This is a genomic window from Streptomyces sp. NPDC093568, assembly GCF_044764945.1.
Taxonomy (GTDB): Bacteria; Actinomycetota; Actinomycetes; order Streptomycetales; family Streptomycetaceae; genus Streptomyces.
The window spans coordinates 53642-109485 of sequence record NZ_JBIWJD010000002.1; the positions used below are offsets into that span (position 1 = coordinate 53642).

Here is a 55844-nt window from a genome sequence, read left to right on the forward strand (position 1 = left end):
ACACGTCCCGGCCTCCTGGTGCGACCGACTCGAAGCGCTAGCCGCCACCATGCCCGTCGTCCTCGCCTCCCGTATTGGCACCGGTCCCGTACTCGCGAACACCTACGCGTTCCCCGGCTCTGAAAGCGACGTACTCAATCGCGGCCTCATCAGCGCCGGCACCCTCGACCCGATTAAGGCTCGGTTGCTCCTCAGCGCGCACCTGGCCGCCGACAGCTCCCAGAGCGAGATCGAAGCGGCATTCGCCGCCCGCCGCTGACTCACCCCATCCCGGAGACCCTCATGCGTTCCACCGAGTTCACCGTTGGCCGACACATCGTCGTCGTGCTTGAACACGGCGACGATTTCTACCAAGGCCTCGCCGCCGCCTGCGCCCAGCACAACATCCAGTCCGGGTACATCCCATCCTTCGTGGGTGGATTCCGAACAGCACGCCTCGTCGGCGATTGCAAGCCTCTTGAGAACCCGGATGCGCCCCTCTGGGAGTCCATTGAGGTCGAGTACCTGGAGGGGCTTGGCGGTGGCACTCTCGCCTGGGACACAGAGAATGACGCGCTCGCACCCCACATCCACGTCGCTGCTGGCATCAAGGACTCGTCCGCTGAAGGGCGCGTCTCTCACCTCTTGGACGCCAGCGTCCAGTTCATCTGTGAGATCCCTGTGGTGGAACTGATCGCCGACGTGCCTGGGCCCGCCCTGGTCCGCAGTAGCGACCCCCATCTGGATGTCCCGATCCTCGGCTTCGGCAGCCCGCGGTAGCAAGGTAGGCGGCAGTGCGCAGACCGACTCGCTTCCGCCAGGTCCTCCACCAACGTCGCCTGCACACCTTTGAGACGTTCCTCGTCCACTTCGAGCGTGCCGTTCAGGAAGTGGCTCGACTGGAAGGCAACCGACGACTCGCCACCGTGATCCTCACCCGGACCACATTCGAACGGTGGATTGAGGGCGACCTCCTCGGCACCCCGCGGTCCGACGCATGCAAGGTCTTGGAGCACCTCCTCGGCGAACCTGCGGAGATCCTCTTCGGCCCGCCCCACCCCGCAGATGCGGTAACGCGTGTGATGACAGGCCCGTCACCCCATCTCGACGCCGTAGCTTCCTTCCGTCTGGCCGATCGGCGACTCGGCGGCGGTCACGTCTACAGCTCCCTCGTGCTCTACCTGCGCAACGAGATCGCCCCCGGTCTTTTCGGACTGGCCGGCAGCCACGGCAGCGAGGAATCACTGCTTGCAGGTGCCGTTCTCACGGAAATGGCTGGCTGGATGGCCCACGACCTCGGCCATGACAACGTTGCGCGAGGGCATTTCACCAGCGCGCTAAAGCTGGCGGAAGCAGTCGGCGAACCGGCAGTTGTCGCCAACATCGACGCCGGCATGAGTCATCTCGCTCTCCAAGCCGGTCAAGCCGGCGAAGCGGCCAATCTCGCCCACCGCGGTCTGGCGCGCCTGCGTACTACCGAGCCCGTGCCAGTTCTCACCGCGCGCCTGCACGCTATGAAGGCCCGAGCCTTCGCGCGCCTCGATGCCGCCACGCAAGCTCAGCGCTCACTGGACAGCGCCCAAGAAGAACTCCAGGGCGCGGACCTCTCGACCGCTCCCGGTTGGGTAGCGCCCTTCGACCACGCGTCGCTGGCGAGCGAATCGGCGTCAGTCCTGCTGGACCTGCACCGACTCCCAGAAGCAGCCGAGGAAGCAGAGCGGGCCCTGAAGCTGCGCGATGCAAGCCGTGCCCGGAGCCGGGCTCTTGGACAGGTGACCCTCGCTCGTATCCTGATTGCCCAAGAACAACTGGACGCAGCCTGTGAGATCTCGCACGAACTCCTCGGGATGAGCCAAGTTCTTGGTTCCGTACGCGTCAGCCACCAACTCGACCTCCTGCAGGACGCCTTCGTGCCACACGCACGCACGTCATCCGTCCGTAAACTGCTTGAACGCATGACCGCCGAGGCCCGTCACCGTAAATTGCTGCTTGCCAGTCTCACCGTTCCGGAAGGCCGCCCCGAATGAGCAATGCGCCCAAACCAGGAGAACCCGGGCGTGAGGCATACCTCGCAGCAGGCAACGCACAGCAGGCCAGGAAACGCGTGGTCGCTGATGCTCTCATCCGAGACCACAAAGGACTCGTACTCCTTGTGGACCCCGCGTACAAGCCCGGGTGGGACCTCCCAGGCGGCATGTCGGAGGGCAACGAGGACCCAATTGACACCGTCACACGAGAGCTCTGCGAGGAGCTGGGACTCGACACCCGCAGCATCCAGGTGCACGGCCTGCTGTGCGTGGACTGGGTGGAGCCGCACGGCCCATGGGACGACCTTCTCGCGTTCATCTTCGACGGCGGCGTCCTACCGCCTGAACAAGTCGAGAGTCTCTCGATCAAGGACGACGAGCTCAAGGCCTTCCAGTTCCTTCCTCCAGGCGAAGCGCTCTCCCTGCTCCCCGCTCGGCAGCGTGCACGCGCGGCCCAGGCACTCAAAGCGCTGGCTGACGGCATCCCTAGGTACCTGCAAAACGGCGTCCCAGCATGGAGGCTGCCAGCAGACACGACGCTGGCCTGACCGTGCTCTGCCAGGCAAGACACCGAAATTCATATGGGCATGGACTCGTGGGACCTCGGCTATAGGGATGGCAAACCGTTGCCTAGCCACCTGCATCTCGCTCGCCATCGCGACGGCGCCACCCGCTGGGGAGGCTCTCATCCATAGCCCCTACGCGGATGCCGACTAGGTAATACTCGGCCGAGCTTGCCGGGGAAAGCGTCGACCGGGATGTGGGTGCGGAGTTCGAGTCAACATCCTGTCGACTCAGTGGAGAGAAATGGCCACCTAAGAATGAATCCCCGTGCCGCGCTAAATTCAGGTAGCGAATGCCTCTTCCAGGCGAGCATCACTCTCACTGTCGGACCCTTCAGGTGTCGGCAGCAAATGCTCACGTGTCACCACTTTCGGCAGGCCGAAGTATTCCTGTATGTACGCTAGGGGCGTTCGATTCTTAATCGAGGCCTCTATTGTGGTTCGACGTAGATCAGGCACTGCTACGTGGAGACCCCTCGCATCTTCGCCTGAAACGGCTGCGAGAACCGATAAGAAGTGCTGGGTTTCTGCAATCCGGGGTAGCAGCGGGCACACCCGGCTCCGTCGCTGCCCCCGCCAATTGAGCCTCGACAGGCTCGCAGTCGGGTCGCCCGGAGGAATCTCACCCCGGGCCCGACTACATGCGCAGACTGCGTGTCGCACACGACGTATGCCTTGCCGCCGGCCAACTCGCCGGCCAAGCCCGCCGGCCTAGAACTCTTGGGCAGCGCCACGGAGGAGCACGGGGATACGGGGACACCGAACTTGCCGCGCAGCGTTACAAGGAGTCTCTCTTCATCTACATGGCCGTTGGATCCGCAAGAGGTCCCGCCGTCGTGGACCGACTCGCATCTCTGGCCCCGCATCTGTAGGTCAGCAGTCCGCCCTCACGCCCGCTGGAAGCGGCATACGAGGGCGACGCCTCTCACTTTTCTCTACAGGTGTTTACGACATAACGTCCTATAAGCATTGATAACGCGCACAGTAAACCTGTCGAATCTGGAGCGATTGAGCTAGCGTCACCTCATACATAAACACCCGTAGATGGATGGTTCTGGCGCGCTCGCACCGCGGGCTTGGCGTCCAGGTCAACCCACCACGGGTGAGGAGACGTGGCCACAGGAGGCTGGATCTTGCCGGATGCCAGGTTCAGAAGCAGGAGGGTTTCGGCTTCGAGTCCACCCGAAATTGCAGAGTCGGGCGCCGCGACAAGCAAATCAAAAAGGTCATCAGAAACCACTCCGTCGGATTCCGTCGATCGCTATATGATGCCCCGTGAGGTGGAACACCGACTTGGCATTTCACCTTCAACGCGGCGCCGGTGGACCAATCGCGGTCTTCTGCGCGCCTATCCTCTTGGCCCGTACTACCGACCCGGCCCAGGAGAAAACCGGGAAGGAAACAGGAATGGCAGCCGGGTGCGCTACAGCGAGAAGCAGGTCAATGACCTGTTCGAGCGCATCAAGAGGGGTGAGCTTGCTCGCTCACCGAAGCCGCTGGACTCCTAAGTGCTACAGGCTAAGAAAGGTTGAGATTCTTCCACGGAAGGGGCACATGGCCGAGTCCGATGCACCGTTTGATCGGTGGCACAAGAGATATCCGAAAGAAGGCGAAGCTCCCTGCAAGTGCGGCACCAAGAGGAAGCCGCTTTACCCGTCTGCTGACCATGGCCGCGGCCAGCAGTGGCAGGCTCGCTACACGGACCCCAACGGGAAGCCCAGGCGCCCAGCATTCGACAGCTGGCAAGAGGCTCGCGACCACTTGGACGAGGTTCGGGTGGACATGCGTAACGGCACCTGGGTCGATCCCGACATCGGGAACGAGAAGGTCGCTGTGTTCGCGGAACAGCTAATCGAAGGACGAAAGAAGAGGAACAAGAACGAGAACACGACGGGCACCTACGAGAGCCACCTGCGCACTCACATCGTCCCGTTCATGGGCAACCGGATAGCCAAGACTCTCAAGCGACGGGATACGACAACCCTTGTGGATCATCTGATCGACAAGCCGGGAATCGAGTCGGCCTACTACGTCGTCCAGATCTTCAAGACGTGGCGCATCTTGGTCAACTACATGGTTGACGCGGATGTCCCACTCCCGGCAAATATCGTGTCCCGGATCGATCTCCCCGAGGTCGAGGATCGCGTCGAGGTCGCTCTCTCACCCGAGCAAGTGGCGGACCTGGCGCGCGCCATGCGGGAAGTCCAGCCGCGATACGAGGTCTTGGTGTGGATCGCAGCGTGTGCGGGCCTGCGCGAAGGCGAGGCCTTCGGTCTCCTTGAAAGCCGTGTGGTCTGGGACCAAGATCTCCTCTACGTCGAGGAGCAGCGGCAAAAGGGCAAGAAAGCCAAGCTGAAGACCAAGGCGAGCTATGCCACGCTGCCGGTTGATCACTTCCTCATGCAGCGCCTCGCCTACCATCTGACCCACTTCAAGGGGCCGGCGCCGGTGTCCAAGGCGGCACAGCAGAAGCGCCGTCAGCGGGGCTACGTGCCGCCGCCTGACGAGGGGCTGATCGTCACCACCGTGCAGGGCCGGCCACTGACACGGAGTCACTTCAACGACGTGTGGCGGAAGGCCGTGGAACGGGCCGGGCTCCCGAAGGGCACCCGGTTCCACGACCTCAAGCACTTCTACACGTCCCGGCTGGGCGCGGACAAGATCGACAGGCACGATCCGAAGACCGTGCAGGCGCTCTCCCGGCACGCCGAGTTCTCCGAGACGTGGGACACCTACGCGCACCCGCCGGTGGCCGTACAGGGTGTGAAGGTAAGGACATTCAGCCGTCTCTTCGGTCCGGATCAGCGCGGCCCGATGGAGTCTGCTGACACCGAGCAGGCGGCGTAGCAGTGCTGGCAGGCCTGGCCCGCGCGGCCGGGTGAACCTGGGCTTGGGGACTTGACCCCAGCGGCCCCTGATGTGCAAGACTCATTGACGCAACGAGGCTAACCATCGCGGCGCGAAGGGTGAGTTGGACCCGTGGAACGGCCAACCCGCCTGATTCGACCCCGATTCGACCCCGGAGGCGCAGGGAAGAGCGGACACCCGCTCTGACCAGGGCCGGAGGGGTGCAACAGGACAGACCGGCCTGTACGCCGGGTTCTGTCACCCGGTCGCCTCGCGGCGGCCGGGGAGACGGCCATCCATCTAGGACCGGTGTTGCCACCGGCCTCGTGCGGTCTACCCGGGGACTCGGGCGGGCAGCCCTCGAACGTCCCCGCAGTCGCGCCAAGGCGCTCCCTTTTGACCTTGCTCCGGGTGGGGTTTACCTAGCCGCCTGAGTCACCTCAGGCGCTGGTGGTCTCTTACACCACCGTTTCACCCTTACCCAGCGCCGAAGCGCTGGGCGGTTTGCTTTCTGTGGCACTGTCCCGCGGGTCACCCCGGGTGGCCGTTAGCCACCACCCTGCCCTGTGGAGCCCGGACGTTCCTCGGGAAGCCCCTTGAGGGACTCCACGCGGCCGTCCGCCCGGCTCGTCTGCCGTGTCGACCATGGTACCGGCCTGCGGGGGGACGTTGTCGCCAGCACCGAACCCGCCAGGATCAGGACGAAGGCCACGGCGATTCCCGCGGTGAGGCGCTCGTCCAGGAAGACGGCGCCCGCCACCACCGCGACCGCCGGATTGACGTACGTGAAGACCGTCGCCCGCGTCGGGCCCACCTCCCGGATCAGCTCCAGGAAGGCCACGAAGGCGACCGCCGTGCAGAGCGCGCCCAGGGCTGCCAGGGCGGTCAGGGTGTCGGCGGAGGGCATGGCGGACAGCCGGGTCAGCGCCGCCGCGGGGGCGTAGACCAGCGCTGCCAGGGTCAGGCAGGCGGCGGTGAGCTGGAGGGAGGGGACGTCCTTGAGCCACCTCGCGGCGATCAGCGGGGCCGTCGCATAGCCCAGGACCGTCAGCAGGACCTCGGCGAGGGAGCGGGCGTCGCCTCCCGTCAGGTGCGGGACCGTGAGGGTCGCGACGCCGGCCAGGCCCAGGGCGAGGCCGGTCAGGCGGCGGACGCCCAGGTGCTCGGTGGAGCCGAAGAAGCGGGCCAGGGCCACCCCGACGATCGGCACCCCCGCGATCAGCAGGCCCGCCGTGGAGCTGGACAGGTGGCGCTCGGCATCCGTCAGGGTCCACCAGGGGCCGATGATCTCTATGCAGGCGAAGGCCAGCAGCGGGCGCCAGTGCGTCCGTATCGTCCGGGGCAGACCGCCCTGGCGGAGTGCGAAGGGGAGCAGGAGCGCGGCGCCCAGCGCGCAGCGCGCGAACACCACCATGGACGGGGAGACCTCGTCCACGGCCACCTTGATCAGCAGATACGGGATGCCCCAGACCACGCTCATCAGGGCGAACAGGAACCAGCCGCGTGCAGTCATGCGGCGAGTTTCGGCCCCGTCACCACCGGGTGTCTTGAACGCTGTTGCGGTACGCCGCCGGGGTCACCCCGAGCACGCGGCGGAACCAGCGTGTGAGGTGCGCCTGGTCCGCGAAGCCGACCAGGCCCGCGACCTCCGCCGGGCGCAGGCCCGTCTCCAGCAGGCCGCGCGCCCGGCTCACCCGGTACTGGGCCAGCCAGGCGTACGGCGGTATCCCCATGGTGGTGCGGAAAGCGCGCAGGAGCTGGTAGCGGGAGAGGCCCAGGTCGGTGGCGAGGGACGCCAGGGAGGGCGGGGCCGTGAGCTCGTCGGCGAGGCGGTCGCGGACCGCTCGCGCTATGTGATCGGCGCCCGCGACCGTGTCCGTCGTCGCCCGGGCGGTGGAGTGGCGGCGGGTCAGGGCCGTCATGAGCCACGGGATGCGGGACTCGGCCTCCAACGGGTCCGGGCAGGCGGCCAGTTCGGCGTGCGTGAGGCTCAGGGCGGCGGCCAGCTCGGGGTCGTCGGGGACGAGGGGGTCGCGGAAGTGCGGGGCGGCGGTGCCGAGGGTGCCGTCGGTCAGCAGGGACGTGGGGGCGTACAGGGCCCGGTAGGCGTAGCCGCCCGTCTCGGCCGGGCCGCCCGTGTGCATCTCGCCCGGGGCCAGGACGACGATGGAGCCGGGGGTGGGGCGGATGCGACCGCCCCGGTAGTCGATGATCTCGCTGCCACCGACGCAGACGCCGATCGTGAACTCGTCATGGGCGTGCGGGGCGTAGACGTGTCGGTCGAAGCGGGCGGTCAGCAGGTCGAGGGCCGGGCCGTCCCGGCCGAGCCGCGCCCTGGTCCACAGCGCCTGTTCACCCACTTCGCACCCCCTGTGCCGTACAGACCCAACACCGCGGGCCCCCGTTTCCATGCCCCGGACGCGTCCGCTTGACCCTGCCGCAACGTCAACGTCTCTACTGGTGGCATGCGGATCGGAGAACTCGCCGCCGCCGTCGGTGTCACCACGCGGACGGTGCGGCACTACCACCATCAGGGGCTGCTGCCCGAGCCGGAGCGGCGGCCCAACGGCTATCGGGAGTACACGCTGCGGCACGCCGTCGTGCTGGCGCGGATCCGGCGGCTGACGGAGCTGGGGCTGGGGCTCGCGGAGGTGCGGGACGTGCTCGCGGAGGATGCCGGGAAGGATCTCGTCGAGGTGCTCGGCGAGCTCGACGAGGATCTCGCCCGGCAGGAGGTCGCCATCCGGGAGCGCCGGGAGCGGCTGCGGGCGCTGCTGGAGACGGACGGCGCGGTGACCGCCGAGGGGCCCGTGTCGCCGCGGCTCGCGGCGCTCTTCCAGGACATGGCCCAGGTCACGGACTCCCCCATGGCCGCCAAGGACCGCGAGATGCTCGCGCTGATCGAGAGCACGGCGGATCCCGAGGGCCGGGAGCAGCTCATGGGGGCGCTGGGGCACGCGCTCGCGCTGCCCGGCGGCAAGGAGCGGGCCCTCGCCGCCTACGCGCTGCTCGACGAGCTCGTGGACGCCGATCCGACGGACCCGCGCGTCGACGAGGCCGCCCGCGCCCTGGCCGACTGCCTGCCCCCCGAGCTGCTCCCGGAGCGCCTGGAGGTCGACCCCGACAACAGCTTCCTGCGCGCCTTCTACGCCGACTTCGCCCCGGCCCAGGCCGAGGCGATCCGCCGCACGTTGCGGATTCTCACGGAAGGGTACGGACCATGACGCGGACCGCGCTCACCCTCCTGCGGCACGAGCTGCGGCTCGTCACCAGTATCTGGATGTGGGCGGTCCGGCGCCGGCACGGGATCGGTGCGGGCACCGGGTTCGGGTACGCGCGCGGGCAGGGCACGATGATGCTGGGTTTCGGGTTCGTGATCGTGATCGAGTCGATCATGATGTCCGTGCTGCTGCGGAACTACCCGGCCGTGCAACGGATGTGGTTCATGATGGACATGTACACCCTGCTGATCGTCGTCGGGATGCACGCCGCCTCCGTCGTACGGCCGCATGTCCTCGACGCCGGCTCCCTGCGCGTCCGCCGTGCCGCGCACGTCGATCTGCGCATACCGCTGGAGCGGATCGGACAGGTACGCCGGGAGCTGCGCACCACCCATGAGCGGGCCGACGGTGAGCTCAACCTCGCCATCGGCGCGCAGACCACCGTGACGCTCGAACTCACCCAGCCCGTCTCCCACTTCACCTTCCTGGGCCGGCGACGGGACATCCGGCTCGTGCGCTTCCACGCCGACGAGGCCGCCGACCTCGTACAAGCGATCAAGCAGGCTCGAACCGCACCTTCGCCGCTTCAGTGAGGCGGACTCTGAGGCGCTCCCCCAAGGGCAGCGCGTCCGTGCCCTCGATCCGGCCGATGATCGCCGGTGACTCCAGCTGCACGGTCCCGACGGCGGGCCGGCGCTCCTCCACCTCCACCACCCAGCCGTCGAAGACCTCCCCCACCCGGTCCTTCAGCAGCGCCGCCTCCACGACGTCCACGCACTCCCGCTCGACCGTGCCCGCCCGCCGGGTCCCCTCGGCCATCTCGACGGGCAGCGTGTCGAGGGCGGCCGACACCCAGTCGGGCACAGGCTGGCCGGCAACCGCCGCGAGGCAGATCTCGGCGGCGTAGCGGTCGGCGAGCCTGCGCAGGGGGGCCGTGCAGTGGGCGTACGGGGCGGCGACCGCGGAGTGCGTCGGGAGGTCCGGCAGGTCCCCGTCGCGGAACACCGTGTAGCCGGCGCCGCGCAGCAGTGTCGTGCACTCCTGGAGGAAGGCCGCGTGCCGCGGGCGGTGCGGGTCGAGGGAGCGGACCAGCGAGGCGTAGGAGACGTGGTGCGGCCAGTCGATGTCCAGGGCGTGCGCGCTGCGGCGCAGCCGGCCCACCGCGCCGTCCGGGGCCGCCGGGAGCGTGCGCAGGACGCCGGTGCCGTGGCTCAGCATCAGGTCGGCCGCGGCGATGCCGGTCAGCAGGGAGATCTGGGAGTTCCAGCCGTCCGCGGGCAGCGGCGCGCGGTAGGCGAGCTCGTAGGTGTGGTCGCGCTCGACGATCTCCTGCTCGGGCACGCTGAGCGAGATCCCGCCCCGCTCGACCTCCAGCCGCTGCCGTGCCTCTCCGATCTCCTTGAGCAGTGCGACCGGTTCCTCGGCCGTCTTCTCGTCGATCCGCCGCTGTACGGAGGCGTAGTCGAGCTTGGCCCGGCTGCGGACCAGGGCCCGGCGGACGTCGACGGCGAGCGTACGGCCGTCCCCGTCGAGGTCGATGGTCCACAGGACGGCGGGTCGGTCCTGGTCCGGGAGCAGGCTCGCCGCGCCCTCGCTCAGCGGCTCGGGGTGCAGCGGGATCCGCAGGTCCGGGAAGTAGAGCGTGGTCACCCGCCGGTGCGCCTCCCGGTCCAGCCGGCCCGACGGTACGACGAAGGCGGCGACGTCCGCGATGGCGTACCGGACGCGGTAGCCGGTGCCCTGCCGGGAGAGGTGCATCGCCTGGTCGAGGTCGGCGGAGGTGGGAGGGTCGACGGTGAAGAAGGGGAGGTCGGTGGCGTCGTACGACGGCAGGGCGGGGGCCTTCGCGGCCTGCTCGGCCTCCGCCAGAACCTCGGGCGGGAAGCTTCCGGGGACGCCGAGTTCGGTGCGCAGGGCGGTGAGGGCGGCCCGGAGGGGGGCCTCGGGGGCGCCGGTCACGCGGATGTGGCGGCGGGGCATGAGTCGAGCGTAGGGCGAGGGCCGCGTGCGGGCACGCCGTACGCTGTGGCGGAGTTCGAGTGAAGGAGTACGTGTGCTTGTCCTGCTGCCGCCTTCCGAAGGCAAGGCCTCGTCCGGTCGGGGTGCGCCGCTGAAGCTGGAGTCGCTGTCCCTGCCGGGGCTGAGCGAGGCCCGTGAGGCCGTGCTCGGGGAACTGGTCGAGCTGTGCGCGGCCGACGAGGACAAGGCGCGGGACGTGCTCGGGCTCAGTGAGGGGCTGCGGGGCGAGGTCGCGAAGAACGCCGGGCTGCCGACGGCGGGGGCGCGGCCGGCCGGGGAGATCTACACCGGCGTGCTGTACGACGCCCTGGACCTGGCCTCCCTCGACGCCGCCGCGAAGAAGCGGGCCACCCGGTCGCTGCTCGTCTTCTCGGGGCTGTGGGGTGCCGTGCGCGTCAACGACCGCATCCCCTCCTACCGCTGCTCGATGGGCGTGAAGCTGCCGGGCCTCGGCGCGCTCGGGGCGCACTGGCGGGCGCCGATGGCGGACGTGCTGCCGGAGGCGGCCGGGGACGGGCTGGTGCTGGACCTGCGCTCGTCCGCGTACGCGGCGGCGTGGAAGCCGAAGGGCGAGGTGGCCGGGCGGACGGCGTCGGTCCGGGTGCTGCACGCGCCGACGCGGAAGGTCGTCAGCCACTTCAACAAGGCGACCAAGGGGCGGATCGTACGGAGCCTGCTGACGGCCGGTGCCGCGCCCAAGGGCCCGGCGGAGCTGGTGGAGGCGCTGCGGGACCTCGGGTACGAGGTGGAGGTCGAGGCGCCGGCCAAGGGCGGCAAGGCGTGGACGCTGGATGTGCTGGTGGCGGAGATCCACTAGCCCATAGCCCCCCATAGCCCCCATAGGCCATAGCTCGCGGCCCGCAGCCCGCAGCCCGCAGCCCGCAGCTCATTGCAGAGCATGCAACGAGCTTTGCGCAGGATGCTCACGCCGGTCAGGATGAGCCCATGACCTCAGTCCTGGATCTCGCGCCCGTCGTCCCCGTGGTCGTGGTCGACGATCCGTCCGACGCCGTACCGCTCGCCCGGGCCCTGGTCGCGGGCGGGCTGCCCGCCATCGAGGTGACGCTACGGACGCCGGCCGCCCTGGAGGCGATCCGGGAGATCGCCGGCGCCGTGCCGGACGCCGTGGTCGGGGCGGGCACGGTGATCACGCCGGAGCAGGTGACGCGGGCGGTCGAGGCGGGGGCGCGCTTTCTGGTGAGCCCCGGCTGGACGGACCTGCTGCTGGAGGCCATGCGCGCGTCCGGGGTGCCGTGTCTGCCGGGGGTGTCGACCACGTCCGAGGTGGTGGCGCTGCTGGAGCGCGGGGTGCGGGAGATGAAGTTCTTCCCGGCCGAGGCCGCGGGCGGCACGGCGTACCTCAAGTCGCTGTACGGACCGCTGCCGCAGGCCCGGTTCTGCCCGACCGGCGGAATCGGTCCGGCCACCGCGCCCGGCTATCTGGCACTGCCCAACGTCGGGTGCGTCGGCGGCAGTTGGATGCTCCCGGCGGACGCCCTGGCGGCGCGGGACTGGGACCGGGTCGAGGCGCTGGCGCGGGAGGCGGCAGCGCTCGGCGGCTCACGCGCGCAGGTGTGAGGTGTCGTTGAAGAGGCGGACGCTGGCGTTGCCGTCGGCGTAGTACGCCACCGCCGAGAGGGAGGCCGCCGAGAGTTCCATGCGGAACAGGGACTCGGGCGGGGCGCCCAGCGCGAGGCGTACGAGCGTCTTGATCGGCGTCACGTGGGTGACGAGGAGGACCGTGCGGCCGGCGTACGCCGCGATCAGCTTGTCGCGGGTGGCGGCGAGCCGGGTGGCAGTGGCCGCGAAGCTCTCGCCGCCGCCGGTGGGGCGGGCCTCGGGGTCGGCCAGCCAGGCGTGGAGGTCGTCGGGGTAGCGCTCGCGAACCTCGCCGAAGGTCAGGCCTTCCCAGGCGCCGAAGTCGGTCTCGCGCAGGCCGTCCTCGATGCTCACGTCGAGTCCGAGGCGGGCGGCGACGATGCCGGCGGTCTCCCGGGTGCGGGCGAGGGGCGAGGCGACGACGGCCTGGATGGTGCCGCGCCGGGCGAGCGCCGCGCCGACCCGCTCGGCCTGCTCACGGCCGACGTCGGAGAGGGAGGGGTCGGTACCGCCGCTCCCGGAGAACCGCTTCTGGGGCGTCAGCGGTGTCTCCCCGTGCCGCAGCAGCACGAAGGTGGCCGGCGCTCCCATGTCGGCGGGACCCCAGCCGGTGGAGGGCGCGGCGACGGTCCGCGCGGCGCGCACGTCGGCCTCGGCCTTGGCGGGGGCCTCGGCATCGACTGGGGCGGGGGCCTCGGCACTGGCCGGGGCGGAGGCCTCGGCATGGGCCGGGGCGGGGGTCTCGGCTTGGGCCGGGGCGGGGGTCTCGGACTTGGCGGAGGCCGCGGAGGGGGCAGTACCGGCGCGCCCGTCAGCCAGTGCCGCGCGCGCCCGCGCCGCGCCCGCCGCGGCGTCGCCGGGTGGGCCGGACGGTTCGAGCACGGCTTCGGCCGCGGCCCGCGCGGCCCGCGCGTCCGCCGCCTGGAGCTCCGCTGTGGACGCCGCCGCCGACCACTGCTCCCCGCGCTTCCCGGCGTCCATCGCCTCGTTGGCCAGCCGGTCCGCATGCTTGTTCTGCTCGCGGGGGATCCACTCGTACGTCACCTGGGACGCCGGGAAGATCTTCGACGCCTCGGAGGCGAGCGGCTTCATGTCGGGGTGCTTGATCTTCCAGCGCCCCGACATCTGCTCGATGACCAGCTTGGAGTCCATACGGACGTGCACCGTGGCCGTGGGGTCGAGTGCGTACGCGGCGCGCAGGCCCGCGACCAGGCCGCGGTACTCGGCGACGTTGTTCGTGGCGACGCCGATGTACTCGGCGGCCTCGGCCAGCGTCTGGCCGGTCGCGGCGTCGATCACGACCGCCCCGTAGCCCGCGGGCCCGGGGTTGCCCCGCGACCCGCCGTCGGCCTCGACGATGAACTCCCGCACGGCACAGACTCCTAGAGGCCGGACTCGGCCGTACGCACCAGAATCCGACGGCAGTTCTCGCACCGTACGACCGTGTCGGGCGCGGCCGCGCGGATCTCGTTGATGTCCGTGATGGACAGCTCCTGGCGGCAGCCCTGGCAGGTGCGCTGGTACAGCTTGGCCGCGCCGATGCCGCCCTGCTGCTGGCGCAGCTTGTCGTAGAGCTTGAGCAGGTCGGCGGGGACCGAACCCGCCATGACCTCGCGCTCCTTGGTGACCGAGGCGACCTCGCCGTCGATCTCCTCGAACGCGGCGTCGCGGCGGGCGGTCGCGTCGTCGACCTTGCCCTGTACGGCGCCGACCCGCTCGGTCAGCTCGGCGACCCGCTCCTGGGCGGACTCGCGACGCTCCATGACCTCCAGGACGACGTCCTCGAGGTCGCCCTGGCGCTTGGCGAGGGAGGCGATCTCGTGCTGGAGGTTCTCCAGGTCCTTCGGGGAGGTGATGGCGCCGGAGTCCAGGCGCTGCTGGTCGCGGGCGGCGCGCTGGCGCACCTGGTCCACGTCCTGCTCGGCCTTGGTCTGCTCGCGGGCGCAGTCGCTCTCCTCGGTCTGCGCGGCCACGAGCAGGTCGCGCAGCTGGGTGTGGTCCTTGGTCAGCGATTCGATCTCGGCGTGCTCGGGCAGCGACTTCCGCTTGTGGGCGAGCTGCTGGAGGCGGACGTCGAGGGCCTGGACGTCGAGGAGTCGGATCTGGTCGGCCGGCGCGGCGTTCAGTTGGGGGCTCCCGTGGTGCTAGTGGGCGGGTTGGACGCCGCGTGGGCGGTCCAGGGGTCGGTGACCGTCTTGGAGACGTGGACGCGCAGTCCCCATCCCTCGCGGTCGGAGATCTCGTCGAGCTGGGCGGCGCCCAGCTCGCACCAGGGCCACTCGGTGGCCCAGTGCGCCGCGTCGAGCAGCGCGAGAGGACTGTGGGAGACGGCCTCCGACGCGGGGTGGTGGCGCAGGTCCGCGGTGAGGAAGGCGTCGACGCCGGACGCGCGCACCTGGTCGAAGAGGCTGTCGCCGGAGCCGCCGCTGACGGCGATCGTGCGGACGGTCGCCTCCGGGTCGCCGGCCACGCGGATGCCCTGCGCGGTGGCGGGCAGCCGCTCGGCGGCGCGGGCGGCGAGTTCGCGGACGGTCAGCGGGTGGTCGAGTTCGCAGACGCGGCCGAGGCCCCGGCGGCCGTGCGGGTCGCTCGGGTCGGGCACCAGCGGTCCCACGACCCGCAGGTCCAGTGCCCCGGCCAGCGCGTCGCTGACGCCCGGGTCGGCGGTGTCGGCGTTGGTGTGCGCCACGTGCAGGGCGATGTCGTGCTTGATCAGGGTGTGGACGGCCCGGCCCTTGAAGGTGGAGGCCGCGACCGTGGTCGTACCGCGGAGGTAGAGCGGGTGGTGGGTGACCAGCAGGTCGGCGTCCAGCTTCACCGCCTCGTCCACGATCTCCTGGACCGGGTCGACGGCGAACAGGACCCGGGAGACCTCCTGGTCGGGGTCGCCCACGACGGTGCCGACCGCGTCCCAGGACTCGGCCCGCTCGGCGGGCCACAGGGTCTCCAGCGCGGCGATGACTTCAGACAGACGGGGCACGAGGGACAGGCTACCTGGCTGCTCCCCGCGGCTGTACCGGCGCCGGAGCGGTGCGATCGCCCCTCTCCGGTCGACCGGGGCCACCGCCGCTCCGCTCAGCACACAGGCCCCCGTTTCCTCAGGCGAACCGTTCCTTCGCCACACCTTTGTGTGAAGCGGAACGCCGTCGATCCCACGCCTGTGCGTGCGAAAACTAGCTTCGTCACCGGAGGTGACCGGACCATGACGGCCTGTGCGATCGAACCCGCCGCAGAGCACGAGGACGGCGACGCGCCTCGGGCGGCATGCGCCATCACGGCGGACGGTTCCTACGCCGCCCGCCTCGCGCTGGACGGCGAGAGCTGGTTCCCGGAGCGCTGGACCCTGGACGGCCCCGAGCCCTACGCCGTGCCGCTGCCCGCCCACCAGCCGGAGGAGCCCGGCACCGAGGTGCAGCCGATGGGGGACGGACGGGTCCTCATCCGCCGCCCGACCGACGGACGGCACGTCTTCTCGCTGCTGTATCCGACCGGGCCCGGCACCGGTGAGCTGCCGCTCGGGGCGGTCCAGTGCCCGGAGGAGGAGGCCCGGCTGCGGATGCTGCCCCCGGCGCCGGGCGGCGACAAGGCGTACGCCCTCGCGGTGGGGCAGCGCTCCAGCGCGGTGTGGCTGGTCGCGGGGGGCGCCTTCGGGCCGGAGCAGGTCGCGCAGATCCCGGGGCGCTGTTCGGGCGGGGTGTGGCTGGACCGCGAGGGGCGGATGCTGGCCCTCGACCGGGAGTCCGGCGGCCGTACGAAGGCGGTCGTGGTCGATCTCGGGCGGGGCGGCGAGGTGTCGCCGCTGCTGCAGATCGCGGACGACAGCGACGACCGGGTCCTGCTCGCCGACCCGGACAGCGGCCTGCTGCTGATCCGCTCGGACGCGCCCTCGCCGGGGCAGGAACGGTTGGGCTGGGGCGTGCTGGGCAGCACCCTGCCGGTGCGCTTCCCGGAGTGCCTGCGGATGCCGGAGTGCGCGGTGACGCCGTTCGCGATCCAGCCGGGGCAGGTGCTGACGCCGGAGGGCTGCGGGGTGGCGCTGCGCATCGACGGGCCGGTCGGCGGCTGGGTGGGGGTGTGGCGGCCGGCCGAGCGTCAGGTACGGCATCTCGCCGCGCCCGAGGGCTGGTTGACGGGCGCCGGGTGGTGGAGCGGGGACGGGGTGCTTCAACTGCCGTACTCGTCAAAGGAGGTGAGGTGCGGGGTGGCCCGGGTGGACGTGCCCGGGATGCCGGTGCGGGAGCCGGAACCGGTCGCAGCGGTGGCAGCGGAGCCACCGGAAACGGACCCTCCGGGTCCTGTCGCTCCTCGTCCCGTGCCCCTGCAGCAAGCCCCGTTGGGCGGTCTTGTAACGAAGTAGTGGCGGTTGGCGTGGCCGCCTGGATTCGGCCCGTGGTCGGCCGGTTAAACTCGCCCGGCTGTAAGAAAGATCATGTTGACGGGGTGAATTTCCGATGAGCAACGCCAGCACGACCCAGCCGGGGCCGGCCGACGTTCACGACGTGTCGAAGGTCTCTGGTCACGGCAGGCACCGGGGCGAGGTCTCGGTCCAGGACAGCGAGACGGCCCCTCGTGGCCGTCACCGCAAGCCGGTCGAGGACAACGAGACGGCAGCCTGAAGCTGACACCGCGCGGCCCCGCCCCCACCACGGGAGGCGGGGCCGCGCTCGTCCCTACGCCCGTTTCAGCCCGAGCACTTCCGCCGCCGCGAACGTCTCGCCCGCCGGCCGCTCCGCGTAGTGCGCGGTGAGCAGCGTGTCCAGCTCGTCGTAGGTGAAGGTCTCCTGCTTGCTGTCGAACTTGGCGGCCACCCGCGGCCGTTCGACGACCGCCACCATGCCGCCGTGCACGACGAGCAGCTGGCCGTTGACGCGAGCCGCGGCCGGGGACGCCAAGTAGCCGACGAGCGGGGCGACGTGCTCGGGGGCGAGCGGGTCCAGCCCGTCCTCGGGCTGTTCGAGGCCGGCGAAGACGTCCTCGGTCATCCGGGTGCGGGCGCGCGGGCAGATGGCGTTGGCCGTGACGCCGTACTTGGCGAGCGCGAGGGCGGTGGAGGTGGTGAGGCCGACGATGCCGCCCTTGGCCGCCGCGTAGTTGGGCTGCCCGGCGGATCCGGCGAGGAACGCCTCCGAGGAGGTGTTCACGATCCGCCCGTAGACCCGGCCTCCGGCCGCCTTGGACCGCTCACGCCAGTGCGCGGCGGCGAAGTGGGTGGTGTTGAAGTGCCCCTTGAGGTGCACCCGGATCACCGAGTCCCACTCCTCCTCCGTCATGGAGAAGACCATGCGGTCGCGCAGGATGCCCGCGTTGTTGACCAGGATGTCCAGCTTGCCGAACTCGGTGATCGCCAGCCGGACCAGTTCCCCGGCCTGCCGGAAGTCCGCCACGTCACCGGTGTGCGAGAGCGCCTTCCCGCCCGCGTCCCGGATCTCGGCGGCGACCTGCTCGGCGGGGCCGGCGGACGCCTGGCCCGATCCGTCCCGGCCGGGCTGTCCGTAGTCGTTGACGACGACGGCGGCGCCCAGCCGGGCGAGTTCGAGCGCCTCGGCCCGGCCCAGGCCCCGGCCGGCGCCGGTCACGACGGCGGACAGCCCTTCGAGTGGCAGCGACACGAATACCCCCGTCAGATCTCGATGCAGGTGCGCAGCGCGGTGCCCGTGCGCATCTGGTCCAGTGCCTCGTTGATCTCGGCCAGCGGCACCCGGTGGGTGATCAGGCCGGCCAGGTCGATCCGGCCGGCGCGCCACAGGGCGATCGTCCGCTCGTAGGAGCGCAGCACGTCGCCGCCGCCGTACATGGACGGCAGGATGCGCTTCTCGTCGAAGAACAACTCGAACATGTTGAGCTGGAGGAAGTCGTCCATGGCGCCGGCGCCCACGACGACCAGCGTGCCGCCGCGCCGGGTGTTCTCGTAGGCCGTGCGGGCGGTGGCGGACCTGCCGACGACCTCGAAGACGTAGTCGAAGCCCTCGCCCGCGGTGACCTGCTGCTTGGCTTCGGCCAGCTCGTCCGGGGAGACGGCCCTGGTGGCACCGAACCGCAGGGCGGCCTCGCGGCGGGAGGCTACGGGGTCGACGGCGACGATCTCGGCGGCGCCCTTCAGCTGGGCGCCCATGATCGCGGAGATGCCGACGCCGCCGCAGCCGATGACGGCGACCGACGAACCGGCCTCCAGATCGGCGGTGTTGAGCGCCGCGCCGAGCCCGGTGGTGACGCCGCAGCCGATCAGGGCCGCGATGTCGAAGGGCACGTCGTCGGGTATCGGCACCGCGCAGCCGGCGTCGACGACGACCTCCTCGGTGAAGGTGCCGGTGCCCGCGAAGCCGAAGACGTCACCGCCGGGGCGCTTGAAGTTGGGGGTGCCGGCGTTCATGAACCCGGCCAGACACAGCTCGGTCTGGCCGCGCTTGCACGCGGGGCAGGCGCCGCAGGCGGGCAGCCAGCACAGCACGACCCGGTCGCCCGGCTTGAGGTTCCGTACGCCCTCCCCGACGTCGAGGATCTCGCCCGCGCCCTCGTGCCCGGGGACGAAGGGGGCGGGCTGGGGCAGGACGCCGTTCATCGCGGACAGGTCGGAGTGGCACAGGCCGGTGGCCCGCACCCGGACCCGCACCTTGCCGGGGCCGAAACCCACCGCCTCGACGTCGTCGAGGACCTCCAGCTTGTCCTGGCCGATCTCGTGCAGTACGGCTGCGCGCATGGTGCGGCTCCCCTCAAGTCATGCGGAGTTCAGGAGTGTTCGACGACGGTGTCGGCGAGGACGGGAGCGTCGTCCCGCTCGATCGAGCTCACGGCGACCCGCACGGCCCCGTCCCCGGGCCACATGCGGATGCGCAGGGTCTCCCCCGGGTACATCACCCCGGCGAACCGGGTCACGTAGGACCGCACCCGCGTCACGTCTCCGCCCAGGAGCGTGTCCACGACGGCCTTGAGGGTCACGCCGTAGGTGCACAGCCCGTGCAGGATGGGCTTCTCGAACCCGGCGACCTTGGCGAACTCCGGGTCGGCGTGCAGCGGGTTCCAGTCGCCGGACAGGCGGTAGAGCAGGGCCTGGTCCTCGCGGATCGGCCGCTCGACGGTCCGGGCGGGCTCGCCCTCGGGGGGTTCGCGCCGGGCGGAGGGGCCGCGGTCGCCGCCCCAGCCGCCCTCGCCGCGGATGAAGATCTGGGAGTCGTTCGTCCACAACGGGCCCTCGGCGTCGGCGACTTCGGTGCGCAGCACGAGGACGGCCGCCTTGCCCTTGTCGTGGATCGCGGCGATCCGGTTGGTCGCGGTGGCCGTGCCCTCCGCCGGGATGGGCCGGTGCAGCACGACGCTCTGGCCGCCGTGCAGGACCCGGGCGAGGTCGACCTCGATGCCGGGCATGGACAGTCCGCTGATCACACCGGGCGCGCCTGAGCCGGCGACGGTGGCGAAGCTCGGCAGGACGTGCAGCCTCGACTCCAGGGTGTAGCGCAGTTCGTCCGGGTCGGTGGCGGGGCTGTCCTTGTCCGGGTTGGCGCCGGCGCCGATGCCGAGGTGGTAGAGCTGGACGTCCTTGGAGTTCCAGGAGATCTCGCCGGTCCGGGGCTCGGCGGCGAGGGCCTTGGCTGCGTCGATGGGCATACGGCTCCTGACGGTGGCGGGGTTGTGGCAGTGGCGGGGCAAGACCTCGGTACGGCCGTCCGCACCGTCGGCCGCACCGAGGTCGTCACGGGCCGTTCTAGAACGCGTTCCAGTCCGGCGCCCTCTGTATAGCCGAGCGCTCCACACTTGTGAAGGCTTCTGACACCGTGTCAGGTCAGGTGGGTGACCGGCCCGGCCGCCCGTGACATTTGTCCCGGCGTATCGCGTACGGGCGCCACTGCCGCCCGGCGGTTCGGGTCCGTACCGTCGATGCCATCGGTTCGTACCTGAGGGGGCAGGGCCATGGCCTGGTTGCGCAGGACGCGCGAGAACTCGTGCGGGGAACACAGCGGGGCACTGGGCGGAGAACGCGGCGGGGAACGCAGCCCCAACGGCTACAGCCTGCTGCCCTGGCTGCTGATGGGGATGGGCGCCTTCTCCAACCTCTTCCAGGGCGAGACCCCCGATCCGTGGATCGGCGGGCTCGGGCTGCTGACCTTCAACTCGCTGTACATCTACGTGTCGTTCCGCTCCTTCGTGAAGGAGAAGCGGGAGGAGGCCTCCACCCGGGTGGCCCTGGTGCTGATGGCCCTGGTCACATGCGCCCTGGCCGGGGTGTACGGCGGCAACTGGCTGCTGTTCTTCCCACTGCTCGGGCTGGCCACGGGCGCGGCCGTGCGGATGCCGCGGCTGCGCTCGGTCGGCCTGGCGGTGGGGGTGCTCGCCGGGGCCGTGTCCGTGGCCCACGACGGCTGGGGCGGCCTGGACATCGCGTACGCCACCTGGATCTCCACGATGGTGACGGCGGCGATCCTGTCCCTGTCGGAGGCGGTACGGCAGTTGCGCGCGGCCCGCGAGGAACTGGCCCGGCGCGCCGTCGAGGAGGAGCGCCTGCGCTTCTCGCGCGATCTGCACGATCTGCTCGGCCACACGCTGTCGGTGATCGTGGTGAAGTCGGAGGCGGCGCGACGGCTGGCGGCCGGGGACCTGGCGGCGGCGCAGGCCCAGCTGAACGACATCGAGGCGGTCGGCCGGCAGGCACTCACGGAGATCCGCGAGGCGGTCACGGGATACCGCCGGGGCAGCCTCAGCACTGAGCTGGACCGGGCGGTCTCGGCCCTGCGCGCCGCCGGCATCGAGCCCGTCGTCAGCCGCTCCGGCCCCCCGCTCGTACCCCAGACCGAGGCCCTGCTGGGCTGGGTGGTGCGCGAGGCGGTCACGAACGCGGTACGGCACAGCGGGGCGCGGCGCTGCGAGATCGTCCTGTCGGGCGGCGAGGAGCGGGTGCGGCTGACGGTGACGGACGACGGGGACACGCACGTCTCCGCCCATCCCGAGTACTCGGCATCCATCGGCGGCACCGGCCTGACCGGCCTCTCGGAACGCCTGACCACGGCCGGCGGCACGCTGACAGCGGGGCCGGGCCCGCGCAATGGCTTCGTGGTGACAGCGGAACTGCCGACGGAGTCGAGGGAACTGACATCGGAGGCGGTGCGGCTGCCGGTGGGGTAGGGCCAGGGAGCCGACCTCAATGGCGGGAGACTTCGCGACTCGACGGACGGGACGGAAGCCGCCCTCAGCGGTGGGAGACTTCGCGACTCGACGGACAGGACGGAAGCCGCCCTCAGCGGCGGGAGACTGGGCGATTCGACAGACGGCACGGACACCGCCCTTACGCGAGAGACCTCGCGACTCGACAGACGGCACGAAAGCCAACCTAAGGGGCGCGGGGAACTGCGCGACCGGCCCCGACGCCCCCGCGGCCGCCACGACTTCGCGGGACCTGCCTCCTTGGGCGCCACCACCACTCCGCGCACCCCTCACCCTTGGGCACCCCGCAACCACCACCCCGCACCCTTCACCACCCCCCTCCACACCCGGCTCCACCACGCCCCACAAGACCTACGCTTGCCCCGTGAACGAGATGCCGCGGGATCGTCGGCCCGCCAAGTCCATCCGCGTGCTGCTCGCCGAGGACCAGGGCATGATGCGCGGAGCACTCGCTTTACTGCTCGGGATGGAACCGGACATCGAGGTCGTGGCTCAGGTGTCGACCGGGGACACGATCGTGGACGCGGCTCTCACGCACCGCCCCGACGTCGCCCTCCTCGACATCGAACTCCCCGGCCTCAGCGGCCTGGACGCCGCCGCCGAACTGCGCGACCAGGTCCCCGACTGCCGGGTGCTGATCCTGACGACCTTCGGCCGCCCCGGCTATCTGCGCCGGGCCATGGAGGCGGGCGCCGCGGGCTTCCTGGTCAAGGACGGCCCCGTGGAGGAACTGGCCGTCGCCGTCCGCCGCGTGCTGACCGGCGAGACGGTGATCGACCCGGCCCTCGCCGCGGCGGCCCTGAGTGCCGGACCCAACCCCCTCACCGCCCGCGAACGCGACGTCCTCAACGCGTCGGCGGAGGGCGCGACGGTCTCCGACATCGCCACGAGGCTCCACCTCTCCGAGTCCACGGTCCGCAACTACCTCTCCTCCGCCATCGGCAAGACCGGCACCCGCAACCGGATGGAAGCGCTGCGGGAGGCACGGCAGCAGGGGTGGCTGTGACCCGGCGCCGGGACGCGCCGGATGAACCCCGGCCCGCCTACTTCGTCACCGCCACCGACTTGTAGGCCGTGCCCTGCGGCGCCACGCACACGAACCAGTTCACCGGTGACCCGTCCGCCGGGCGGATCACGAAGTCGTCGCTGTTGTAATCGGGGACCGCGGACACGACGGGAACCTGGGTCGTCGAACCGTCCTTCCAGGTGCAGGTGACGCGCTCGGCGGTCACGTCGACCCGACCGACGACCAGGCGCTCCGGCCCGACGAGACCAGTGCTGAGAGGGAACGCCCCGGCCTCGACGTCCTTGCCGGACAAGCTGTCCTCGTCGGTGAAGGCGTCCTCGACCAGCACCCGCTCGCTTCCCGCGTCGCCGTACTCGCTGGTGACGAAGTACGTGCTTCTGCCGACGAGTTCGGACGGCTCGCGCACCTGCGACGGGATCTGCCCGAACTCGGACATCGCGGCCCGCTCGGCCTCCGCCTCGCGCAGGTCGCGCGGCGCGTCCCAGACGTCGACGTAGACCCGCCACTCGTTACCGCGGTCCGTGCCCACCCCCAGCAGGGTCCGCGAGGGTGTGCGCACATCCGGCGCCGGCTCGGTGGGCGGCAGGCCGGTCGCCACCGACGAGCCCCGGCCGCCGTCCCCGCCCGGCATCCCCGCTACCGCCAGCGTCCCCGCCGAGCCCACCAGCACCAAGGCCGTCGCCGACGCCACGGCCCAGCGGCGGGCCTTGCGGCGGCGGCCGCCCCGGAGCACCGCGGCGTAGGGGGCTATACCGATCTCGACCTCGTCCGCGGCGTCGGCCAGCAGGAGGGAGATGTCCGAGGTGGTCATGTCGTCGTTCCTCACACCCTGATCGCTCATGCCGTGGTCACTCGTGCCGTGGCCGCTCATGCCGCCGCCTTTACCCGTCCCGCCGTGGTCGCTCGTCTCCCGGTCCGCGCTCATCGACTGCGCCCTCCCTGCGTCACCGTCTCGGCCAGTCCCGGTATGGCGCGGAGTTTCGCGATCCCCTTGGCCGCGTTGCTCTTCACCGCGCCGACGGAGCAGCCCATCGCCTCCGCCGTCTGTGTCTCGGTCAGGTCCTCCCAGTACCGCAGGACCACCGCCTCCCGCTGCCGGGGCGGCAGTTGGGCGAGCGCCGCCAGCAGGGCGTCGCGGTCCTCGGCCTGGGCCATGCGGTCGCCGGTGTCCGCCACCTCGCGCACCAGGCCCGAGTCGTCCCTCGGTGCGAGGAACTCCCTGAGTTTTCTGCGGTGTTTGCGTGCGTGCGCGTTGATCATCACGCGCCGTACGTACGCCTCCGGGTCGTCGGCCGAGCCGACCCTGCGCCAGGCCACATAGACCTGTTCAAGCGTCGACTGGACCAGATCCTCCGCCGCGTGCTGCTCCCCCGTGAGGAGAAATGCCGTCCGCAGCAGGCGTGGCCAGCGGCCGATGACAAAGCTCTGGAACTCCGAGTCCCGAGCCGCCTTGCGATCCCCCATGGGCACCTCCCCAGATGTTCAAAGGAGTCCATGGACCACCCGGATCGTTGCCTCAGCTCGCGGAAGAAGCCTCGGAAGTCTTCCTCGGCAGCCAGAGCATCATCAGCACCGCTCCCGCCAGCAGCACCACCGTCGACGTACGGAACACCAGCGCGTACCCCTCGGTCAGCGCTCCCGGCGTCCCCGCGCCCTCGGACCGGGCCGCCGCGATCGTCGACATGACCGCGAGGCCGAGGGAGCCGCCCATCGTGCGGGAGGTGTTGACCAGGCCGGAGACCAGACCCGCCTCGCCCGGCCGCGCCCCCGACGTGGCCAGTGCCGCGAGCGGTGTCGCCGCCAGGCCGGCGCCCAGCATCATCAGCACACCCGGGACCATGATCGAGGTCACGTACCCGCCCGACACGCTCAGCGTCGACTGCCAGCCGAAGCCGACCGCCGCCACGAGCGTCCCGCCGGCCGCCACCACGCGCTCACCGGCCCGCCGCATGAGCCGGGGCGCCAGCTTGGAGCCGATGATCACCGACAGCGAGCTGGGCACCAGCGCCAGGCCGGCCTCCAGCGGGGTGTAACGGAGGACGTTCTGTGCGTACAGCGTCATGAAGAACCACATGCAGAACATGGCCGCCCCGCACAGGAACATCGCCGCGTTCGCCGACGCCACCGCCCGCACCCTCAGCAGCCCGAGCGGCATCAGCGGCGCCGCCGTCCGCGCCTCCACGGCGAGGAAGGCGCCGATCAGGGCGAGGCCGGCGAGCAGGGGCACCACCGTGGCCCGCGCCGTCCAGCCCGCGGCCTCGGTCTGCGAGATGCCGTACGCCAGGGTCGCGAGCCCGGCGGTCACCAGGACCGCCCCCGGCAGATCCAGCCGCCGCCGGTCCCCCGCCCGGCTCTCCGTGAGCCACAGCACCGCGCCCGCCAGCACCACGGCCCCCACCGGCACGTTGATCAGCAGCACCCAGCGCCACGACAGCGCGTCCACCAGCAGCCCGCCGACGAGCCCGCCCGCCGCGCCGCCCCCGGCGCCGACGGCCGTCCAGGTCCCGATGGCCCGCGCCCGCGCCGCCCCCTCCGGCACCGCCGCCGTCAGAATCGTCAGCGTCGAGGGCGCCAGCACCGCCGCGCCCAGTCCCTGCACGGCCCGCGCGGCCAGCAGCTGCCAGTCCTGCTGGGCCAGCCCGCCGGCCAGTGAGGCCACGGTGAACAGGCCGAGCCCGAGGAGGAACATCCGCTTACGGCCGTACAGGTCACCGGCCCGCCCGCCCAGCAGCATGAATCCCGCGAAGGCGATGGCATACGCGTTCACCACCCACTGAAGGCCCTGCGCGTCCAGTCCCAGACCGGCGCGCATGGAGGGGAGGGCGACGTTCACGACGGAGACGTCGAGCACGACCAGGAACTGCCCGGCACACGCGAGCGCCACCACGAGCCAGGTGGGGGGCGCGGTACGGCGAGGGGCGCGGGTGACGTCGGCGGCTTCGAGCATGGATGTCATGCTCTCAACGTCCGCACACTCCTGGCATCGGGATTTCGGCCTAGGCCCGGTGCCGCGCACGACCTAGGTCCACCTCTGTCCAGGGATCCGGTGCCGGGCCCCCACTAGGCCAAGAGAAGGTCAAGAATTCGTTAGTGAGCCAAAGCATCGGAATAGTTGCCCAGGCACACGGAGTTCGGGATACACATGACACAAACGACGAACGACCAGCCCACCGGCAGAGCGACCTCCGGCGCCGTCGTCCCGGTCCTCGCCTTCGCGGGCATCGTTGTCGCGGTAATGCAGACCCTGCTCGTCCCGGTCATCAAGGACCTGCCGCAACTGCTGAGCACCTCTCCCAGCAACGCGACCTGGGTCCTCACCTCCACCCTGCTCTCCGGCGCCGTGGCCACCCCGATCATGGGCCGCCTCGGTGACCTGTACGGCAAGCGGCGCATGCTGATCCTCAGCCTCGCGGTGATGGTCGTCGGCGCGCTCGTCAGCGCGCTCACCAGCACGCTGCTCCCGATGATCGTCGGCCGTACGCTCCAGGGCTTCGCCATGGGCGCGATACCCCTCGGCATCGGTCTGATGCGCGACATGCTGCCCCGCGAGAAGCTCGGCTCGGCGATGGCCCTGATGAGTTCCTCGATCGGCGTCGGCGGCGGCCTCGCGCTGCCCGCCGCGGCCCTGGTCGCCCAGCACGCGAACTGGCACGCCCTCTTCTACGGCGCCGCCGGACTCGGCGCCGCCTCCATCGCCCTCACCCTCCTCGTCGTACCGGAGTCCGAGGTCCGCGCGGAAGGCACCTTCGACCTGCTCGGCGCGCTCGGCCTGTCCGCGGGCCTCGTCCTCTTCCTCCTGCCGATCACCAAGGGCAGCGACTGGGGGTGGACGTCGGCCACCACGCTCGGCATGTTCGCCGCCTCGGCGATCGTCCTGCTCCTCTGGGGCGCCTATGAACTGCGCTCCAAGGCCCCCCTGGTCGACCTGCGCACCACGGCCCGCCCGGCGGTCCTGTTCACCAACCTCGCGTCGATCATGGTCGGCGTCAGCTTCTACGTCGTCTCCCTCGTCCTGCCCCAGCTGCTCCAGCTCCCGAAGGAGACCGGCTACGGCCTCGGCCAGTCGATGGTCGTCGCGGGCCTGCTCGTCGCCCCGCTCGGCCTGACGATGATGTTCACCGCGCCCGTCTACGCCCGCCTCTCGGCGAAGTACGGCCCCAAGACGACCCTGATCCTCGGCATGCTGATCATCGCGATCGGCTACGGCGCCGGCCTCGGCCTGATGACCGCCCCCTGGCAGAGCCTCGTCATCGCGGTGGTCCTCGGCGCGGGCATCGGCCTCGCCTACTCGTCCCTGCCCGCCCTGATCATCGGCGCCGTCCCGGCCTCGGAGACGGGCGCGGCGAACGGCCTCAACACGCTGATGCGGTCCATCGGTACGTCCGTCTCCAGCGCCGTCATCGGCATGGTCCTGGCCAACACCGCGAACAACGTCGGCGGCGTGGCGATCCCGACCATGCACGGCTTCCGCGTCTCCTTCCTGATCGCGACCGCCGCGGTCGCCGTCGGCCTCCTCCTCGCCCTCTTCCTCCCCAAGCAGCGCCCCGCCGCCCACCCGCAGCTGCGCGCCAGCAGCGAGGAGGACGCCAACCTGGCCCGCGCCGAAGAGGCCCTGCGCGGCTTCCGCGGCCGGGTCCTGGACGCCCAGGGCACCCCGGTCGCCCGCGCCAAGGTCACCCTGATCGACCGCCGGGGCCGCCAGGCCGGCGCCACCCTCTCCGCGGACGACGGCAGCTACACCCTCGCCGTCCCCGCCCAGGGCGCCTACGTCCTGGCCGCCCGCGCCGACGGCCACGCCCCGCTCGCCTCGTCGGCGACGCACACCGGCGACGACAGCGCGATCGACCTGGACCTGGCGCTGCCGGGCGAGACGGTCACCGCCTGACGCCCATGCCGTCCGCACACCCCCCGTCGCCCACGTGACGGGGGGTGTGGTGCACCATGGGCGCCCATACGCTCGTACGACCGAAAGGGACCGACATGGCCCCGGCCCCCAAGCCCGAGATCCTGGCCGCGTTCGAGGCGGCGAAGGGGTTCATGCCCACGGGTGAGGGCCTGGCCCTGTACGCGGCGGCCGTCGAGGCCGGCCGGCTCGGCCTGCCCCTGCTGGAGGTCGGCACCTACTGCGGCCGCTCCACGATCCTGCTCGCCGACGCCGCCCGCGAAGCCGGAGTGACGGCCCTCACGGTCGACCACCACCGCGGCAGCGAGGAGCAGCAGCCGGGCTGGGAGTACCACGACCCGGAGACGGTCGACCCCGAGATCGGCCTCATGGACACCCTGCCGACGTTCCGCCGCACCCTGCGCCGGGCGGGCCTGGAGGACCACGTGATCGCCCTGGTGGGCCGCTCACCCCAGGTGGCGAAGGTCTGGGGCACCCCTCTCGGACTGGTCTTCATCGACGGCGGCCACACCGACGAGCACGCCACCGCCGACTACGAGGGCTGGGCCCCGCAGGTCGCGGAGGGCGGCCTCCTCGTCATCCACGACGTCTTCCCCGACCCTGTGGACGAGTTCACAGGTCAGGCCCCGTACCGCGTCTACCTCCGCGCGCTGGAGTCCGGCGCCTTCACGGAGGTGTCGGTGACGGACTCGCTGCGGGTGCTGAAGCGGACGGGGCCGGGGGTCTGAACTCCGGCGCGACCCGGCCGTGGCCTTCCCGCGCCGGCCGCGGTCGGCCCGTATGGTGTCAGGCGTGTCGTACGTAGGTCCGGACTTCGATCCCTCCCAGCCCCGCCGTCGCCGCCCGCGCGCCCTGACCGTCGCGGCCGCCGCGCTCGTGCCGGGGGCGCTGCTCGGGTGGGTGGTGTACGAGGCGATGGGCGGGCCGGGTGACGGGAGAGGCTCCGGCACCGCCGCCGTGGCGCCCTCCTCGGCGCCGTCGAGCACGGAGCCGACGACCTCCTCCACGAACGACGACAAGCCGCCGGGTCCCACCCCCACCGCGGACGGCTCCCTGAAGGGCAAGGTCGTCGTCATCGACCCGGGCCACAACCCGAACAACTTCCAGCACACGTCCGAGATCAACCGCAAGGTGAACATCGGGACGAACTGGAAGGAGTGCGACACGACCGGGACCTCCACCAACGACGGCTACACCGAGGCCGAGTTCACGCTCGACGTCGCCCACCGCATGCGCACACTGCTCGAAAAGCAGGGCGCCACGGTCAAGTTCACGCAGGACGGCGACCGGCCCTGGGGGCCCTGCGTCGACGAGCGCGCCGAGATCGGCAACAAGGCGCACGCCGACGCCGTCGTCTCCGTCCACGCCGACGGCGCGGGCGACGGCCAACGCGGCTTCCACGTCATCCTCCCCGGCGAGGTCGACGCGGGCGCCGCGAACACCGGCCCCATCGTCGCCCCTTCCCGCGACCTCGGCGAGCGCGTCGCGGGCTCCTTCCTGCGCGTCACGGGCAGCGCACCCTCCAACTACCTCGGCGACGGCACCGGTCTCGTCACGCGTAAGGACCTTGGCGGTCTCAATCTGTCAACGGTTCCCAAGGTGTTCATCGAGTGCGGCAACATGCGCGATACCAAGGACGCGGCACAGCTCACCAGCGACGCCTGGCGACAGAAGGCCGCGCAAGGGATCTCTGAGGGAATCGTGAGTTTCCTGCGGGGGTAATGGCCGACGGGCTCATCCCGGCGGACAGCCTCGTCGAGCGGACGATAAGGTCGTCCATACGATGAGGGGCCACCCCCGCGCTTCACACCGGGGCCTGACGGCGACATGGTGACAGCGACGCCTCCAGCGATGCCGACGACGAGACGACTGACGAAGGACCTGAAGTGAATATCCGCTCCCTCACTCGAGGCGACGGCGTGGTGATCGGAGCAGCGGTATTGCTGTTCATCGCGTCGTTCCTCGACATCTACTCGATCGATGGGGCCCCTGACAGCGCTGAACTCCCCAACTCCTGGGAGAGCGGGCCGCTCCTCATGGGGGTCGTCCTCGCGGGTCTCATCGGCGCCGCGCTCATCGTGGTCGCCCGGGGACTGCCGCAGGCGCCCAAGGTCGCCGGGCTGGACCTCGGCCCGTTCGGCGTGGCCTTCGCCGTCTTCGCCGCCTGGAGCGCGCTCGGTAACGTCCTCGACCCGGCGGGCGGCGCGAACAACGTCGGTGGTTCCAGCGACGGCCCCGACGCCGGCATCGGCCTGATCCTCGCTCTGATCGCGACCCTGGCCATGGCCGCCGGCGCCATCGCCACCCCCCTCGTCCCCGCCCTCCAGGCCGCCCTCCTCCCGGCCCCCCGCCCGGCGGCCCCGCAGCCCTACGGTGCTCAGCCTCCCGGTGGTTACGGCTACCCGGGGGCTCAGCCGCAGCAGCCGTACGGTGGGCAGCCGCAGGCCGGGCAGCCGTTCGGTGGGGGGCAGCCGCAGGCTCCCGCGCCGGCGCCCGCCGCGGACTTCTCGCCGTTCTGGTTCGCCGTGCCCGTGCCGCGTCCGCTGTTCGCGGAGGACGGCTCGCCGAGCCCGATCGCCGAACTGGCGCCCGGCACCTGGTACCTGGCCGTCGAGCAGCGCGGTGCCGCCCTGGTCGCGCAGACGCAGGACGGTCGTCGTGGTGTGCTCCAGGACACCTCGGGGATCCAGCGCGGCTGACGGCCGCAGGCAGCACCACGGCCCCTCACCCTTCCCGGTGGGGGGCCGTTGTCGTACAGTCGCCCTTCGGCTGACGTACCGTCAGAAAGGGGCAGGCGTATGCGGCTCGGGCTCGCACTCGGCTACTGGGGGCGCGGCCCCTCCCCGGACCACGTCCCGCTCGCCCAGGAGGCCGAGCGGCTCGGGTACGACTCCGTGTGGACCGCCGAGTCCTGGGGCTCGGACGCCTTCACCGCGCTGACCTGGATCGCCGCGCGGACCTCGACGATCAGGCTCGGTACGGCGGTTGCCCAGATGGCGGCCCGCTCCCCCACCACCACCGCTATGCACGCCCTCACCCTCGACCACCTCTCCCGTGGGCGGATGATGCTGGGGCTCGGGCTGTCCGGACCGCAGGTGGTGGAGGGGTGGTACGGGCGGCCGTTCCCGAAGTCGCCGCTCACGGCGACCAGGGAGTACGTGGATGTCGTGCGGCAGGTTCTGAGGCGCGAGGCTCCCGTCGAGCTCGACGGGCGGTTTCACTCCCATCCCTACCGCGGGCCCGACGCCACGGGGATCGGCAAGGCCCTCAAGCCGATCACCCATCCCCTCCGCCCCGACCTGCCCGTCCTCCTCGGCGCCGAGGGGCCCAGGAACGTCGCCCAGACGATCCGGATCGCCGACGGCTGGCTGCCGTTGTACTGGTCGCCCAGCCGGCCCGAGGTGTACGGGGAGGCGGTGTCCGAGCTTCCCGACGGTTTCCTCGTCGCGCCCATGGCCCGCGTCCAGGTCTGCGACGACGTCTCCGAAGGTCTCCTCCCCGTGAAGGCCATGCTCGGCTTCTACATCGGCGGCATGGGGCACGCCGCCCGCAACTTCCACGCCGATCTCATGGCGCGCATGGGGTACGAGGAGGAGGCGCGGCGGATTCAGGAGCTGTTCCTCGGCGGCCACCGGGAGGAGGCGATCCGCGCCGTGCCCGACGCCTTCGCCGACGAGATCTCGCTCGTCGGGCCGCGGGAGCGGATCGCCGAGCGGCTGGAGTCGTGGCGGAAGGGGCCGGTGACGGATCTGCTGGCGCTGGCGCCGGACCGCAAGTCGATGCGGGTGCTGGCGGAGCTCAACGCGTAGCCGCGGGGCGGTGGTTCACCACTGGAAGATGGCGACCGGGTCGAGGGTGAGTTCGGCCGTCCTGTCGTTCCAGGAGCGCACCAGGCCCAGGCAGGTGGCGGGGAACTTCTCGTCCTCGGAGTAGTTGTCGACCGGGAACCTCCTGCGGACCCAGGGGTGTTCGCAGGTGATCCTCACGCGCGCGGCCGACTCGCCGCTGCCGTAGCGGGCGCGCAGGACGAAGTCGTCGCGGTCCCTGCGGACCGTGAAGAGGCCGGAGACCGAGATGTACGTTCCGCCTCTGACGTCCGTGAGTGCCACACCGTCCGTGGCGGCGGTGTCCCGCAGCTCGTCGGCGAGGGCCGCGGTGAGGGCGATCCGCTCCTTGACGAGGTCGGCGTCGACCACCCGGTCCTGCTCCCACAGCCTGTCCATGATCAGGCTGATCGTCTTCATGGGTGTGTTGACGTCCTTGCGCTCGGTCTTCGTCGAGGAGCCCCCGGACTGCTCCAGTTTGGCGCCGGCGCCGCCGACCGTGCCGGTCACGCCGGCCCCGCGCGAGAGGTTGACCTCGTGCGAGACCTGCACGTCCGACCTGGGTATGTGCAGGAGGTCCGCCACGTCCTTGACCTCCTCCTCGTCCAGGTAGAAGCACCTGCCGGAGACGGCGTGTCCGGGCCTGTTCCGCCTGCGCCAGGCCTTCACCAGGCGCCCCACCCCGTACCGCAGCACTACGCCGCAGCAGACCGCCGTCGCCAGCCAGAGGACCATCCCCGGCCAGTGCAGGCTCCACCACTGACCGTCAATGACACCCACGGATCTCCTTGAACGCGTCGGCCAGCGAGGAACGGTTCGCGTCGACCATGCGGCCGCCGGTCGCCTCGGCGGCCTTCTTCAGCGCCGCCGCGTCGGCCTCCCCGAAGTGCACGGGGAAGGTGGGTACGGCACGGGCGTCCGCGCCGAGACGTTCGTACCGGCGCAGGAACTCCTCGTAGGAGATCCCCGCGTTGCTCTCGCCGTCCGTCATCAGCACGACGGCGACGGGCCGTTCGGGGGCGCGGCGTACGGCGGCCGCGGCGAGGCGGTAGCCGCGGTCGAGGGCCGACCAGACGGCGGTGGAGGCGTCGAAGGAGTCCGCGGCGACGACCTTGCCGAGGGTGCGCAGATCGCCGTCGTCGCGCACGGTGACCGTGCGCTCCTGGAGGACCCGGCCGCCGAACCGTACGACGGTGAGGTGCTCGCCCCGGTAGAAGCGGGCGAACTTGCCGGTGGACGTGGGGTCGGCGCCACTCAGGCCGGCGAAGGCGGCGCGCAGGCCGGCGATCCGTGCGCCGCGCATGGAGCCGGAGAAGTCGAGCAGGAACACCACCTGGTCGGTGGTGGGGCTCGCGGGGTCGCCGTAGTCGGCGACCAGGCGTTCCACGACGGACAGCCGGTCGGGGAAGGACAGGGCGTTGCCGACGGGCTCGCGCAGCGGCTCGGACGGGGTGACTTCCTGGTTGACCGGGCGTCGCCAGGTGCGCTGCATCAGTTTGCGCTGGACGTCGTCGCGCAGAAGCCAGTCGACGACCTTCCGGTAGGCGGTCCGCTCGCCGGGGTCGAGCAGGAGCAGCGGGAAGTCGGAAAGCACCATGCCGTCCTCGGGGTGGACGATCCGCAGGGGCTCGCGCAGTTTCCCGCTCGCGTTGAGCGAGAGCAGTTCGGACTCGTGGGCGATGAGCGTGTTGGCCTCGCCCTGGTGGCCCGGGTAGGTGGCGAGGAGCTCGCGTGAGCTGGCGGCGCTGAGGGTCTGGCCGGAGCGGAAGCCGCGCAGCCGGTCGCAGGAGACGTCCTGTTCGCGCAGTGCGCTGCCGGTGCCGGCGGCCGCGGTGGCGACGCCGACCAGGGCGGCGCGCCCTGTGTCGCTGCTGCGGGGGTCGGCCATCCCGAACCGTACGGTGCCGTCGGCGGCGGCGTCCGCGATGTCGGCCCAGGACAGCCGTCCGTCCGGCGCCCGGTCCCGCAGGGTGCCGGCGACTTCCGGGGTGAGGCCGACGACCACGGGTGAGCGCATGATCGAGGTCGATTCCGGTCGTGCGGTCTGTTCGCCCCGGTCCTGGAGCCGCAGCAGGAACGAGCGGTCGGAGGCGGGCCAGGCCAGGTCGTACGACGGGCTGCGGGCGCCGGACAGGTCGGCCGTCGCCCGGTAGTCCATGTCCAGCCGGACGCCGGTGTCGTCCTTCAGTTCGCCCAGCAGGGGTTCCAGGTCGGCGAGTTCGGGGCTGGCGAGGACCCGCAGGGTCCTGTCCTCGTTCCCCTGGGTGCAGGAGGTGAGGGCGGTGAGCAGGGTCAGGGTCAGGCAGGCGGTGAGGGTGCGGGCGTATCGCTTCATGGGGCGTCCAGGACGGGCGCCGGGCAGGAGCCCACGGTGTTGATGATCTCCTGCAGGAGGTCCAGCTCGGGTTCGTACACCTTGGTCTCGTCGCGGTTGGGCCTGGGCACCTGGATGCCGCGGGAGTTCAGGTACTCGTTCAGCTGGTCGCTGGTGCCGTCCTCGCCGGAGAAGCGGACCCGGAAGCCCAACTCGATGGCCCGCTGGCGCAGTTCGGGGTCGTTCTCGATGACGCGGACGAGCCGGTCGCCCTTGTCGCTGAGGGAGATGAGCTGGGGTTCGGTGAGGGCGTAGGGGGTGGGGTAGAGCAGCACGCGGTCGGTGTCCTGCTTGCCGTACTTTCGCTCGAACTCGATCTGGTGGGCCAGGTACTGGTGCTCGTAGATCAGGGAGATGGGGGCGATGCTCTCGCCGAGGTCGGAGAGGTAGCTGTCGGCCTGTTCGTCGGCCCACATGCCCTGGAGGTCGATGAGGGGCCGGATCCGTCCGGCGATCTCGCGGGCCTGGTCCATGGCGGTGCCTCTGTCGCCCGCGCCGGCGCCGGGGGTGCTGTCGCCGTTCGCGACGAAGGCGAGGATGCTGAGGTAGGTGCCGGCGGAGTTGGACTCGCAGACGCTGGAGGTGCGGACCAGGACCCGGCCGCTGTTGCTGCGGCCGCCGGCCTTGTCGAAGCCGATGCCGTTCCAGGTGTCTGCGCGTTCCTTGTTGCCGTCGTGGTCCTGGTCGCCGGTGGTGGCCTTGTCGTCCTTGCCGGTCGTGCCGTTGAGCAGGTCCATGAACTTGCGCATGTCGAGGTCGTAGTAGAGCGTCCTGCCGCCGTCGGGGGACGGCTGCGGCGTGGCCACTCGCGCCTTCTGAAGGGTCTCGGCGTAGGCCCGGAAGGTGCCGAGCACCAGCGGCGTGACGAAGGGGCGGACCGAACGCACCGAGCGGTCCTGCCGGTTGAGGATCTGTTTGGCGGCGGGCTGGCCGGACGGGAAGACCGCGTCCATGCCCTTCAGGGACTGGGTGGCGATGCCGCGGGAGCCGAGGCGGTGGATGTCGACGCGCAGACCGTGCTTCAGCAGCAGCCGCTGTACCTCGGGGTCCTTGAAGTAGTCGGACTTGGAGGCCATCCTGGCCTCGATCGTGGTGACGCGGTCGAACGGGCGCAGCGCCTCGCCCGTGACGAGCAGGGCGACCAGTCCCGCCAGCGCGAGCGGAAGAGCGATCAGGACGTGGATCGGTAAGCGTCTGCGGGGGCGGTCCCTGTCACGGGTGCGCAGGCGTGGTTCGCGCGCGGTGCGTGGTCGGTCGGCTTCGGACGTGGCGTGCGGTCTGTCTGCTTCGGACACCGGCTCTCCTGCCCTCTCCGGGAGGAGGATCGTCGGTGATCGTGTTGGCCGGTGAACGACGTTACGGGGAACGGCGGTTGAACGTAGTGCCCCGGTCGCGCTGCGGACGCCCCGGTTTGAGGCGCGCATACGGGGCTACCCGGAGGGCATGTCCCCTCGATATCGCAACGGTGCCAATCAGGCCGGCACGGCCATAGCCGTCGTCGCCGATGTCATGGCCCTCATCCTGGGCCTGTGGATCCTTATGTACCTATTTGACGCCAACCGCGCCAACGACTTCGTCCAGTTCGTCCACGACGCGGCCCGCTGGCTGGCGGGATGGTCGCACGACCTGTTCACGTTCGACGAGGAGTGGGCGAGGGTGGTGGCCGGTTACGGCTTGGCCGCGCTGGTCTACTTGTTCGTCGGACACGCCATCGCCAATCGGGTCCACCGCCACTGAGGCGCCCCGAAAGGGGCGCGGGGCTGTATCAACCACCCGAACTCAGAGGCAGCAGTCCGGGTCCAGCCCCAGCGGCAGCCGGTCCCCGCCGAACACCGCGCACGTGGCCTCGTGCCCGCCCAGCGCGGCGACGGCGAGGAGCAGCGAGCCGGCCGTCCAGGTGGTGAGCTCCAGGGGCCAGATGGCCTCGTCCTCGAAGACGAATCCGGTCCAGTACAGCCCGCTGTCGGGATCCCGCAGATGCTGGATGGACTGGAGGATCTCCAGCGCCCGGTCGGATTCGCCCATCGCCCAGAGCGCTAGGGCGAGTTCGGCCGACTCCCCGCCCGTGACCCACGGGTTCGGCACGACGCACCGCACCCCGAGCCCGGGAACGACGAACCGGTCCCAGCCTTCCTCCATACGGGACTTGGCCTCGGCGCCGGTCAACGCCCCGCCCAGCACCGGGTAGTACCAGTCCATGGAGTAGCGGTCCTTGTCCAGGAACCGCTCCGGGTGCCGCCGTATCGCGTGCCGCAGGGCTCCGGCCGCCAACTCCCAGTCGGGCTGCGGCTCTTCGCGCTGCTCGGCGATGGCGAGGGCGCAGCGCAGCGCGTGGTGGATGGAGGAGGAACCGGTCAGCAGCGCGTCCGCGGTCGCCGTGCCGTCGTCGTCGCGCCGCCAGCCGATCTGCCCGCCCGGCTGCTGGAGCCGCAGGACGAACTCGATGGCGGCGTAGACGGCCGGCCACATGCGGTCCAGGAACGTGTCGTCGCCGGTGGAGAGGTAGTGGTGCCAGACGCCGACGGCTATGTAGGCGACGAAGTTGGTCTCGCGGCCGGGGTCGGTGACGTCGTCGAACGCCCCGTCGGCGTAGGCCGCGTACCAGGAGCCGTCCTTGTTCTGATGCGTCACCAGCCAGTCGTACGCCCGCTCGGCGGCCTCGTGCTCGCCGGCCGTGTCCAGCGCCATCGCCGCCTCGACGTGGTCCCACGGGTCGAGGTGGTGGCCGCGGAACCACGGGATCGCCCCGTCCTCCCGCTGTACCGCGAGAATGCCGGCCACGGTCGCGGCGGCCTGCTCGGCGGTGAGGACCCCGGGCAGGACGAGGTGTTCTGTCCGGGGAGTCGTCACTGGGCGGCCGCCTCGGTCCCGGAGATGCGGGGCAGGTGGGGCTTGGTCGCGTACGCCACGAAGCTCTTGCCGATCAGCGGGTTCAGCGCCTGTTCGGCGACCCGGGTGGCCAGCGGTTTCTTCATGATGTCCCAGACCAGCAGCTTGTGGTACGCCCGCACCGGCAGCGCCTTGTCGTTGTCGACGCCGAACGCGCACTTCAGCCACCAGTACGGGGAGTGCAGGGCGTGCGCGTGGTGGGTGCCGTACGGCTTCAGCCCGGCCTCACGGATCTTCGCGAGCAGCTCGTCCGCCTTGTAGATGCGGATGTGGCCGCCCTCCACCTCGTGGTAGGCGTCGGAGAGCGTCCAGCAGACCTTCTCGGGCCCGTAGCGCGGGACGGTGATGGCGATGCGTCCGCCGGGCTTGAGCACCCGCACCATCTCGGCGAGTACGCCCTTGTCGTCCGGGATGTGCTCCATGACCTCGGAGATGATCACGACGTCGAAGGACTCGTCGGGGAAGGGCAGCGCGAGGGCGTCGCCCTCCATGGCGGTGGCGGTGGCTCCCTCGGGGGCCTCGCCCGCCTCCTTCATCGCCGCGAACCACTTGGCGACCTCGCGGATCTCCTCGCCGTTCTGGTCCAGGGCCACGACCTGGGCGCCGCGCCGGTAGCACTCGAACGCGTGCCGGCCGGCGCCACAGCCGAGATCCAGGACACGGTCGCCCGGGGCGAGCGGGAACCGGGAGAAGTCGACGGTCAGCACGTAGGCCTGCTTTCGCGGTCGGAAGGGTGGGCGGGGCGAGGGCGGACGGGGCGAGGGCGGACGGGGCGAGGGCGGACGGTGGTGGGTACGGCGGTGGATGCGGCGGTCATGGAGCGACCTCGGTCATCCGGGCGCCGTCGCCGGCCTTCGCGGCCTCGGTGGCTCTCGCGGGCTCGCCCGTCCCGGTTTCCCCGCCCGGCTCCGCGTCCGGGGCGGCCGGACGGCCGGAAGCGTGGACCGCGGGGCGGCCGTGGGAAGTTGCCGCGGCGCGGCGGGAGGTCTCCGCGTCCGCTCGATCCTGGTCGCGCGCTATCGCCTCGCGGTACCGGGCCACCGTGCCCTCCGCCGCCTTCGCCCACGTGAAGTTCCGCAGGACCCGCTCGCGTCCGGCCGCTCCCAGCCGCTCGCGCAGCTCCGCGTCGCCCAGCAGCCGGCCCAGCCCTGCGGCCAGCGCGCCCGCGTCACCCGGCGGCACCGCCAGACATGTCTCGCCGTCCCGCCCGGCGACCTCCGGGATCGCCCCGCCGGTCGTGGCCACGAGCGGCGTCCCGGTGGCCATGGCCTCGGCGGCCGGCAGGGAGAACCCCTCGTACAGCGACGGCACGCACGCGACCTGCGCCGAGCGGACCAGGTCGACGAGCTCGGCGTCGGAGATGCCCTTGACGAACTCGACGGCGCCCTCGAGGCCGTAGCGCTCCATCGCCTGCGCGACCGGGCCCTCCTCGGGCCGCTTGCCGACGACGACGAGGTGGGCGTCGGGGTGCTCGGTGCGGACCTTGGCGAGCGCCTCGACGAGGAAGACCAGGCCCTTGAGGGGGACGTCGGCGCTGGAGGTCGTGACGATCCGGCCCGGGATCCGCCGTACCGAGGGATCCGGCGAGAACAGGTCGGTGTCCGCGCCGATGTGCACGACGTGGACGCGGTCCTGCCGTACGCCGAGGTGGTCGACGATCTCCTGGCGCGAGGTGCCGGAGACGGTGAGGACGGACGGCAGCCGGCGCGCGACACGCTTCTGCATACGGGTGAAGGCGTACCAGCGGCGCACGGACATCCGCCGCTTCCAGCCCTGTGCCGCGTCCAGCTCCAACTGGCGGTCCACGGTGATGGGGTGGTGGATGGTGGTGACGAGGGGCGCGCCCACGTCGCCCAACAGCCCGTATCCCAGCGTCTGGTTGTCGTGCACGACGTCGAACGCGCCGCGCCGGGCGCGCAGCAGGCGGCGGGCGCGCAGCGAGAAGGTCAGCGGCTCGGGGAAGCCGCCGGTCCACATGGTCCCGACCTCCAGCGCGTCGATCCAGTCGCGGTACTCGTCGCGCTTCGGGGTGCGGAAGGGGTCGGGCTGGCGGTAGAGGTCGAGGCTGGGGAGCTCGGTGAGGGTCAGGCGCTCGGCGTACTCGGCACCCTCGTCGAGGACGGGGTAGGGCTGGGAGCCGATGACCTCGACGCGGTGGCCGAGGCGGGCCAGTTCGCGGGAGAGGTGCCGTACGTAGACACCTTGGCCGCCGCAGAACGGGTTCCCTTTATAGGTGAGAAGCGCGATGTCGAGCGGCCGCTCTCCCCCACCGGCGGCAAGGCCCTTGGAGGACCCGGCCTCCCTGGCCCCAGCGGTCACTGAGGACCCCCTTCTCCCTGCACTGTCCCGCGAGATTACGCCGGGACGCTAATCTAGAACAAGTTTCAGACTTGATCGTTCAAGAGGCTCTGAATCTACCGGCAGGTAGCGCCGCTGTGAGCGATGGATCAGGTGATTCACGCCACGGCCGACGCCCTGGCATGCTCTGTCCGGTCACTCACCCTCACCGACTGTCACGGAACGGGATCCATGCCTGCGGAAGTCAGTAGCGCGAACCCCTCCTCACCGCCTCTCACCGAGCGCCAGGAGGCCCGCCGCCGACGCATCCTGCACGCCAGCGCGCAGCTCGCCAGCCGGGGCGGCTTCGACGCCGTGCAGATGCGGGAGGTCGCCGAGTCCTCGCAGGTGGCGCTCGGCACGCTGTACCGCTACTTCCCGTCCAAGGTGCATCTGCTGGTCGCCACGATGCAGGACCAGTTGGAGCACATGCACGGCACGCTCCGGAAGAAGCCGCCGCAGGGCGCGACCGCCGCCGAGCGGGTCGCGGAGACCCTGATGCGGGCGTTCCGTGCCCTGCAGCGCGAGCCGCATCTGGCCGACGCGATGGTCCGCGCGCTGACCTTCGCCGACCGCAGCGTCTCTCCAGAGGTCGACCAGGTCTCCCGGCAGACCACGGTGATCATCCTGGACGCGATGGGCCTGGAGAACCCGACGCCCGAACAGCTCTCCGCCGTCCGGGTCATCGAGCACACCTGGCACTCGGCGCTGATCACGTGGCTGTCGGGCCGTGCCTCGATCGCCCAGGTGAAGATCGACATCGAGACGGTGTGCCGGCTGATCGACCTGACGGACCCGGAGGGGCACAAGTAGGACCTACGAGACGGGTTCCCTTCGCCGGCATTGTCCGGATCAGGTGATGGGGGTCGCCTTCCGGCCCAAAAGCTGCCTTCCGGCCTCTCAGCCCGGACCGTCGACGTCGGCCCCGGCGGAAGCCGTGTGCCTCCTGCCAGAGTCGGCTACTCCGGTTCGAACTCCCTCACTCGCCCCGTAGGCCACTTCCAGAATAGAACGAATGCCCGGAAATGAACCCCTCGGCGAACAATTTTTCCGGCGCTATTCCTCGGGCGGGAACACCGGCTCCCCGCTCCCCAGCAGCGTGATCACGATCGCCTCCACCGGGCAGCTCTCCGCCGCCGCCAGGATCCGCTCGTTGGCGTCGGTCTCGGGGTCGGCCGGGTGGGACTGGCGGCCGGTGTCGAGGCGGAAGCCGTCGGGGGCGTGGTGGACGCACTGGGCCGAGCCGATGCACACCGACCGGTCGACCTCGACGTGCCAGCGGTCTCCCATCCCCTACGCCTCCCAGCCGGCCGGCAGGTGGATCATCTTGTGCTCCAGGTACTCCCCGTACCCCTCGGGCCCGAACTCCCTCCCCAGGCCGGAGTTCTTGTAGCCGCCGAACGGGCCCAGCATGTCCAGGCTGAAGGTGTTCACCGAGTAGGTGCCGGTACGGACCTGGCGGGCGATGTCGATGCCGTGCGCGGTGTCGGCCGTCCAGACGCTGCCGCTCAGGCCGTAATCGGAGTCGTTCGCGATCTTCACGGCCTCGGACTCGTCGCCGTAGGGCAGCAGGCAGATGACCGGCCCGAAGATCTCCTCGCGGGCGATCCGCATGGAGTTGTCGACGTCCCCGAAGAGGGTCGGCTCGACGTACCAGCCCTTCTCCAGGCCCTGCGGCCGTCCGCCGCCGGTCAGTATCTTCGCGCCCTCCTCCTGCCCGATCCGGATGTAGTCGAGGTTGCGGCGCCGCTGCCGCTCCGCGACCAGCGGGCCGACCTGGGTCGCCGGGTCCAGCGGGTCGCCGACCACCAGCGCGCCGGCCGCCGCGGCGAAGGCCTCGGCGAACTCGTCGTAGCGGGAGCGCGGGAGCAGGATGCGGGTCTGGGCCACGCAGGCCTGGCCGTTGTTCATCCAGGCGGCCGGGACGACACCGGCGACGGTCGCCTCGACGTCCGCGTCCGGCAGCACGACGGCCGCCGACTTGCCGCCCAACTCCAGGGTGACGCGCGTGAGATTGCGGCCGGCGACCTCCATGACGCGCTTGCCGGCGGCCACCGAGCCGGTGAAGGAGACCTTGTCGATCCGGGGGTGCCCGACCAGGTACTCGCTCACCTCGCGGTCGGCCGGGAGGATGGACAGCACGCCCTCCGGCAGCCCGGCGTCCTTCGCGATCTCGGCGAGGAGATAGGCGTCCAGCGGCGACTCGGGCGACGGCTTGAGGATCACCGTGCAGCCGGTGAGCAGCGCGGGCGCGAGCTTGGCGGCGGCGACGAACTGCGGGACGTTCCAGGGGACGACGGCCGCCACGACCCCGACCGGCTCGCGCCGCACGAGGATCTTCCCGAGGACACCGTCCCTGGTCTCCTCGTAGGTGAAGTTCCGCGCGACCGTGATCGCCGAGTCCCACACCATCATCGCGCCGAGCGCCTGGGCGAGGACGCTCCAGGAGTACGGGGAGCCGTTCTCGGAGGAGATCACGCGGGCGATCTCCTCGTGCCGTACGGCGATCGCGTCCTTGATGCGGGTGACGACCTCGATCCGTTCGTCGAGGCTCATCCGCGGCCAGGGCCCCTCGTCGAACGCCTTGCGCGCCACCGCGACCGCCCGGTCGACGTCGGCCGCCGAGGCGTGCGGCACGCGGCCGATGACCTCTTCCGTGTGCGGCGATATCACCTCGATGACGTCCTTGCCGAGGGGGTCGGTCAACTCCCCGCCGATGAACAGCTGTCCGTGTTCCACGAGCTCGGTCATGACCGACTGCCTCCCCGGAGCGTGACTCTGACGATCCATCAGATACTCGGATACAGGAACTGATACCAGTTCCACTCGGAGGAGTCCACGGACCGCACGTAGATGACCCGGGCTCCCATCGGAACGTGTTCTAGTTATAGTGGCCGGGTCGGCCGGAACGTGTCGCGGCGATTGGGGAGCCCATGGCGCAGATCTACGACCACGGCGGCGGCGTCCGGTCCATTCAGGTCCCCATCCCCGACAACCCCCTCGGCCACACCCTCGTGTACGTCGTCGACACCGACCGGGGCCCGGTGCTCGTCGACACCGGCTGGGACGACCCGGCCTCCTGGGACACCCTCACCGAGGGCCTGGCGGCCTGCGGGACCGCGCCCGCCGATATCCACGGCGTGGTGATCACCCATCACCACCCCGACCACCACGGCCTGTCCGGCAAGGTGCGCGAGGCCTCCGGCGCCTGGATCGCGATGCACGCGGCGGACGCGGCGATCGTCCGGCGCACCCGCACCACCCGGCCCGAGCGCTGGTTCACCTACATGGCGGCCAAGCTCACGGCGGCCGGCGCCCCTGAGGCCCATGTGGCTCCCCTGCGCACCCCCCGGCGCCGCACCCTGCCCGGCCTCTCCCCCGCCGCCCCCGACCGCGAGATCGTCCCCGGCGAACTCCTCGACCTCCCCGGCCGCCGCCTGCGCGCGATCTGGACGCCGGGCCACACACCGGGCCACGTCTGCCTGCACCTGGAGGAGGACCACCCGGCCCGGCTCCCCGGCCACGGCCGCCTGTTCTCCGGCGACCACCTGCTCCCCGAGATCACCCCGCACATCGGCCTGTACGAGGACCCCGACGACACGACCGTCACCGACCCCCTCGGCGACTACCTCGCCTCCCTCGAACGCGTCGGCCGCCTCGCCCCCGCCGAGATCCTCCCGGCCCACCAGCACACGTTCACCGACGCCGCCGCCCGCGTCGCCGAGTTGCTGACCCACCACGAAACCCGCCTCACCGACCTCCTCACCCTCCTCGCCACGCCTCTCACCCCCTGGCAGCTCGCCGAACGCATGGAGTGGAACCGGCCGTGGGACCAAATCCCCTACGGCTCACGCAACATCGCGATCGCGGAGGCCGAGGCCCATCTGCGGCGGCTGGTGAAGCTCGGGAGGGCGGAGGCGGTGGCGGGGAGTGAGCCGGTGACGTACGTGGCGGTGTGACGCGGCAAGATGGGCGCCATGGATCCCTTGGCCCTGCTGCTCGCCGAGCGAGCCTGCGAGCGCCTCGTCGTCGACTTCGTCCACCGCCTCGACCTCGGCGAACCGGCCTCCGTCGCCGAGCTGTTCACGGATGACGGCACATGGGAGTGGCCGGCGGGTGAGCGGCTGGTCGAGGGGCGGGACGCGCTGCGCGGGTACTTCGGATCCCGTCCCGCCGACCGACTCTCGCGTCGCCTGATGTCCAACGTTCTCGTGACGGTGACGTCCCCCGACACCGCGACGGCGACCTCGTACTTCACGACGTACCGGGTCGACGGCCACGAGGGCGCCCTGATCCCGCCGGGGCCTCCGGTTCAGGTGGGGCACTACAAGGACACCTTCCGCCGGTCGGCCGACGGCACCTGGCTGCTCTCCGCCCGAGTCCTCCACCTGGCCTTCGGCGGCCCGACCCCGCGAGCGCCTAGGCCATGAACGACTGAACCAACTCCTCCGCCCCACCCAGCACTTCGACCTCCCGCACGGTCATCGTGGGATTGGCGGCCCGGCGGCGCAGGGCCTCGGTCAGGCCGTCCCGGGTGAGGGCGGAGGGGTCGGTGAGGAGGGCGGTGATCATCGCGCGGGCGGGGGCGGCGTACCGCTCGTCCGCCAAGGCCACCTGCGCGAGGATCACCGCGGACATGCCCCAGTCCAGGCCCGGGTCGCCCACCTCCGCGTTGGCCCAGTCGATGACGTAGGGGCCGTCGGGCGTGAGCAGCACGTTCTCCGGGTGGAGGTCCAGGTGGACCACCCGGCCGGGGACGGCGTGCAACTGCCGCAGGAGGCGGGCCAGCAGCTCCCCGGACTCGCGCGGGCCGATGTCTCCCGCGACCAGGGCCTCCAGCATCGTCGGCCCGTACAGCCGCTGCATGACCAGGTCGGAGCGCGAGGAGTCGGCGAGCCGTACCCGGGGCACCGGGTAGCCGTGGGCGCGCAGGCGTTCCATCAGGGCGCCCTCGGCGAGGCCGTCGGCGTAGCCCTCCCGGTCGCGGCGCAGCACCCACGCCTCGTCGATCTCGTACACATCGGACGCGCGCCCCGAACCGAGCAGCCGTCCGGTCCTCCCCGTGATCCCCATACGGCCGAAGCTACCCCCGTCCACAGCCTCCCCTCAGCCGCTTTCCTACGGGCCGGTAGAGTGACCGCGTCGTCATCACACCCGTACGGGGGAAAGCCGGTGCAAATCCGGCGCTGACCCGCAACCGTAATCCGGTCGTCGAAGGGCCGGTGAGCCGGATCGCCGCGTACGGGACAGTGACCGGCTCACGTGCCCCGGCAGCCTGCCGGAGCGCGGCACCGTCGAGGTATACGGAGCCGAGCCGCCGGGGGTTTTCCCTGTGCTGCCCGGTTTCCCCTAGGGAAGGGCACCCGCCGATCATGTACGTCCGCCGCAGCGCAGCGGCCCTGGCCGCCACTGTCGTGATCGGCGCGGCCGCGCCCGCCGTAGCCGCCGACCCGACCCCCTCCGCGTCGCCGTCGAAGGCGTTCCCCGCCGAGCTGTACGGCGACTCCGACCCCACGTACGACGGCGTCTGGCGCCAGTCCCTCGCGCTGCTCGCGCAGGACACCGTGGGCGTGAAGCCGGCGAAGGGGGCGGTGGACTGGCTGCTCGGGCAGCAGTGCGCCAACGGGGCCTTCGCGCCCTACCGCGCCGACACGAGCGCGGACTGCGGTGCCAAGACCCTGGTCGACACCAACAACACGGCCGCCGCCGTCCAGGCACTTGCCGCGCTCGGCGGGCACGACACCGCCGCCGACAAGGCGGTGTCCTGGCTGAAGTCGGTCCAGAACAAGGACGGCGGCTGGGGCTACATGGCGGGCGGGGCCACCGACGCGAACTCGACGTCGGTCGTGGTCGGCGCGCTGGCCGCCGCGGGCGAGAAGCCCGCGGAGGCCGTCAAGGGCGGGAAGTCCCCGTACGACGCGCTCATCGGGCTGGCCCTGCCTTGCAAGGGCGAAGGTGCCGGAGCCTTCGCCTTCCAGCCGGACAAGAAGGGCGCCCTCGCCGCCAACGCCGACGCGACGGCCGCAGGCGTCGTCGGCGCGCTCGGCAAGGGCCTCGTGGTGAGCCCCGGCAAGCCGGCGGAGGCGACCTGCGCCGACGGCTCCTCCCCGCAGCAGGCCGCCGCCAACGGCGCCGCCTACCTCACCAAGGCCCTCTCCAAGGACGGCCACCTGAAGTCCGCGCTCCCCGGCGCCGAGGACCAGCCCGACTACGGCAACACCGCGGACGCGGTCGTCGCCCTCGCCGCGCGCTCCGGTGCCGACGCCGCCCGCGAGCCCCTGCGCTGGCTGGAGCGGAACTCCGCGCGGTGGGCCGCCCAGAGCGGGCCGGCCGCCTACGCCCAGCTGATCTTCGCCGCCCACGCCACCGGCGCCGACCCCCGCGACTTCGGCGGCGCCGACCTGGTCAAGCAGCTCAACGCGACCGGCCCGGCACCGCAGACCTCCGCGGAGGCGACGGCCAAGCAGGAGAAGGACACCAAGGACGACAAGGGCGACAGCCCCTTCGGTGTGTGGTGGTACGTCGGCATCTTCCTCGTCGTCGGTATCGGCATCGGCTTCCTGCTGAGCGGCCGCAAGAAGGGCCCGCAGGCGTGATCCGCCGCGTCCTCGCCCCGCTCCTGGCCGCGCTGGTCGTGCTGACCGGCGCGGCCCCGGCCGCCCAGGCGACCGGCTACCGCTACTGGTCCTTCTGGGACCGCGACGGCGGCTCCTGGGTCTACGCCACCCAGGGGCCGTCGATCACCCGCCCGTCCGACGGCGACGTCCAGGGCTTCCGCTTCGTGGTGAGCGAGGACTCCAAGGACGCGGCACAGCCGAGGGGCGCGGCCGAGTTCGCGGTGATCTGCGCGCGTACGCCCGCGCAGGACGGCAAGAAGCGGGTGGCGCTGGTCCTCGACTTCGGTACGGCGGCCGACGCCCCGTCGGGTGAGGCGCCGCCAAACCGGCGTACCGCGTGCGCGCGCGTGGCTCCCGACGCCTCCACCGCGGAGGCCCTGGCGGCCGTGGCCAAGCCGCTGCGGTACGACACCAACGCCCTGCTGTGCGCCATCGCCGGGTATCCGCAGAGGGGCTGCGGGGAGCCGGTGTCGGGCGACAGCGGGAAGCCGAAGCCCACCGACCGCACGGCCGGTAAGGACGACGACTCGAACGGCGGCGCGGGACTGGGGCCGGCCGCCGGCGCCGCCGTGGTGGCCGTACTGGCAGCTGCGGCGATGTGGCAGGCACGACGGCGGCGGCCTCGATGACAGGCAAGACGGCGGCGGCCTTGATGGCCGGCAGGCCCGCCGCCCAGCCCGACCCCACCCACCGCCGGCGCCACTCGGCCCTCCACCCCGGCGCCTGGTGGCTCTGGTCCCTCGCGCTCGGTACCGCCGCCACCCGCACCACCAACCCTCTCCTCCTCGCCCTGCTCACAGCGACGTCCGCCTACGTCGTGGCGACCTGCCGCCCGGACGCCCCCTGGGCCCGCTCCTACGCCGCCTTCGTCAAGCTCGCCCTGGTCGTCATCGTCATCCGCCTCGTCTTCGCCGTGGCCCTCGGCTCCCCCATCCCCGGCACCCATGTGATCGTCACGCTCCCCGAAGTGCCGCTCCCGGAGTGGGCCCAGGGCATCCGCCTGGGCGGCCGGGTCACCGCCGAGACACTGCTCTTCGCCCTCTACGACGGCCTGCGGCTGGCCGCGCTCCTCATCTGTGTGGGCGCGGCGAACTCCCTCGCCAACCCGGCCCGCCTCCTCAAGTCCCTCCCCGGCGCGCTCTACGAGATGGGCGTGGCCGTGGTCGTCGCGCTCACCTACGCCCCCCACCTCATCGCCGACGTCCAGCGCCTGCGCGCCGCCCGCCGGCTGCGCGGCCGCCCCGACACCGGTGTGCGCGGCCTCCTGCAGGTCGGACTCCCGGTCCTGGAGGGCGCGTTGGAGCGCTCGGTCGCCCTCGCCGCCGCGATGGACGCGCGCGGTTACGGCCGTACCGCCGACGTCCCGCCCCGAGTACGCCGTACGACCGCCGCCCTCACCCTCGGCGGTCTGCTGGGCGTCTGCGCCGGAACGTACGGCCTGCTGACCGCCGAGGGCGGGACGTACGGCCTGCCGGTCCTCCTCGCCGGACTCGCCGCCGCGCTCGCGGGCCTGCGGCTGGGCGGACGCCGTTCGCCGCGGACCCGGTACCGCCCGGACCGCTGGGACGCCCGGGCCTGGCTGGTCGCCGGTTCCGGCGCGGCGGTCGCCGCCCTGCTGGCCCTGGCCGCCGACCGCGACCCGGCGGCGCTGCACCCCGGCCTGGTCCCCCTCGTCGCCCCCACCCTCCCGCTGTGGCCCGCGGCGGCCGTGCTCATCGGCCTGCTCCCGGCCTTCGTCAGCCCCGCACACCGCAGTCCCGCCGCCCGCAAGGAGACGTCGTGATCCGCTTCGAGAACGTCTCCGTGACGTACGACGGTGCCGTAGAACCCACCGTCCAAGGCGTGGACTTCGAGGTCCCGGAGGGCGAGCTGGTCCTGCTCGTCGGACCGTCGGGGGTCGGCAAGTCCACCGTGCTCGGCGCGGTGAGCGGGCTGGTCCCGCACTTCACCGGCGGCACCCTGCGCGGCCGGGTCACGGTGGCGGGCCGCGACACCCGCACCCACAAGCCGCGCGAACTCGCGGACGTGGTCGGCACGGTGGGCCAGGATCCGCTCTCCCACTTCGTCACGGACACGGTCGAGGACGAACTCGCCTACGGCATGGAGTCGCTGGGCCTCGCCCCGGAGGTGATGCGCCGCCGTGTCGAGGAGACCCTCGACCTGCTCGGCCTCGCCGACCTGCGCGACCGCTCCATCTCCACCCTCTCCGGCGGCCAGCGGCAGCGGGTCGCGATCGGCTCGGTGCTCACCCCGCACCCCGGCGTGCTGGTCCTGGACGAGCCGACCTCGGCCCTGGACCCGGCCGCCGCGGAGGAGGTCCTCGCCGTGCTGCAGCGCCTGGTCCACGACCTCGGCACGACGGTCCTGATGGCCGAGCACCGCCTGGAGCGCGTGGTCCAGTACGCCGACCGGATCGTCCTGATGCCCTCCCCCGGCACGGCCCCGGTCATCGGCACACCGGCGGAGATCATGGCCGTGTCGCCGGTGTACCCGCCGGTCGTGGCCCTCGGCCGCCTGGCGGAGTGGTCCCCGCTGCCACTGACGGTCCGCGACGCCCGCCGCCGAGCGGCGGACCTGCGGCAACAACTTGAGAACCGGGACGGCATCGCCCTTCAGGGGCGCGGGGAACTGCGCGACCAGCCACGGACAACCCGCACCCGCCACGAATCCGCACCCCCCACCCCCCTCCGCTGGTTCCGCCGCAAGCCCACCTTCGTCCCGCAGTCCCCCCATGCCGCCGAAGTGCAGGGCCTCACCGTCACCCGCGACCACATCCGCGCCCTGCACCACATCGACCTCACCGTCACCCCCGGCGAGACCGTCGCCCTCATGGGCCGCAACGGCGCCGGCAAGTCCACCCTCCTCAACACCCTCGTCGGCCTCGTCGAACCGTCCGCCGGCCAGGTGCACGTCGGCGGAGCCGTCCCGCACCGCACCCCGCCCCGCGACCTCGTACGCCGGGTCGGCCTGGTCCCGCAGGAACCCCGCGACCTCCTCTACGCCGACACGGTCGAAGCCGAGTGCGCGGCCGCCGACACCGACGCGGGCGCCGCCCCCGGCACCTGCCGTGCCCTCGTCTCCGAGCTGCTGCCGGACATCGCGGACGACACCCACCCCCGTGACCTCTCCGAGGGCCAGCGGCTGACGCTCGCCCTGGCCGTCGTCCTGACCGCCCGCCCGCCGCTCCTCCTTCTCGACGAACCGACCCGCGGACTCGACTACGCCGCGAAGGCCCGCCTCGTCTCCCTGCTGCGCGATCTGGCGGCCGAGGGGCACGCGATCGTGCTGGCCACGCACGACGTGGAGCTGGCCGCCGAGCTGGCGCACCGGGTGATCCTGCTGGCCGAGGGCGAGGTGATCGCCGACGGCCCGACCGCGGACGTCGTGGTCTCCTCCCCGTCCTTCGCCCCCCAGGTCACCAAGATCCTCGCCCCGCAGCAGTGGCTCACGGTCGCGCAGGTGCGAAAGGCCCTGTCATGACCGCCCCCCGCCTGCGAGCCCGGTCCGAGGCCCGCCCCCAGCCCCAGTCCCGCCCGGTCCCCCTCGGCCCCCGCTCCATCACCGCCCTCGCCCTGGTCAGCGCCGTCGGCGTCGCCGCCCTCACCTGGCCCTTCCTCGCCCCGCCCGCCTCCGAGGTCAGCGCGCACGCCCAGGACGCCCCCTGGCTCTTCACCGGCCTGCTGGTGCTGCTCGTCGCCATCGTCGCGGCGACGATCTCCGAGTCCGGGCTCGGCCCGAAGGCGGTGGCGATGCTGGGCGTGCTCGCGGCGACCGGTGCCGCGCTGCGTCCGCTCGGGGCGGGGACGGCCGGGATCGAGCCGATGTTCTTCCTGATGGTGCTCAGCGGCCGGGTCCTGGGGCCGGGCTTCGGGTTCGTCCTCGGTGCCGTGACGATGTTCGCGTCCGCGCTGCTCACCGGTGGGGTGGGGCCGTGGATGCCGTTCCAGATGCTGTCGATGGGCTGGTTCACGATGGGCGCGGGGCTGCTGCCCGGGGCGGACCGGCTGCGCGGCCGTGCGGAGCGGATCCTGCTGGCCGGCTACGGCTTCCTGGCCGCCTTCGCCTACGGCACGGTGATGAACATGCAGGGCTGGCCCTATCTGATGCGGGACGGCTCGAACATCGCCCCGGACCCCGAGGCCGGGCCGCTCGGCAACCTGGCCCGCTTCGTCGCGTACTGCCTGGCCACGTCCCTCGGCTGGGACCTCGGCCGGGCGCTGGTCACCGTCGCGCTGACGCTCACGCTCGGCCCGGCGATCCTCAAGGCGCTGCGCCGGGCCACCCGCCGGGCGGCCTTCGAGAGCCCGGTCACATTCGACGCACCCACACGGTGAGAGGCCGCGCGCGGACCGTTACTCCCGCGGTGAAGCACCCCACATGACCCACATCACCTACGATCCCCCTTAGTCGGATAAATCGGATGTCATGTACGCGTCCATATACCCTCCGACCTGCACATTGAGAGCCACGTCACACGGACGACTCCCGCGCCACATACGACCACAACTAGCAAAAGGGCTCATTGCGGACACCCTGCCGGGCTGCTTCTCTGGACGACGTCGCACGGCGCCGACGTGCCCACAGGGCCGCGGCGCCGACGCATGCCCCCGCCGCGCACCGCGTGGTTCCGACATGCCCGCGGCGCACTGTCCCCGAAGAAAGGCTCCCCGTGTCCGTCGTTTCCTTCCGCCGCATCTCCGCCCCGAAGAAGGCCCTCGCCGGTGTCGCCCTGGCCGCCGCCACGGCCGGCACGCTGTTCGCCGCCGCACCCTCGCACGCCGCGACGAACCCGGCCTCCTCGGCGCAGGCGACCGCGAAGAAGATGATCTCGGACTCGGCCCAGTACCAGTGCTTCTCGAACATCGTCGACCACGAGAGCGACTGGAACGTCAACGCCACCAACGCCTCGTCCGGCGCCTACGGCCTGGTCCAGGCGCTGCCGGGCGACAAGATGGCCTCCGCCGGCTCCGACTGGAAGACCAACCCCGCCACCCAGATCAAGTGGGGTCTGGACTACATGAAGGACCGTTACGGCAGCCCGTGCGGCGCCTGGGGCTTCTGGCAGTCCAACGGCTGGTACTGAGCCGACCGAGCCGGCCAGGCCCACTGAACCGAAGGCGACGACCCCCTGATCCCCGGGGTCGTCGCCTTCGCCGTACCCGGCGGCGTGGCCTTTCGGAACCCGCGTCGAAGCGTCGCGGGGGAGGCAGGAACGGGGCGTAGGGATAGGGGGTGCTCCTGCCTCCCTCGGGACGGGTCAGCCGGTGCTGACCTGCAGTTCCTTCACGCCGTTGATCCAAGCGGAGCGAAGGCGTCGGGGGGCGCCGACCAGTCGTAGGTCCGGCAGCGCGTCGGCCACGGCGTTGAAGATGAGGTTGATCTCCAGCACGGCCAGGGACTTGCCCAGGCAGTAGTGCGGGCCACCGCCGCCGAAACCGAGGTGGGGGTTGGGGTCGCGGGTGATGTCGAAGGTGTCCGGGTTCTCGAAGACCTCGGGGTCGTGATTCGCCGAGGCATAGAAGATGCCTACCCGCTCTCCCTGTTTTATGCGCTTTCCGCCCAACTCCGTGTCCTGGGTGGCGGTTCGCTGGAAGGAGACCACCGGGGTCGCCCAGCGGACGATCTCCTCCGCCGCCGTCTCGGGGCGCTCCCGCTTGTACAGCTCCCACTGCTCGGGGTGGGTGAGGAAGGCGTGCATGCCGTGGGTGATGGCGTTGCGGGTGGTCTCGTTGCCCGCCACGGCCAGCATCAGGACGAAGAAGCCGAACTCGTCGGAGCGCAGGTTGCCTTCGTCCTCGGCCGCGACCAGCGTGGTGACGAGGTCCTTCGCCGGGCACTCCTTGCGGTCGGCGGCCATGTTCATCGCGTACGCGATGAGTTCGGTGGCCGATTCCTGCCCGACCTCCTCGGTGATGGCGTACTCGGGGTCGTCGTACGCGATCATCTTGTTGGACCAGTCGAAGATCTTGTCGCGGTCGTCCTGCGGGACGCCGATGAGCTCGGCGATGGCCTGCAGGGGCAGTTCGCAGGCGACCTCGGTGACGAAGTCGAAGGGGCCGGAGCGGGCGCGGGCGGTCGCGGCGATCGTGCGCGCCCGGGTCCGCAGGCGTTCCTCCAGGGCGCGGATGGCGCGCGGGGTGAAGACGCGCTGCACGATCTGCCGGACCCGGGTGTGCTCGGGCGGGTCCATGTTCAGCAGGATCAGCCGCTGCGCGTCGATGGCGTCCCGCTCGATGTGCTCGTTGAAGCGGATGATCGCGGTGTTGAGGGAGGACGAGAACAACTCCGGATGCGTCGACACGTACTTGACGTCGGCGTGCCGGGTCACCGCCCAGTAGCCCTCGTCCTGGAATCCGGCCACATTGCCCGCCTGCGGGATCCAGCGGACCGGTTCGGCCCGGCGCAGCTCGGCGAACTCCGGGAGGGGTACGCGGTGGTTCAGCACATCGGGGTCGGTGAAGTCGAACCCGTCGGGAAGCGCGGGGCAGGGCATGGGCAGCTCCTGACGGTCCATCAGCTACGAGGGTCGCAGTGACGGTAGTAACGGGTTCTACAACTAGCAATAGCCGTGGAGCCCTCAATTGCCCGCACGGACCTTGCGACCACTCGCCCTCCGTAAGCAAACTGCAGACAGAACTAGAACGCGTACTAGTTCCGCAGAGCCCTCGGAGAGGACCCGCACCCATGGCTGCCGAACCCGTGATCGTCGAAGCCGTACGCACCCCGATCGGCAAGCGCGGCGGCGCGCTCGCCAACCTCCACCCCGCTTACCTCCTGGGCGAGACCTACCGCGAACTCCTGGGCCGCACCGGCATCCCCGCCGACTGCGTCGAGCAGATCGTCGGCGGCACGGTCACCCACGCCGGCGAACAGTCCATGAACCCCGCGCGCACGGCCTGGCTGACCATGGGCCTGCCCTACGAGACGGCGGCGACGACGGTCGACTGCCAGTGCGGGTCCTCCCAGCAGGCCTCGCACATGACGGCCAACCTGATCGCGGCCGGCGTCATCGACGTCGGGATCAGCTGCGGCGTGGAGGCCATGTCCCGGGTGCCGCTGGGGTCGGGGTCCAAGCACGGGCCGGGCAAGCCCTTCCCGGACGAGTGGAACGTCGACCTGCCCAACCAGTTCGAGGCGGCGGAGCGGATCGCCCGCCACCGGGGCCTGTCCCGCGAGCGCGTCGACTCACTCGGCCTGCTCTCGCAGGAGCGTGCGGCCACCGCCTGGGCCGAGGAGCGCTTCAAGCGGGAGACGTTCGCCGTCCAGGTCCCGACGACCGAGGACGAGCAGCAGGCCGGGCAGGGCATGTGGCGGCTCGTCGACCGCGACGAGGGCCTGCGTGACACGTCCATGGAGGCGCTGGCGGGACTGAAGTCCGTCATGCCGACGGCCGTGCACACGGCCGGGAACTCCTCGCAGATCAGCGACGGCGCGGCGGCCGTCATGTGGGCGTCGAAGCGGATGGCGCGGGCGCTGAAGCTGAGGCCGAGGGCGCGGATCGTGGCGCAGACGCTGGTGGGTTCCGACCCGCACTTCCACCTCGACGGGCCGATCGACGCGACGAAGGCGGTGCTGGGGAAGGCCGGGATGTCCCTGAAGGACATCGACCTGGTCGAGATCAACGAGGCGTTCGCGTCCGTGGTGCTGAGCTGGGCGCAGGTCTTCGAGCAGGACCTGGAGAAGGTGAACGTGAACGGCGGCGCGATCGCGCTCGGGCACCCGGTGGGGGCCACCGGGGCCCGCCTGATCACGACCGCGCTGCATGAACTGGAGCGCGCGGACAAGGAGTTCGCGCTGGTGACGATGTGCGCGGGCGGCGGACTCGCCACCGGCACGATCCTTCAGCGGCTGTAGCCGGCGCCCGGTTCACGCAGGTGGTGGACGCGGCGGGGTCGAGGGTGCGGATCGGTCCCGCCGGGTTCCCGGCCTCGCGGACGGCGACCGGCGTCGTCGCATCGGCGGGGTTCAGAGGAGGGGTGTGAGACAGCGCGGAGAGGGCGGCAGGACGGCGTGGTCCGACCGCGGGCGGGAGTGGCCCTCCCGCTGATGGGCGACGAGCCGGTCGGCTTCCGGCGTCCGCTGGTAGAACACCCTGTTGCCGTCGCGCGTCCGGTTGAGCAGCCCCACTCGGTGCAGTCGGATCAGGTGGTACGACACCGTCGACGCGCTCATGTGGTGCCGCTCGGCGAGCTCTGTCGTGATGCGGGGGCTCCCCAGGTCCGACAGCAGCACCAGACGGGCCTGGCCGATGACGAGGCCGAGCGAGTCCGTCGCCGCGGGGTTCTCCGCCGGAGGATCGCCCTCGGCGCCGGATCTCACCGGGTACGTGAGATGCGTGCCGGCCTCGCCCCACGGGTCGTGGTGCAGGAGCCACGTGCCCGCCATCGGCGAGGGGTGCAGCACGAGCCGCTTGTACTCGAACACGCTCCACTCGCGTGCGTTGTGTATGCGCAGCGCGCCGGAGTCGCAGGAGAAGGCCGAGTGGAGGGAGCTGATCGTGGCGGCCAGCCCGTGCTCCGCCGTACGGGCGGCGCGGCGCAGGATGTCCTCCTCCATGAGACTGCGCATCGCGTTCCAGCGGGACGCCATGTGCGCCGACCAGAACCGGCTCATCTCCCGGGCGATCCGCTGCGCGAACGCCCGCTCCCCGGCCTCCAGGGCGTCCGTGATCCTGCGGGCGTCGGCGGACTGCGACCGGCCCGCGGCCCGTAAAGTCTCCACGAACGCGCCCATCTGGCGGGCGACGGCACGGCTCGGCGTCGAGGCCACCCGGTGCAGCTCTTCCTCCGGCGACCCCCCGTCGTCCGCGTGCGCGAGCATGAATCCCGGTACGTAGTCCCGCTGTTCGTTCCGCAACGCCATGAGCAGGGGTGTGTCACGGCTCGCCGGAATCCCGTCCGGCGCCCATGCCCGCAGCTCGGGTCCACCACCGCCGACGGCCGTCATCCCGAAGCCGAGCAGGAGTCCGATCTGGGCGAGCGGGGAAACCGTGAACGTCGTGTCCATCAGCGCGTCGGCAGTCAGGCGAACCGAAATCACTCAACCCCCCATAGTTGATGCCCCGCACACCGTCGGCCTGGTCAGGACCGGCGGAGCAGCCGGCCTGGTCGGGGCCGGCCGGACGGCCGCGCGTGAGGCCGGCAAGGGCTTCGCCGCCGTCCGCTCGGATCCTCACACGACTCCACCCTTTACACCAGGCGGATTCCGGTTCCGAATCACCGGATACAAGGACATTCGAGCCCTCTCACAAGTCACCGCGCGCCGCCCTGTTCGCGTGTACACAAGGACCTGCGCGCCATGGACACCTATGCGCTCGGACAATTCGAAGTGGGCGTTCAACGCGCTCCGCTTGGCCTCCTCCTGGGGGGTGGAGTCGAGCGGCTGCCCGGGGGGATCGGCCAACGCGATGACCCGGTCCGCGGCCAGAACACGCCGCCGGATGTCCTCGGCGGACGACTCGGTGCCCTGCAAGGTGTGCGAGGCGGACGGGGACTCGGCGAGTGCCAGGTCGTCGAGCCGGTCGAGGACCGAGGGGGACGACAGCAGCCACTCGCGGCGCCGGGCGGGCATGAACAGGACACCGTCGCCCGGGTGCGCGGACCTCTCGACGGCCGCGGCGATCGCGATCACGTCGTCCTTGCGGCTCTCCGGGGAGCGGACGAGCAGGGACCACGGCAGCAGCACGGCGACGGACAGGGCGACCGCCCCGCACGCCGTGAGAGCGCGGGCCACCGGGGCGAGCCGGTGACGCCGCCGGACGGCCTCGCTCAGCGCGGCCCCGGCGAGCAGCGCCAGTCCCGTCACGCCGTACAGGACGTACCGCTCCACGTACCACGGCTCGACGAGGGAGACGGTCATCAGCAGACCGGCCGGCGCGACGAGCAGCGGGAGGGACACGGCGGCCACGGCCGCGCCGCCGGGCCGGTGTGCCAGGAACCGGCCGAGCAGCAGGCCCGCCGCCGCGACGGCCAGGAACTGCAGCCAGGTGCTCAGGCCGGGCCGCCCGAGCCAGCCGAGTTGCCGCTCCGCCTGTCCCGCGCTTGTCACCGCCAGCGGCAGCAGGCTCGACGCCACAGCGGTGACGGCCGCACTCCAGTACAGCCACACCCGGCGCGGCACCCCCAGCCGCCACAGCGTCAGCGAGTGGGCGACGGCGGCCAGGGCGGCGAACTCGTGCAGCCGGCAGGCGAGGGCGAGCAGGAGGGCGTACGCCGGCCACGCGCGGGCGCGGTGGGTGGCGGCCCCGCGCAGCAGAACGTACGTCGCCCAGGTGACGGCGGCGGTGACCAGCGCGTACGAGCGGCCCTCCTGCGCGTAATGCTGGGTCACCGGCAATACCGCGAAGACGAGGCCGGCGAGGGTGCCCGCGAGGCGGCCGTAGAGCCGGGCGCCGATCGCCCCGACCCCCGCCGCCGCCAGCGCGGTCGCCAGTACCGAAGGCAGGCGCAGGGCGACGAGTCCGCCG

The 55844-nt window shown here is 71.4% G+C and carries 52 protein-coding genes, 1 other RNA gene, 1 pseudogene and 1 riboswitch (2 of these 55 running past the window's edge); of the genes and pseudogenes, 29 read left to right on the forward strand and 25 right to left on the reverse strand.

The genetic code is table 11. From position 1 onward, the window contains the following. The 5 genes from ACIRD7_RS09740 to ACIRD7_RS09760 all read left to right on the forward strand — a co-directional run. Positions 1-259, forward strand: partial view of an asparaginase gene (locus tag ACIRD7_RS09740; RefSeq protein WP_403451864.1) — the 3' end only. The gene continues 743 nt to the left of window position 1, outside the view; the window shows 259 of its 1002 coding nt (coding positions 744-1002); its start codon lies beyond the left edge, outside the window; the stop codon is at positions 257-259. Between the two features lie 23 nt (positions 260-282). Beyond that, positions 283-759: a PPC domain-containing DNA-binding protein gene (locus ACIRD7_RS09745; RefSeq protein ID WP_403451865.1), complete on the forward strand. Its 477-nt coding sequence runs from the start codon at positions 283-285 to the stop codon at positions 757-759. 14 nt (positions 760-773) lie between these two features. Next, positions 774-2006: a hypothetical protein gene (locus ACIRD7_RS09750; protein WP_403451867.1), complete on the forward strand. Its 1233-nt coding sequence runs from the start codon at positions 774-776 to the stop codon at positions 2004-2006. Next, entirely contained in the window at positions 2003-2554 is a 552-nt protein-coding gene (locus ACIRD7_RS09755) for an NUDIX domain-containing protein (RefSeq protein ID WP_403451869.1), read from the forward strand. Before ACIRD7_RS09750 ends, ACIRD7_RS09755 begins: the two co-directional genes overlap by 4 nt. Positions 2555-4351: 1797 nt before the next feature. Beyond that, on the forward strand, positions 4352-5416 hold the full coding sequence (locus ACIRD7_RS09760) for a tyrosine-type recombinase/integrase (protein WP_403451870.1): 1065 nt from the start codon (positions 4352-4354) through the stop codon (positions 5414-5416). A gap of 228 nt (positions 5417-5644) precedes the next feature. On the opposite strand, the gene rnpB is transcribed toward ACIRD7_RS09760, so the two are convergent. The 3 genes and pseudogenes from rnpB to ACIRD7_RS09775 form a co-directional block, all read right to left on the reverse strand. Continuing rightward, an RNA gene (gene rnpB, locus ACIRD7_RS09765) (RNase P RNA component class A) lies at positions 5645-6046 on the reverse strand. A gap of 100 nt (positions 6047-6146) precedes the next feature. Then, a pseudogene (locus ACIRD7_RS09770) lies at positions 6147-6929 on the reverse strand (DMT family transporter); the annotation flags it as partial. 19 nt (positions 6930-6948) lie between these two features. Next, a complete protein-coding gene (locus ACIRD7_RS09775; protein WP_403451872.1) occupies positions 6949-7827 on the reverse strand; it encodes an AraC family transcriptional regulator in 879 nt (292 codons plus the stop codon). Positions 7828-7881: 54 nt separating this feature from the next. Between ACIRD7_RS09775 and ACIRD7_RS09780 the strand changes: the two genes are divergently transcribed. After that, the gene (locus ACIRD7_RS09780) at positions 7882-8640 is read left to right on the forward strand and encodes a MerR family transcriptional regulator (RefSeq protein WP_403451873.1); all 759 of its coding nucleotides are present in this window, start codon (positions 7882-7884) and stop codon (positions 8638-8640) included. Then, positions 8637-9230, forward strand: coding sequence for a hypothetical protein (locus ACIRD7_RS09785; RefSeq protein WP_403451875.1), 594 nt, complete (start codon positions 8637-8639; stop codon positions 9228-9230). The genes ACIRD7_RS09780 and ACIRD7_RS09785 overlap by 4 nt, the downstream gene beginning before the upstream one ends. On the opposite strand, the gene ACIRD7_RS09790 is transcribed toward ACIRD7_RS09785, so the two are convergent. Then, positions 9193-10617 carry an RNB domain-containing ribonuclease gene (locus ACIRD7_RS09790; protein ID WP_403451877.1) on the reverse strand — a complete coding sequence of 475 codons (1425 nt, stop codon included), beginning with the start codon at positions 10615-10617 and terminating at the stop codon, positions 9193-9195. The two genes, ACIRD7_RS09785 and ACIRD7_RS09790, sit on opposite strands and share 38 nt — an antisense overlap. A 73-nt stretch (positions 10618-10690) precedes the next feature. Between ACIRD7_RS09790 and yaaA the strand changes: the two genes are divergently transcribed. Next, positions 10691-11473 carry a peroxide stress protein YaaA gene (yaaA, locus tag ACIRD7_RS09795; RefSeq protein ID WP_403451879.1) on the forward strand — a complete coding sequence of 261 codons (783 nt, stop codon included), beginning with the start codon at positions 10691-10693 and terminating at the stop codon, positions 11471-11473. Between the two features lie 128 nt (positions 11474-11601). After that, entirely contained in the window at positions 11602-12234 is a 633-nt protein-coding gene (eda, locus tag ACIRD7_RS09800; RefSeq protein ID WP_403451881.1) for a bifunctional 4-hydroxy-2-oxoglutarate aldolase/2-dehydro-3-deoxy-phosphogluconate aldolase, read from the forward strand. Here eda and ACIRD7_RS09805 read toward each other — a convergent pair. From ACIRD7_RS09805 to ACIRD7_RS09815, 3 genes are read right to left on the reverse strand one after another with little or no spacing between them, the layout of a single operon-like run. After that, on the reverse strand, positions 12217-13626 hold the full coding sequence (locus ACIRD7_RS09805) for a bifunctional RNase H/acid phosphatase (RefSeq protein ID WP_403451882.1): 1410 nt from the start codon (positions 13624-13626) through the stop codon (positions 12217-12219). The two genes, eda and ACIRD7_RS09805, sit on opposite strands and share 18 nt — an antisense overlap. Positions 13627-13637: 11 nt before the next feature. Beyond that, entirely contained in the window at positions 13638-14381 is a 744-nt protein-coding gene (locus tag ACIRD7_RS09810; protein ID WP_403453048.1) for a zinc ribbon domain-containing protein, read from the reverse strand. Then, complete coding sequence (locus ACIRD7_RS09815; protein WP_403451884.1) at positions 14378-15235, reverse strand: Nif3-like dinuclear metal center hexameric protein; 858 nt, start codon at positions 15233-15235, stop codon at positions 14378-14380. Before ACIRD7_RS09815 ends, ACIRD7_RS09810 begins: the two co-directional genes overlap by 4 nt. Positions 15236-15457: 222 nt before the next feature. Here ACIRD7_RS09815 and ACIRD7_RS09820 point away from each other — a divergent pair, with 222 nt between their 5' ends. Next, positions 15458-16612 (forward strand): hypothetical protein, encoded by a 1155-nt coding sequence (locus tag ACIRD7_RS09820; protein ID WP_403451886.1) that lies wholly within the window; start codon positions 15458-15460, stop codon positions 16610-16612. 94 nt (positions 16613-16706) lie between these two features. Beyond that, positions 16707-16871, forward strand: coding sequence for a hypothetical protein (locus ACIRD7_RS09825; protein WP_403451888.1), 165 nt, complete (start codon positions 16707-16709; stop codon positions 16869-16871). 54 nt (positions 16872-16925) lie between these two features. Here the strand turns inward: ACIRD7_RS09825 and ACIRD7_RS09830 are convergent, their stop codons facing one another. From ACIRD7_RS09830 to ACIRD7_RS09840, 3 genes are read right to left on the reverse strand one after another with little or no spacing between them, the layout of a single operon-like run. After that, positions 16926-17864, reverse strand: coding sequence for a 3-oxoacyl-ACP reductase (locus ACIRD7_RS09830; RefSeq protein WP_403451890.1), 939 nt, complete (start codon positions 17862-17864; stop codon positions 16926-16928). An 11-nt stretch (positions 17865-17875) separates the two neighbouring features. Further along, positions 17876-18952 carry a Zn-dependent alcohol dehydrogenase gene (locus ACIRD7_RS09835; RefSeq protein WP_403451891.1) on the reverse strand — a complete coding sequence of 359 codons (1077 nt, stop codon included), beginning with the start codon at positions 18950-18952 and terminating at the stop codon, positions 17876-17878. Between the two features lie 29 nt (positions 18953-18981). Then, positions 18982-19857 carry a MaoC/PaaZ C-terminal domain-containing protein gene (locus tag ACIRD7_RS09840; protein ID WP_403451893.1) on the reverse strand — a complete coding sequence of 292 codons (876 nt, stop codon included), beginning with the start codon at positions 19855-19857 and terminating at the stop codon, positions 18982-18984. A gap of 303 nt (positions 19858-20160) precedes the next feature. Here ACIRD7_RS09840 and ACIRD7_RS09845 point away from each other — a divergent pair, with 303 nt between their 5' ends. Together ACIRD7_RS09845 and ACIRD7_RS09850 are read left to right on the forward strand one after the other, a co-directional pair. Next, positions 20161-21369, forward strand: a complete 1209-nt coding sequence (locus ACIRD7_RS09845) for a sensor histidine kinase (protein ID WP_403451895.1) — start codon at positions 20161-20163, stop codon at positions 21367-21369. 412 nt (positions 21370-21781) lie between these two features. Beyond that, on the forward strand, positions 21782-22414 hold the full coding sequence (locus ACIRD7_RS09850; RefSeq protein ID WP_403453049.1) for a response regulator: 633 nt from the start codon (positions 21782-21784) through the stop codon (positions 22412-22414). A 37-nt stretch (positions 22415-22451) separates the two neighbouring features. On the opposite strand, the gene ACIRD7_RS09855 is transcribed toward ACIRD7_RS09850, so the two are convergent. The 3 genes from ACIRD7_RS09855 to ACIRD7_RS09865 are packed head-to-tail and all read right to left on the reverse strand — an operon-like array spanning position 22452 to position 25391. Beyond that, the gene (locus ACIRD7_RS09855) at positions 22452-23360 is read right to left on the reverse strand and encodes a hypothetical protein (protein ID WP_403451897.1); all 909 of its coding nucleotides are present in this window, start codon (positions 23358-23360) and stop codon (positions 22452-22454) included. Beyond that, complete coding sequence (locus ACIRD7_RS09860) at positions 23357-23899, reverse strand: SigE family RNA polymerase sigma factor (protein WP_403451898.1); 543 nt, start codon at positions 23897-23899, stop codon at positions 23357-23359. Before ACIRD7_RS09860 ends, ACIRD7_RS09855 begins: the two co-directional genes overlap by 4 nt. A 52-nt stretch (positions 23900-23951) precedes the next feature. After that, a complete protein-coding gene (locus ACIRD7_RS09865) occupies positions 23952-25391 on the reverse strand; it encodes an MFS transporter (RefSeq protein WP_403451900.1) in 1440 nt (479 codons plus the stop codon). Between the two features lie 186 nt (positions 25392-25577). Here ACIRD7_RS09865 and ACIRD7_RS09870 point away from each other — a divergent pair, with 186 nt between their 5' ends. The 5 genes from ACIRD7_RS09870 to ACIRD7_RS09890 all read left to right on the forward strand — a co-directional run bounded on the left by ACIRD7_RS09870 (position 25578) and on the right by ACIRD7_RS09890 (position 31147). Then, entirely contained in the window at positions 25578-27320 is a 1743-nt protein-coding gene (locus ACIRD7_RS09870; protein WP_403451902.1) for an MFS transporter, read from the forward strand. 95 nt (positions 27321-27415) lie between these two features. Next, complete coding sequence (locus tag ACIRD7_RS09875; RefSeq protein WP_403451903.1) at positions 27416-28066, forward strand: class I SAM-dependent methyltransferase; 651 nt, start codon at positions 27416-27418, stop codon at positions 28064-28066. Between the two features lie 64 nt (positions 28067-28130). Next, positions 28131-29060 (forward strand): N-acetylmuramoyl-L-alanine amidase, encoded by a 930-nt coding sequence (locus tag ACIRD7_RS09880; RefSeq protein WP_403451905.1) that lies wholly within the window; start codon positions 28131-28133, stop codon positions 29058-29060. A 164-nt stretch (positions 29061-29224) separates the two neighbouring features. Continuing rightward, on the forward strand, positions 29225-30037 hold the full coding sequence (locus tag ACIRD7_RS09885) for a hypothetical protein (RefSeq protein WP_403451906.1): 813 nt from the start codon (positions 29225-29227) through the stop codon (positions 30035-30037). Between the two features lie 99 nt (positions 30038-30136). Continuing rightward, positions 30137-31147, forward strand: coding sequence for an LLM class F420-dependent oxidoreductase (locus ACIRD7_RS09890; RefSeq protein ID WP_403451908.1), 1011 nt, complete (start codon positions 30137-30139; stop codon positions 31145-31147). A 15-nt stretch (positions 31148-31162) separates the two neighbouring features. Here the strand turns inward: ACIRD7_RS09890 and ACIRD7_RS09895 are convergent, their stop codons facing one another. From ACIRD7_RS09895 to ACIRD7_RS09905, 3 genes are read right to left on the reverse strand one after another with little or no spacing between them, the layout of a single operon-like run. Continuing rightward, the gene (locus ACIRD7_RS09895; protein ID WP_403451909.1) at positions 31163-31942 is read right to left on the reverse strand and encodes a hypothetical protein; all 780 of its coding nucleotides are present in this window, start codon (positions 31940-31942) and stop codon (positions 31163-31165) included. Then, positions 31929-33497 (reverse strand): substrate-binding domain-containing protein, encoded by a 1569-nt coding sequence (locus ACIRD7_RS09900; RefSeq protein WP_403451910.1) that lies wholly within the window; start codon positions 33495-33497, stop codon positions 31929-31931. Before ACIRD7_RS09900 ends, ACIRD7_RS09895 begins: the two co-directional genes overlap by 14 nt. Beyond that, positions 33494-34831 (reverse strand): hypothetical protein, encoded by a 1338-nt coding sequence (locus ACIRD7_RS09905; RefSeq protein ID WP_403451912.1) that lies wholly within the window; start codon positions 34829-34831, stop codon positions 33494-33496. Before ACIRD7_RS09905 ends, ACIRD7_RS09900 begins: the two co-directional genes overlap by 4 nt. Positions 34832-34979: 148 nt before the next feature. On the opposite strand from ACIRD7_RS09905, the gene ACIRD7_RS09910 reads away from it, so the two are divergent. After that, the gene (locus tag ACIRD7_RS09910; RefSeq protein WP_403451914.1) at positions 34980-35273 is read left to right on the forward strand and encodes a hypothetical protein; all 294 of its coding nucleotides are present in this window, start codon (positions 34980-34982) and stop codon (positions 35271-35273) included. 42 nt (positions 35274-35315) lie between these two features. Here the strand turns inward: ACIRD7_RS09910 and ACIRD7_RS09915 are convergent, their stop codons facing one another. The 3 genes from ACIRD7_RS09915 to ACIRD7_RS09925 all read right to left on the reverse strand — a co-directional run bounded on the left by ACIRD7_RS09915 (position 35316) and on the right by ACIRD7_RS09925 (position 38744). Further along, positions 35316-36386 (reverse strand): prenyltransferase/squalene oxidase repeat-containing protein, encoded by a 1071-nt coding sequence (locus tag ACIRD7_RS09915; protein ID WP_403451915.1) that lies wholly within the window; start codon positions 36384-36386, stop codon positions 35316-35318. Next, a complete protein-coding gene (locus ACIRD7_RS09920) occupies positions 36383-37132 on the reverse strand; it encodes a class I SAM-dependent methyltransferase (RefSeq protein ID WP_403451917.1) in 750 nt (249 codons plus the stop codon). Before ACIRD7_RS09920 ends, ACIRD7_RS09915 begins: the two co-directional genes overlap by 4 nt. A gap of 106 nt (positions 37133-37238) precedes the next feature. Then, a complete protein-coding gene (locus ACIRD7_RS09925; RefSeq protein ID WP_403451919.1) occupies positions 37239-38744 on the reverse strand; it encodes a glycosyltransferase family 4 protein in 1506 nt (501 codons plus the stop codon). Positions 38745-38954: 210 nt separating this feature from the next. Between ACIRD7_RS09925 and ACIRD7_RS09930 the strand changes: the two genes are divergently transcribed. Further along, on the forward strand, positions 38955-39575 hold the full coding sequence (locus tag ACIRD7_RS09930) for a TetR family transcriptional regulator (RefSeq protein ID WP_403451920.1): 621 nt from the start codon (positions 38955-38957) through the stop codon (positions 39573-39575). A gap of 243 nt (positions 39576-39818) precedes the next feature. Here ACIRD7_RS09930 and ACIRD7_RS09935 read toward each other — a convergent pair whose 3' ends face one another. Next, positions 39819-40052, reverse strand: a complete 234-nt coding sequence (locus ACIRD7_RS09935; protein WP_403451922.1) for a ferredoxin — start codon at positions 40050-40052, stop codon at positions 39819-39821. Positions 40053-40055: 3 nt separating this feature from the next. Beyond that, positions 40056-41513, reverse strand: a complete 1458-nt coding sequence (locus tag ACIRD7_RS09940) for an aldehyde dehydrogenase (protein ID WP_403451924.1) — start codon at positions 41511-41513, stop codon at positions 40056-40058. A 182-nt stretch (positions 41514-41695) separates the two neighbouring features. On the opposite strand from ACIRD7_RS09940, the gene ACIRD7_RS09945 reads away from it, so the two are divergent. Further along, a complete protein-coding gene (locus ACIRD7_RS09945) occupies positions 41696-42721 on the forward strand; it encodes an MBL fold metallo-hydrolase (protein ID WP_403451926.1) in 1026 nt (341 codons plus the stop codon). Positions 42722-42739: 18 nt separating this feature from the next. Next, the gene (locus ACIRD7_RS09950) at positions 42740-43192 is read left to right on the forward strand and encodes a nuclear transport factor 2 family protein (protein ID WP_403451928.1); all 453 of its coding nucleotides are present in this window, start codon (positions 42740-42742) and stop codon (positions 43190-43192) included. On the opposite strand, the gene ACIRD7_RS09955 is transcribed toward ACIRD7_RS09950, so the two are convergent. Beyond that, on the reverse strand, positions 43182-43835 hold the full coding sequence (locus tag ACIRD7_RS09955) for a phosphotransferase (RefSeq protein ID WP_403451929.1): 654 nt from the start codon (positions 43833-43835) through the stop codon (positions 43182-43184). The two genes, ACIRD7_RS09950 and ACIRD7_RS09955, sit on opposite strands and share 11 nt — an antisense overlap. Before the next feature lie 50 nt (positions 43836-43885). Next, positions 43886-44017: riboswitch (cobalamin riboswitch) on the forward strand. A 117-nt stretch (positions 44018-44134) separates the two neighbouring features. Between ACIRD7_RS09955 and ACIRD7_RS09960 the strand changes: the two genes are divergently transcribed. From ACIRD7_RS09960 to ACIRD7_RS09985, 6 genes are all read left to right on the forward strand, one after another. Further along, the gene (locus tag ACIRD7_RS09960; protein WP_403451930.1) at positions 44135-45358 is read left to right on the forward strand and encodes a prenyltransferase/squalene oxidase repeat-containing protein; all 1224 of its coding nucleotides are present in this window, start codon (positions 44135-44137) and stop codon (positions 45356-45358) included. Continuing rightward, positions 45355-46008: an SCO2322 family protein gene (locus ACIRD7_RS09965; RefSeq protein ID WP_403451932.1), complete on the forward strand. Its 654-nt coding sequence runs from the start codon at positions 45355-45357 to the stop codon at positions 46006-46008. The genes ACIRD7_RS09960 and ACIRD7_RS09965 overlap by 4 nt, the downstream gene beginning before the upstream one ends. Before the next feature lie 23 nt (positions 46009-46031). Then, the gene (locus ACIRD7_RS09970; RefSeq protein ID WP_403453050.1) at positions 46032-47162 is read left to right on the forward strand and encodes an energy-coupling factor transporter transmembrane component T; all 1131 of its coding nucleotides are present in this window, start codon (positions 46032-46034) and stop codon (positions 47160-47162) included. Next, positions 47159-48859, forward strand: coding sequence for an ABC transporter ATP-binding protein (locus ACIRD7_RS09975; protein WP_403451933.1), 1701 nt, complete (start codon positions 47159-47161; stop codon positions 48857-48859). The genes ACIRD7_RS09970 and ACIRD7_RS09975 overlap by 4 nt, the downstream gene beginning before the upstream one ends. Next, complete coding sequence (locus ACIRD7_RS09980) at positions 48856-49713, forward strand: ECF transporter S component (RefSeq protein WP_403451935.1); 858 nt, start codon at positions 48856-48858, stop codon at positions 49711-49713. The genes ACIRD7_RS09975 and ACIRD7_RS09980 overlap by 4 nt, the downstream gene beginning before the upstream one ends. Before the next feature lie 335 nt (positions 49714-50048). Beyond that, a complete protein-coding gene (locus ACIRD7_RS09985) occupies positions 50049-50462 on the forward strand; it encodes a transglycosylase SLT domain-containing protein (protein ID WP_403451937.1) in 414 nt (137 codons plus the stop codon). A gap of 174 nt (positions 50463-50636) precedes the next feature. On the opposite strand, the gene ACIRD7_RS09990 is transcribed toward ACIRD7_RS09985, so the two are convergent. Further along, positions 50637-51872 (reverse strand): cytochrome P450, encoded by a 1236-nt coding sequence (locus ACIRD7_RS09990; RefSeq protein WP_403453051.1) that lies wholly within the window; start codon positions 51870-51872, stop codon positions 50637-50639. A 191-nt stretch (positions 51873-52063) separates the two neighbouring features. Here ACIRD7_RS09990 and ACIRD7_RS09995 point away from each other — a divergent pair, with 191 nt between their 5' ends. Beyond that, a complete protein-coding gene (locus tag ACIRD7_RS09995; RefSeq protein WP_403451939.1) occupies positions 52064-53233 on the forward strand; it encodes a steroid 3-ketoacyl-CoA thiolase in 1170 nt (389 codons plus the stop codon). A gap of 111 nt (positions 53234-53344) precedes the next feature. Here the strand turns inward: ACIRD7_RS09995 and ACIRD7_RS10000 are convergent, their stop codons facing one another. After that, positions 53345-54385 (reverse strand): winged helix-turn-helix domain-containing protein, encoded by a 1041-nt coding sequence (locus tag ACIRD7_RS10000; RefSeq protein WP_403451941.1) that lies wholly within the window; start codon positions 54383-54385, stop codon positions 53345-53347. 165 nt (positions 54386-54550) lie between these two features. After that, positions 54551-55844, reverse strand: the 3' portion of a protein-coding gene (locus ACIRD7_RS10005) for a glycosyltransferase family 39 protein (RefSeq protein ID WP_403451942.1). It continues 230 nt past the right edge of the window; only the last 1294 of its 1524 coding nucleotides appear in the window; its start codon lies off the right edge, out of view — the gene reads right to left on this strand; it ends in the stop codon at positions 54551-54553.

Coding starts and splice junctions, on each gene's coding strand:
- ACIRD7_RS09900 (WP_403451910.1), bottom strand. CDS start 33,497: ATGAAGCGATACGCCCGCACCCTCACCGCCTGCCTGACCCTGACCCTG.
- ACIRD7_RS09990 (WP_403453051.1), bottom strand. CDS start 51,872: ATGCCCTGCCCCGCGCTTCCCGACGGGTTCGACTTCACCGACCCCGAT.
- ACIRD7_RS09775 (WP_403451872.1), bottom strand. CDS start 7,827: ATGGAAACGGGGGCCCGCGGTGTTGGGTCTGTACGGCACAGGGGGTGC.
- ACIRD7_RS09860 (WP_403451898.1), bottom strand. CDS start 23,899: ATGGGGGATCGCAAGGCGGCTCGGGACTCGGAGTTCCAGAGCTTTGTC.
- eda (WP_403451881.1), top strand. CDS start 11,602: ATGACCTCAGTCCTGGATCTCGCGCCCGTCGTCCCCGTGGTCGTGGTC.
- ACIRD7_RS09935 (WP_403451922.1), bottom strand. CDS start 40,052: ATGGGAGACCGCTGGCACGTCGAGGTCGACCGGTCGGTGTGCATCGGC.
- ACIRD7_RS09945 (WP_403451926.1), top strand. CDS start 41,696: ATGGCGCAGATCTACGACCACGGCGGCGGCGTCCGGTCCATTCAGGTC.
- ACIRD7_RS09890 (WP_403451908.1), top strand. CDS start 30,137: ATGCGGCTCGGGCTCGCACTCGGCTACTGGGGGCGCGGCCCCTCCCCG.
- ACIRD7_RS09825 (WP_403451888.1), top strand. CDS start 16,707: ATGAGCAACGCCAGCACGACCCAGCCGGGGCCGGCCGACGTTCACGAC.
- ACIRD7_RS09835 (WP_403451891.1), bottom strand. CDS start 18,952: ATGCGCGCAGCCGTACTGCACGAGATCGGCCAGGACAAGCTGGAGGTC.
- ACIRD7_RS09760 (WP_403451870.1), top strand. CDS start 4,352: ATGCGTAACGGCACCTGGGTCGATCCCGACATCGGGAACGAGAAGGTC.
- ACIRD7_RS09755 (WP_403451869.1), top strand. CDS start 2,003: ATGAGCAATGCGCCCAAACCAGGAGAACCCGGGCGTGAGGCATACCTC.
- ACIRD7_RS09875 (WP_403451903.1), top strand. CDS start 27,416: ATGGCCCCGGCCCCCAAGCCCGAGATCCTGGCCGCGTTCGAGGCGGCG.
- ACIRD7_RS09950 (WP_403451928.1), top strand. CDS start 42,740: ATGGATCCCTTGGCCCTGCTGCTCGCCGAGCGAGCCTGCGAGCGCCTC.
- ACIRD7_RS09785 (WP_403451875.1), top strand. CDS start 8,637: ATGACGCGGACCGCGCTCACCCTCCTGCGGCACGAGCTGCGGCTCGTC.
- ACIRD7_RS09955 (WP_403451929.1), bottom strand. CDS start 43,835: ATGGGGATCACGGGGAGGACCGGACGGCTGCTCGGTTCGGGGCGCGCG.
- ACIRD7_RS09780 (WP_403451873.1), top strand. CDS start 7,882: ATGCGGATCGGAGAACTCGCCGCCGCCGTCGGTGTCACCACGCGGACG.
- ACIRD7_RS09910 (WP_403451914.1), top strand. CDS start 34,980: ATGTCCCCTCGATATCGCAACGGTGCCAATCAGGCCGGCACGGCCATA.
- ACIRD7_RS09960 (WP_403451930.1), top strand. CDS start 44,135: ATGTACGTCCGCCGCAGCGCAGCGGCCCTGGCCGCCACTGTCGTGATC.
- ACIRD7_RS09980 (WP_403451935.1), top strand. CDS start 48,856: ATGACCGCCCCCCGCCTGCGAGCCCGGTCCGAGGCCCGCCCCCAGCCC.
- ACIRD7_RS09970 (WP_403453050.1), top strand. CDS start 46,032: ATGGCCGGCAGGCCCGCCGCCCAGCCCGACCCCACCCACCGCCGGCGC.
- ACIRD7_RS10000 (WP_403451941.1), bottom strand. CDS start 54,385: ATGGACACGACGTTCACGGTTTCCCCGCTCGCCCAGATCGGACTCCTG.
- ACIRD7_RS09790 (WP_403451877.1), bottom strand. CDS start 10,617: ATGCCCCGCCGCCACATCCGCGTGACCGGCGCCCCCGAGGCCCCCCTC.
- ACIRD7_RS09870 (WP_403451902.1), top strand. CDS start 25,578: ATGACACAAACGACGAACGACCAGCCCACCGGCAGAGCGACCTCCGGC.
- ACIRD7_RS09845 (WP_403451895.1), top strand. CDS start 20,161: ATGGCCTGGTTGCGCAGGACGCGCGAGAACTCGTGCGGGGAACACAGC.
- ACIRD7_RS09940 (WP_403451924.1), bottom strand. CDS start 41,513: ATGACCGAGCTCGTGGAACACGGACAGCTGTTCATCGGCGGGGAGTTG.
- ACIRD7_RS09745 (WP_403451865.1), top strand. CDS start 283: ATGCGTTCCACCGAGTTCACCGTTGGCCGACACATCGTCGTCGTGCTT.
- ACIRD7_RS09820 (WP_403451886.1), top strand. CDS start 15,458: ATGACGGCCTGTGCGATCGAACCCGCCGCAGAGCACGAGGACGGCGAC.
- ACIRD7_RS09995 (WP_403451939.1), top strand. CDS start 52,064: ATGGCTGCCGAACCCGTGATCGTCGAAGCCGTACGCACCCCGATCGGC.
- ACIRD7_RS09850 (WP_403453049.1), top strand. CDS start 21,782: ATGCCGCGGGATCGTCGGCCCGCCAAGTCCATCCGCGTGCTGCTCGCC.
- ACIRD7_RS09930 (WP_403451920.1), top strand. CDS start 38,955: ATGCCTGCGGAAGTCAGTAGCGCGAACCCCTCCTCACCGCCTCTCACC.
- ACIRD7_RS09840 (WP_403451893.1), bottom strand. CDS start 19,857: ATGCCCATCGACGCAGCCAAGGCCCTCGCCGCCGAGCCCCGGACCGGC.
- ACIRD7_RS09865 (WP_403451900.1), bottom strand. CDS start 25,391: ATGACATCCATGCTCGAAGCCGCCGACGTCACCCGCGCCCCTCGCCGT.
- ACIRD7_RS09855 (WP_403451897.1), bottom strand. CDS start 23,360: ATGAGCGCGGACCGGGAGACGAGCGACCACGGCGGGACGGGTAAAGGC.